55 protein-coding genes, 1 tRNA gene and 2 riboswitches (1 of these 58 only partly in view) are annotated in these 54,198 nt (G+C 71.5%); of the genes, 33 read left to right on the top strand and 23 right to left on the bottom strand.

From position 1 onward, the window contains the following. Positions 1-403, bottom strand: partial view of a tyrosinase MelC2 gene (gene melC2, locus AC07GB_RS29280; RefSeq protein ID WP_478850616.1) — the start only. Its footprint begins 428 nt before the window's first position; 403 of the gene's 831 nt are visible here — the first part of the coding sequence; its start codon is at positions 401-403; the stop codon falls past the left edge of the window. 17 nt (positions 404-420) lie between these two features. Beyond that, on the bottom strand, positions 421-798 hold the full coding sequence (melC1, locus tag AC07GB_RS29275) for an apotyrosinase chaperone MelC1 (RefSeq protein WP_478850614.1): 378 nt from the start codon (positions 796-798) through the stop codon (positions 421-423). Positions 799-1,144: 346 nt separating this feature from the next. Between melC1 and AC07GB_RS29270 the strand changes: the two genes are divergently transcribed. The 5 genes from AC07GB_RS29270 to AC07GB_RS29250 all read left to right on the top strand — a co-directional run bounded on the left by AC07GB_RS29270 (position 1,145) and on the right by AC07GB_RS29250 (position 7,259). Then, entirely contained in the window at positions 1,145-1,816 is a 672-nt protein-coding gene (locus tag AC07GB_RS29270; protein WP_478850612.1) for a hypothetical protein, read from the top strand. A gap of 167 nt (positions 1,817-1,983) precedes the next feature. Continuing rightward, positions 1,984-3,459: an MFS transporter gene (locus AC07GB_RS29265; RefSeq protein WP_478850610.1), complete on the top strand. Its 1,476-nt coding sequence runs from the start codon at positions 1,984-1,986 to the stop codon at positions 3,457-3,459. Positions 3,460-3,592: 133 nt separating this feature from the next. Next, positions 3,593-5,383 carry a DEAD/DEAH box helicase gene (locus AC07GB_RS29260; protein ID WP_478850608.1) on the top strand — a complete coding sequence of 597 codons (1,791 nt, stop codon included), beginning with the start codon at positions 3,593-3,595 and terminating at the stop codon, positions 5,381-5,383. 330 nt (positions 5,384-5,713) lie between these two features. Next, the gene (locus AC07GB_RS29255; RefSeq protein ID WP_030680755.1) at positions 5,714-6,355 is read left to right on the top strand and encodes an IclR family transcriptional regulator; all 642 of its coding nucleotides are present in this window, start codon (positions 5,714-5,716) and stop codon (positions 6,353-6,355) included. A gap of 94 nt (positions 6,356-6,449) precedes the next feature. After that, positions 6,450-7,259, top strand: coding sequence for a S16 family serine protease (locus AC07GB_RS29250; protein WP_478850606.1), 810 nt, complete (start codon positions 6,450-6,452; stop codon positions 7,257-7,259). A gap of 154 nt (positions 7,260-7,413) precedes the next feature. Here AC07GB_RS29250 and AC07GB_RS29245 read toward each other — a convergent pair whose 3' ends face one another. The 6 genes from AC07GB_RS29245 to AC07GB_RS29220 all read right to left on the bottom strand — a co-directional run bounded on the left by AC07GB_RS29245 (position 7,414) and on the right by AC07GB_RS29220 (position 12,721). Then, entirely contained in the window at positions 7,414-8,028 is a 615-nt protein-coding gene (locus AC07GB_RS29245; RefSeq protein WP_478850603.1) for an ArsR/SmtB family transcription factor, read from the bottom strand. Between the two features lie 176 nt (positions 8,029-8,204). Beyond that, positions 8,205-9,179, bottom strand: coding sequence for a glycine betaine ABC transporter substrate-binding protein (locus tag AC07GB_RS29240; protein ID WP_478850601.1), 975 nt, complete (start codon positions 9,177-9,179; stop codon positions 8,205-8,207). Beyond that, positions 9,176-9,979 (bottom strand): ABC transporter permease, encoded by an 804-nt coding sequence (locus AC07GB_RS29235; protein WP_478850714.1) that lies wholly within the window; start codon positions 9,977-9,979, stop codon positions 9,176-9,178. The genes AC07GB_RS29240 and AC07GB_RS29235 overlap by 4 nt, the downstream gene beginning before the upstream one ends. 92 nt (positions 9,980-10,071) lie before the next feature. Then, on the bottom strand, positions 10,072-11,283 hold the full coding sequence (locus AC07GB_RS29230) for a betaine/proline/choline family ABC transporter ATP-binding protein (RefSeq protein WP_478850712.1): 1,212 nt from the start codon (positions 11,281-11,283) through the stop codon (positions 10,072-10,074). Positions 11,284-11,410: 127 nt separating this feature from the next. Next, positions 11,411-12,058 carry an ABC transporter permease gene (locus tag AC07GB_RS29225; protein WP_478850600.1) on the bottom strand — a complete coding sequence of 216 codons (648 nt, stop codon included), beginning with the start codon at positions 12,056-12,058 and terminating at the stop codon, positions 11,411-11,413. 195 nt (positions 12,059-12,253) lie between these two features. Beyond that, on the bottom strand, positions 12,254-12,721 hold the full coding sequence (locus tag AC07GB_RS29220) for an Lrp/AsnC family transcriptional regulator (RefSeq protein WP_478850598.1): 468 nt from the start codon (positions 12,719-12,721) through the stop codon (positions 12,254-12,256). A gap of 121 nt (positions 12,722-12,842) precedes the next feature. Between AC07GB_RS29220 and hppD the strand changes: the two genes are divergently transcribed. Next, a complete protein-coding gene (gene hppD / locus AC07GB_RS29215) occupies positions 12,843-13,988 on the top strand; it encodes a 4-hydroxyphenylpyruvate dioxygenase (protein WP_478850596.1) in 1,146 nt (381 codons plus the stop codon). A gap of 34 nt (positions 13,989-14,022) precedes the next feature. Here the strand turns inward: hppD and AC07GB_RS29210 are convergent, their stop codons facing one another. Then, the gene (locus tag AC07GB_RS29210) at positions 14,023-15,585 is read right to left on the bottom strand and encodes a tetratricopeptide repeat protein (RefSeq protein WP_478850594.1); all 1,563 of its coding nucleotides are present in this window, start codon (positions 15,583-15,585) and stop codon (positions 14,023-14,025) included. A 97-nt stretch (positions 15,586-15,682) separates the two neighbouring features. Between AC07GB_RS29210 and AC07GB_RS29205 the strand changes: the two genes are divergently transcribed. Continuing rightward, on the top strand, positions 15,683-17,053 hold the full coding sequence (locus tag AC07GB_RS29205; protein WP_478850592.1) for an FAD-binding oxidoreductase: 1,371 nt from the start codon (positions 15,683-15,685) through the stop codon (positions 17,051-17,053). A gap of 52 nt (positions 17,054-17,105) precedes the next feature. Here AC07GB_RS29205 and AC07GB_RS29200 read toward each other — a convergent pair whose 3' ends face one another. Then, positions 17,106-17,585, bottom strand: a complete 480-nt coding sequence (locus AC07GB_RS29200; RefSeq protein ID WP_478850590.1) for an SsgA family sporulation/cell division regulator — start codon at positions 17,583-17,585, stop codon at positions 17,106-17,108. A 282-nt stretch (positions 17,586-17,867) separates the two neighbouring features. Here AC07GB_RS29200 and AC07GB_RS29195 point away from each other — a divergent pair, with 282 nt between their 5' ends. Both AC07GB_RS29195 and AC07GB_RS29190 read left to right on the top strand, forming a co-directional pair. Further along, on the top strand, positions 17,868-19,250 hold the full coding sequence (locus tag AC07GB_RS29195; protein WP_478850588.1) for an RDD family protein: 1,383 nt from the start codon (positions 17,868-17,870) through the stop codon (positions 19,248-19,250). A 109-nt stretch (positions 19,251-19,359) separates the two neighbouring features. Then, positions 19,360-20,004 (top strand): RDD family protein, encoded by a 645-nt coding sequence (locus tag AC07GB_RS29190; protein ID WP_478850587.1) that lies wholly within the window; start codon positions 19,360-19,362, stop codon positions 20,002-20,004. A gap of 144 nt (positions 20,005-20,148) precedes the next feature. On the opposite strand, the gene AC07GB_RS29185 is transcribed toward AC07GB_RS29190, so the two are convergent. Next, entirely contained in the window at positions 20,149-20,466 is a 318-nt protein-coding gene (locus AC07GB_RS29185) for a hypothetical protein (RefSeq protein WP_478850585.1), read from the bottom strand. A 529-nt stretch (positions 20,467-20,995) separates the two neighbouring features. Between AC07GB_RS29185 and AC07GB_RS29180 the strand changes: the two genes are divergently transcribed. Next, positions 20,996-23,431: an immune inhibitor A domain-containing protein gene (locus tag AC07GB_RS29180; RefSeq protein ID WP_478850583.1), complete on the top strand. Its 2,436-nt coding sequence runs from the start codon at positions 20,996-20,998 to the stop codon at positions 23,429-23,431. Positions 23,432-23,566: 135 nt separating this feature from the next. Then, on the top strand, positions 23,567-23,890 hold the full coding sequence (locus AC07GB_RS29175; protein ID WP_478850581.1) for a hypothetical protein: 324 nt from the start codon (positions 23,567-23,569) through the stop codon (positions 23,888-23,890). 16 nt (positions 23,891-23,906) lie between these two features. Here the strand turns inward: AC07GB_RS29175 and AC07GB_RS29170 are convergent, their stop codons facing one another. Then, positions 23,907-24,491, bottom strand: coding sequence for an isochorismatase family protein (locus tag AC07GB_RS29170; RefSeq protein WP_478850579.1), 585 nt, complete (start codon positions 24,489-24,491; stop codon positions 23,907-23,909). Between the two features lie 119 nt (positions 24,492-24,610). After that, entirely contained in the window at positions 24,611-25,864 is a 1,254-nt protein-coding gene (locus tag AC07GB_RS29165) for a nicotinate phosphoribosyltransferase (RefSeq protein WP_478850710.1), read from the bottom strand. A 212-nt stretch (positions 25,865-26,076) separates the two neighbouring features. On the opposite strand from AC07GB_RS29165, the gene clpS reads away from it, so the two are divergent. Together clpS and AC07GB_RS29155 are read left to right on the top strand one after the other, a co-directional pair. Beyond that, positions 26,077-26,394, top strand: coding sequence for an ATP-dependent Clp protease adapter ClpS (clpS, locus tag AC07GB_RS29160; protein WP_478850577.1), 318 nt, complete (start codon positions 26,077-26,079; stop codon positions 26,392-26,394). Between the two features lie 11 nt (positions 26,395-26,405). Then, positions 26,406-27,014, top strand: coding sequence for a DUF2017 domain-containing protein (locus AC07GB_RS29155; protein ID WP_478850575.1), 609 nt, complete (start codon positions 26,406-26,408; stop codon positions 27,012-27,014). Between the two features lie 258 nt (positions 27,015-27,272). On the opposite strand, the gene AC07GB_RS29150 is transcribed toward AC07GB_RS29155, so the two are convergent. After that, complete coding sequence (locus AC07GB_RS29150) at positions 27,273-27,428, bottom strand: hypothetical protein (protein WP_161624867.1); 156 nt, start codon at positions 27,426-27,428, stop codon at positions 27,273-27,275. On the opposite strand from AC07GB_RS29150, the gene AC07GB_RS29145 reads away from it, so the two are divergent. The 8 genes from AC07GB_RS29145 to AC07GB_RS29110 all read left to right on the top strand — a co-directional run bounded on the left by AC07GB_RS29145 (position 27,427) and on the right by AC07GB_RS29110 (position 34,162). Then, positions 27,427-28,905, top strand: coding sequence for an amino acid permease (locus AC07GB_RS29145; RefSeq protein WP_478850573.1), 1,479 nt, complete (start codon positions 27,427-27,429; stop codon positions 28,903-28,905). The two genes, AC07GB_RS29150 and AC07GB_RS29145, sit on opposite strands and share 2 nt — an antisense overlap. A gap of 178 nt (positions 28,906-29,083) precedes the next feature. Further along, positions 29,084-29,506 (top strand): M67 family metallopeptidase, encoded by a 423-nt coding sequence (locus AC07GB_RS29140; RefSeq protein WP_478850571.1) that lies wholly within the window; start codon positions 29,084-29,086, stop codon positions 29,504-29,506. A 2-nt stretch (positions 29,507-29,508) separates the two neighbouring features. Beyond that, positions 29,509-29,625, top strand: a riboswitch (cobalamin riboswitch). A gap of 45 nt (positions 29,626-29,670) precedes the next feature. After that, entirely contained in the window at positions 29,671-30,633 is a 963-nt protein-coding gene (locus AC07GB_RS29135) for an ABC transporter substrate-binding protein (protein ID WP_478850569.1), read from the top strand. Further along, the gene (locus tag AC07GB_RS29130) at positions 30,630-31,691 is read left to right on the top strand and encodes a FecCD family ABC transporter permease (protein WP_478850567.1); all 1,062 of its coding nucleotides are present in this window, start codon (positions 30,630-30,632) and stop codon (positions 31,689-31,691) included. The genes AC07GB_RS29135 and AC07GB_RS29130 overlap by 4 nt, the downstream gene beginning before the upstream one ends. After that, the gene (locus AC07GB_RS29125) at positions 31,688-32,533 is read left to right on the top strand and encodes an ABC transporter ATP-binding protein (protein ID WP_478850565.1); all 846 of its coding nucleotides are present in this window, start codon (positions 31,688-31,690) and stop codon (positions 32,531-32,533) included. Before AC07GB_RS29130 ends, AC07GB_RS29125 begins: the two co-directional genes overlap by 4 nt. 92 nt (positions 32,534-32,625) lie before the next feature. Then, entirely contained in the window at positions 32,626-32,730 is a 105-nt protein-coding gene (locus AC07GB_RS29120; RefSeq protein ID WP_311775236.1) for a putative leader peptide, read from the top strand. Positions 32,731-32,906: 176 nt separating this feature from the next. Beyond that, positions 32,907-33,194, top strand: coding sequence for a MoaD/ThiS family protein (locus tag AC07GB_RS29115; RefSeq protein WP_478850563.1), 288 nt, complete (start codon positions 32,907-32,909; stop codon positions 33,192-33,194). 17 nt (positions 33,195-33,211) lie between these two features. Beyond that, positions 33,212-34,162, top strand: coding sequence for a PLP-dependent cysteine synthase family protein (locus AC07GB_RS29110; protein ID WP_478850561.1), 951 nt, complete (start codon positions 33,212-33,214; stop codon positions 34,160-34,162). A gap of 148 nt (positions 34,163-34,310) precedes the next feature. Here AC07GB_RS29110 and AC07GB_RS29105 read toward each other — a convergent pair whose 3' ends face one another. From AC07GB_RS29105 to AC07GB_RS29095, 3 genes are all read right to left on the bottom strand, one after another. Beyond that, the gene (locus AC07GB_RS29105) at positions 34,311-34,739 is read right to left on the bottom strand and encodes a type II toxin-antitoxin system PemK/MazF family toxin (RefSeq protein ID WP_478850559.1); all 429 of its coding nucleotides are present in this window, start codon (positions 34,737-34,739) and stop codon (positions 34,311-34,313) included. A gap of 25 nt (positions 34,740-34,764) precedes the next feature. Beyond that, positions 34,765-35,844 carry a hypothetical protein gene (locus tag AC07GB_RS29100; protein WP_478850557.1) on the bottom strand — a complete coding sequence of 360 codons (1,080 nt, stop codon included), beginning with the start codon at positions 35,842-35,844 and terminating at the stop codon, positions 34,765-34,767. 95 nt (positions 35,845-35,939) lie between these two features. Further along, positions 35,940-36,539: a hypothetical protein gene (locus AC07GB_RS29095; RefSeq protein ID WP_478850555.1), complete on the bottom strand. Its 600-nt coding sequence runs from the start codon at positions 36,537-36,539 to the stop codon at positions 35,940-35,942. A gap of 818 nt (positions 36,540-37,357) precedes the next feature. Between AC07GB_RS29095 and AC07GB_RS29090 the strand changes: the two genes are divergently transcribed. Then, a complete protein-coding gene (locus AC07GB_RS29090) occupies positions 37,358-38,110 on the top strand; it encodes an MBL fold metallo-hydrolase (RefSeq protein ID WP_478850554.1) in 753 nt (250 codons plus the stop codon). 103 nt (positions 38,111-38,213) lie between these two features. On the opposite strand, the gene AC07GB_RS29085 is transcribed toward AC07GB_RS29090, so the two are convergent. Continuing rightward, positions 38,214-39,464, bottom strand: coding sequence for a PTS transporter subunit EIIC (locus AC07GB_RS29085; protein ID WP_478850552.1), 1,251 nt, complete (start codon positions 39,462-39,464; stop codon positions 38,214-38,216). A 229-nt stretch (positions 39,465-39,693) separates the two neighbouring features. Continuing rightward, positions 39,694-41,007, bottom strand: a complete 1,314-nt coding sequence (locus AC07GB_RS29080) for a PTS transporter subunit EIIC (RefSeq protein ID WP_478850550.1) — start codon at positions 41,005-41,007, stop codon at positions 39,694-39,696. Positions 41,008-41,229: 222 nt separating this feature from the next. On the opposite strand from AC07GB_RS29080, the gene AC07GB_RS29075 reads away from it, so the two are divergent. The 4 genes from AC07GB_RS29075 (at position 41,230) to rdgB (ending at position 43,561) form a co-directional block, all read left to right on the top strand. Next, entirely contained in the window at positions 41,230-41,463 is a 234-nt protein-coding gene (locus AC07GB_RS29075; RefSeq protein ID WP_107417711.1) for a PTS sugar transporter subunit IIB, read from the top strand. A 173-nt stretch (positions 41,464-41,636) separates the two neighbouring features. Continuing rightward, entirely contained in the window at positions 41,637-42,368 is a 732-nt protein-coding gene (rph, locus tag AC07GB_RS29070; protein WP_478850548.1) for a ribonuclease PH, read from the top strand. 124 nt (positions 42,369-42,492) lie between these two features. Further along, positions 42,493-42,891 carry a hypothetical protein gene (locus tag AC07GB_RS29065; RefSeq protein ID WP_478850546.1) on the top strand — a complete coding sequence of 133 codons (399 nt, stop codon included), beginning with the start codon at positions 42,493-42,495 and terminating at the stop codon, positions 42,889-42,891. A gap of 67 nt (positions 42,892-42,958) precedes the next feature. Beyond that, complete coding sequence (rdgB, locus tag AC07GB_RS29060; protein WP_478850544.1) at positions 42,959-43,561, top strand: RdgB/HAM1 family non-canonical purine NTP pyrophosphatase; 603 nt, start codon at positions 42,959-42,961, stop codon at positions 43,559-43,561. 92 nt (positions 43,562-43,653) lie between these two features. On the opposite strand, the gene AC07GB_RS29055 is transcribed toward rdgB, so the two are convergent. From AC07GB_RS29055 to bcp, 3 genes are all read right to left on the bottom strand, one after another. Next, positions 43,654-43,737, bottom strand: a tRNA-Leu gene (locus tag AC07GB_RS29055). A gap of 47 nt (positions 43,738-43,784) precedes the next feature. Further along, positions 43,785-45,311 carry a glycine betaine/L-proline transporter ProP gene (proP, locus tag AC07GB_RS29050; RefSeq protein ID WP_478850542.1) on the bottom strand — a complete coding sequence of 509 codons (1,527 nt, stop codon included), beginning with the start codon at positions 45,309-45,311 and terminating at the stop codon, positions 43,785-43,787. 120 nt (positions 45,312-45,431) lie between these two features. Next, positions 45,432-45,899, bottom strand: a complete 468-nt coding sequence (bcp, locus tag AC07GB_RS29045) for a thioredoxin-dependent thiol peroxidase (protein ID WP_030686824.1) — start codon at positions 45,897-45,899, stop codon at positions 45,432-45,434. Between the two features lie 155 nt (positions 45,900-46,054). Between bcp and AC07GB_RS29040 the strand changes: the two genes are divergently transcribed. From AC07GB_RS29040 to AC07GB_RS29030, 3 genes are all read left to right on the top strand, one after another. Then, positions 46,055-46,381, top strand: a complete 327-nt coding sequence (locus AC07GB_RS29040) for a DUF3618 domain-containing protein (protein ID WP_478850540.1) — start codon at positions 46,055-46,057, stop codon at positions 46,379-46,381. A gap of 43 nt (positions 46,382-46,424) precedes the next feature. Beyond that, positions 46,425-46,781 (top strand): GroES family chaperonin, encoded by a 357-nt coding sequence (locus AC07GB_RS29035; RefSeq protein WP_478850537.1) that lies wholly within the window; start codon positions 46,425-46,427, stop codon positions 46,779-46,781. Positions 46,782-46,840: 59 nt separating this feature from the next. Next, positions 46,841-46,905: riboswitch (guanidine-III (ykkC-III) riboswitch) on the top strand. Positions 46,906-46,934: 29 nt separating this feature from the next. After that, the gene (locus tag AC07GB_RS29030) at positions 46,935-47,255 is read left to right on the top strand and encodes a DMT family transporter (protein ID WP_478850535.1); all 321 of its coding nucleotides are present in this window, start codon (positions 46,935-46,937) and stop codon (positions 47,253-47,255) included. Positions 47,256-47,304: 49 nt separating this feature from the next. Here AC07GB_RS29030 and AC07GB_RS29025 read toward each other — a convergent pair whose 3' ends face one another. Further along, the gene (locus tag AC07GB_RS29025; protein WP_478850533.1) at positions 47,305-50,295 is read right to left on the bottom strand and encodes a transglycosylase domain-containing protein; all 2,991 of its coding nucleotides are present in this window, start codon (positions 50,293-50,295) and stop codon (positions 47,305-47,307) included. A gap of 201 nt (positions 50,296-50,496) precedes the next feature. Between AC07GB_RS29025 and AC07GB_RS29020 the strand changes: the two genes are divergently transcribed. Genes AC07GB_RS29020 through AC07GB_RS29005 form a run of 4 tightly spaced genes read left to right on the top strand, consistent with a single transcriptional unit; the run spans position 50,497 to position 54,054 of the window. After that, positions 50,497-51,318: an ABC transporter permease gene (locus tag AC07GB_RS29020; protein ID WP_478850531.1), complete on the top strand. Its 822-nt coding sequence runs from the start codon at positions 50,497-50,499 to the stop codon at positions 51,316-51,318. After that, positions 51,311-52,192, top strand: a complete 882-nt coding sequence (locus tag AC07GB_RS29015; RefSeq protein ID WP_478850529.1) for an ABC transporter permease — start codon at positions 51,311-51,313, stop codon at positions 52,190-52,192. Before AC07GB_RS29020 ends, AC07GB_RS29015 begins: the two co-directional genes overlap by 8 nt. Positions 52,193-52,199: 7 nt before the next feature. After that, positions 52,200-53,168, top strand: a complete 969-nt coding sequence (locus AC07GB_RS29010) for an ABC transporter ATP-binding protein (RefSeq protein WP_478850527.1) — start codon at positions 52,200-52,202, stop codon at positions 53,166-53,168. A 10-nt stretch (positions 53,169-53,178) separates the two neighbouring features. Further along, positions 53,179-54,054 carry a DUF1707 SHOCT-like domain-containing protein gene (locus AC07GB_RS29005; RefSeq protein ID WP_478850525.1) on the top strand — a complete coding sequence of 292 codons (876 nt, stop codon included), beginning with the start codon at positions 53,179-53,181 and terminating at the stop codon, positions 54,052-54,054. The last annotated feature ends 144 nt before the right edge of the window (positions 54,055-54,198 follow it).

The following is a 54,198-nucleotide window of genomic DNA, read 5'->3' as shown; positions in this document are numbered from 1 at the left end:
CGTCGACGCGGACGTTGATGCGCCAGCCGTTGCCGGCGGAGGCGAAGGCACCATCGGTGACCTGGCCGTCGCGGGGGCGCCCGGTGCCGCCGAGGAAGTCGGGCGCCCAGAGGGAGGCGGCGGGGGTGCGGTCGGTGGTCCAGTCCCAGTAGGGGAGGGCGACGGAGGGATCGACGGACTGGAGGGCCTGCTCGAACTGTATGAGGAAGCGGCGGTGCCAGGGCAGGAAGGAGGGGGAGCGGTGGCCGACGCGGTCGCTGTCGTCGCGGTCGCTCATGATGAAGTCGTTGTGGGTCGAGACGAAGGAGTCGTAGCGCCCGTCGCGCTTCAGCGCGAGCAGCGCGTTGACGAAGCGGCGCTTCTCGTCGGCGGTGAGCTGGGCCTGGTTCTTGCGTACGGTCATGGCTGCGGGACTCCGGATCAGCGGGTGGAGGAGGCGAGCGGGACGAGGGCGGCGCCCTGGAGGTCGACGACCGCGGCGCGGGCGAGGGCGAGCGGGGTGGCCTGCGGGTCGTAGTGGTTGATGACGCTGATCCAGGTGCCGTCGGCGTTGCGCATGATGTGGAGTTCGTCGCCGTCGATGCGGACGGAGTAGCCGCCGCCGTGGTGCCCGCCGTGGCCTCCGGCGGGGCCGCCCTGGATGCGGCGGCCGAGGTAGACCTCGTCGAAGGAGCCGGGTGCTGCGGCGGCGTGGCCTGCGGCGACGGCGGAGCCCTGGGCGGCGCCGGCACCGACGACGGCGGCTCCGGCGACGGCGCTCGCGGCCCCGATGGCCTGGCGGCGAGTGATTCCGGGCATGCGTGAACCCCCAAGTAGACGTGGCGGAACGCCAGTTCTGGTCCACGGGCGTTCCCAATGGAGCCATGAGTACCTGGGGGTGGGCGCGAGATCGTAATCGGCACGGAGAGGTGGGCACCGTTACGGACAACTGCGGATAAATAGTGCATTCTTGAACGGCGCCGATCCTGCGGTGCGTTCACCCGTATGGCGCGCGGGCCGCAGATCCTGCGGTAAAAGTGACGATACCGTGAAAGATCTTCACCGGCACGCCACGGCTCGTGTGCGGGGTCACAAGGGAAACCTGTCCGGAACCTGAGTACGCGTACTCAAGGCCGCGCCGGGCGCGTTGATGAGACTGGGGCGCATGACGACACCGCCTGCGCAGCCCTCGCTGCCGCCTCCGCCTCCGTACGCGCCGTCGGCCCCCGCGCGGCCGCCGGGGCGGTCGTGGCGGCGGGGTGTCGTCGCGGCCGTGGTCGTCGCCGTGCTGGGGGCGGGGCTCGGGGTGTGGTGGTGGAACAGGGGCGGGGACGACGATCCGCTGGCGGGGCGGCCCTGGGCGACGGACCTGAAGGCCGGGGTGTCGTACCGGCTCCCCGAGGGCTGGAAGCGGGACAAGGGGGGCCTCGTCGACGCCTTCACCAGCTCGATCCGGACGGAGAGCGGGACGGAGGGCAAGGAGGAGAGTGGTGACGACGAGCGGTTCGGCATGGTGGTCACCGGGCGCGGGGGCGCCGTCACCGAGTCGGACCTCAAGGCGCAGACGGAGCGCGCCGCCCGGTCCAACGCGGAGTTCTTCAACCCGGACGGGACGGCGGAGCAGACCGAGTCCGAGGCGAGGACGGTCGGCGGGCACCCCGCCCACACCGTCGTGCTCGTGATGAAGGGAGGTGAGGGCGGTGAGAGCCGGCTGCGCCTGACGGTGATCAAGGCGGATGCCGCACGGTCGGTGTTCCTGATGGGCGTGGTGAAGCCGGGCGCGGGCGAGGAGCAGGAGACGGCGGACGCGGTCCTGGAGAGCGCGAAGGTGCTGTGAGCCCGGCGCGCTGACCCCCGGCGGAGCCGCCGGCCCCCGTTCCGGAGGCGGAGAGAGCAGCAGCGCGACCTCCGTGGAAGGGGCCGGGGGCGTACGACCAAGGGACCAGGCAGGGCCCGCCTCAAGCCAGGCGTCACGTGTCAGTGGTCGCTTCTACGCTGACCGGCATGACCACCCACGACTCCGGCGACACCGACGTCGCCCCCGCACCGGCCGCCCCGCAGGCGGCACCGCACGAGGCGACCGAGGGCGGTGTGCTCGCGAAACCGTATCGGGCGCTGAGTATCGGGATCGTGTCGGTGGTGCTGCTCATCGCGTTCGAGGCGACGGCCGTCGGCACGGCGATGCCGGTGGCGGCCCGGGAGCTGGACGGGGTGTCGCTGTACGCGTTCGGGTTCTCGGCGTACTTCACGACGAGCCTGTTCGGGATGGTGCTCTCCGGGCAGTGGGGGGACCGGCGGGGACCGCTCGGCCCGCTGACGGCGGGCATGTCGGCGTTCGTGGCGGGCCTCCTGCTGTCCGGGACGGCGGGCGCGATGTGGCAGTTCATCCTGGGCAGGGCCGTGCAGGGCTTCGGCGGCGGCCTCGTCATCGTGTCGCTGTACGTGGTGGTGAGCCGGGTGTATCCGGAGCGCCTCCGTCCGGCGATCATGGCGGCGTTCGCCGCCGCCTGGGTGGTGCCGTCCGTGGTCGGCCCGCTGGTGTCGGGCACGGTGACGGAGCACCTGGGCTGGCGGTGGGTGTTCATCGGCGTGCCGGTCCTGGTCGCCGCGCCCCTCGCGCTCGCGCTGCCGGCGATACGCCGCGACGCCTCGGGCCCGCTGGACCCCGAGGCCCCCGCGGAGCCCCTGGACCGCCGCCGCGTCCGGCTCGCGCTCGGCATCTCGCTCGGCGCAGGGCTGCTCCAGTACGCGGGGCAGGACCTGCGCTGGCTGTCGCTGCTGCCCGCGGTGCTCGGCGCGGCCGTCCTGGTCCCGTCCGTGCTCGGCCTGCTGCCGCGCGGCACCTACCGGGCCGCGCGCGGCCTGCCCTCCGTGGTGCTGCTGCGGGGGGTGGCCGCCGGGTCCTTCGTCGCCGCGGAGTCGTTCGTGCCGCTGATGCTGGTCAGTGAGCGCGGCCTGTCGCCGACGCTCGCGGGCCTCTCGCTCGCGGCGGGCGGCGCGACCTGGGCCCTCGGCTCGTACGTGCAGTCGCGGCCGCGCATGGAGGCGCACCGGGAGAAGCTGGTGGCCGTCGGGATGGTGCTCGTCGCCCTCGCCATCGCCACCGCGCCCAGCGTGCTGATCGACGCCGTCCCGGTGTGGACCGTGGCGGTCGCCTGGGGCATCGGCTGCCTCGGCATGGGCATGGTCATCGCCTCGACCAGCGTGCTGCTCCTGCGCCTGTCGCCGCCGGAGGACGCGGGGTCGAACTCCGCGTCGCTCCAGATATCCGACGGCCTGTCCAACGCCCTCCTGCTCGCCGCGGGCGGTGCCGCCTTCGCCGCGCTCGGCGGCGGCGCGATCGGCGCCCACGGCTCGGACGCCGGAGCCGCGGGCTCGCACCCGGGCGCCTTCACCGCGGTGTTCCTGCCGATGGCGGCGGTCGCCCTCGCCGGGGCCTGGCTGGGCACACGCCTGCGGGGACCTGCGAAGACGGCCTGAGAGGCACCCGGCGGACCGGTGTGAACCACGTCGCACCCCGGGGCAGACCCGAGCGTCAGCCCCGGGGTGCGGTCATCCCACCGGTAGGGTGGCCCGGTTGTCGTACGTACCCCCAGCGTCAAAAACGGAGACCGTGACTACCACCGCCGCCTCCAACCACCACCTGTCGCCCGCCTTCCCGGGGCGTGCTCCCTGGGGTACCGCCAGCAAGCTGCGTGCCTGGCAGCAGGGGGCGATGGAGAAGTACATCCAGGAGCAGCCGCGCGACTTCCTGGCCGTCGCCACCCCCGGCGCCGGCAAGACGACGTTCGCGCTGACGCTCGCGTCCTGGCTGCTCCACCACCACGTCGTGCAGCAGGTCACCGTCGTCGCCCCCACCGAGCACCTGAAGAAGCAGTGGGCGGAGGCCGCGGCGCGGATAGGCATCAAGCTGGACCCGGAGTACAGCGCGGGCCCGCTGAGCAGGGAGTACCACGGCGTCGCCGTGACGTACGCGGGCGTCGGCGTGCGGCCCATGCTGCACCGCAACCGCTCGGAGCAGCGCAAGACCCTGGTCATCCTCGACGAGATCCACCACGCCGGTGACTCCAAGTCCTGGGGCGAGGCCTGCCTGGAGGCCTTCGAGCCCGCAACCCGGCGCCTGGCGCTCACCGGCACGCCCTTCCGCTCCGACACCAACCCCATCCCCTTCGTGACGTACGAGGAGGGGAACGACGGCATCCGCCGCTCATCGGCCGACTACACGTACGGCTACGGCAGCGCCCTCGGCGACGGCGTCGTGCGGCCGGTCATCTTCCTCTCCTACAGCGGCAACATGCGCTGGCGCACCAAGGCAGGTGACGAGATCGCCGCCCGGCTCGGCGAGCCGATGACCAAGGACGCCGTCTCGCAGGCCTGGCGCACCGCCCTCGACCCGCGCGGCGACTGGATGCCGAACGTCCTCAAGGCCGCCGACCGGCGCCTGAGCGAGGTGCGCAAGGCCATTCCGGACGCGGGCGCCCTGGTGATCGCCTCCGACCAGGAATCGGCACGCGCGTACGCCAAGCTCATCCGGGAGATCACCGGGACCAAGGCCACCCTCGTGCTCTCCGACGACACCGGGGCCTCGCAGCGCATCGACGACTTCAGTCACAGCGACGACCGCTGGATGGTCGCCGTCCGCATGGTGTCCGAGGGCGTCGACGTGCCGCGCCTCGCGGTCGGCGTGTACGCGACGACGATCTCGACCCCGCTGTTCTTCGCCCAGGCCGTGGGCCGCTTCGTGCGTTCCCGGCGGCGCGGCGAGACCGCGTCCGTCTTCCTGCCCACGGTCCCCGACCTGCTCGGCTTCGCCAACGAGATGGAGGTCGAGCGCGACCACGTCCTCGACAAGCCGAAGAAGCAGGGCGAGGAGGACCCGTACGCCGAGTCCGAACAGGAGATGGACGAGGCGAACAAGCAGCAGGACGAGGACACAGGAGAGCAGGAGCAGTTCTCCTTCGAGGCCCTGGAGTCCGAGGCCGTCTTCGACCGGGTGCTCTACGACGGCGCCGAGTTCGGCATGCAGGCCCACCCCGGCAGCGAGGAGGAGCAGGACTACCTCGGCATCCCGGGCCTCCTGGAGCCCGACCAGGTGCAGCTCCTGCTCCAGAAGCGGCAGGCCCGGCAGATAGCGCACAGCAAGAAGAAGCCCGCCGAGGAGGCCGACCTCCTGGAGCTGCCCGCTGAGCGGCGGCCCGTGGTCTCGCACAAGGAACTGCTCGAACTGCGCAAGCAGCTCAACACGATGGTCGGCGCGTACGTCCACCAGAGCGGGAAGCCGCACGGGGTGATCCACACCGAGCTGCGGCGGGTGTGCGGGGGGCCGCCGTCTGCGGAGGCCACCGCGGGGCAGCTTCGGCAGCGCATCGCCAAGGTGCAGGAGTGGGCCACGCGTATGCGCTAGCTCTGGCGCCCTTGTCCGCGGGCCGTCGGGGGTTGCTCGCGCAGTTCCCGCGCCCCTTCGGGGCGCCCCTGTGGTCACCGAACGGTCGAGAAACGTGCGCAGTGCGTGCAGACATTGTGCGTTCCGCGTACACATACCAGGGTGCATACCGGGGTGATCCGGACCGTCTTTCCGTCCCCTTGACCGGATTCTGGACGGAGTCTTCCGCTGAGCGGGACGCCCTCGCTACTGTCCCCGCTACACAACGCCCCGTGGCAGCGCCGCCCCGGAGCGCAGCCGGTGCCCGCCGCAGAGGGGGCCGTCGACCCTCACGACTAAGGAGTGGGCGTCGTGACCGCGGAGACATCTCAGACGCTCGACAGAGGACTGCGCGTCCTCAAGCTGCTCGCCGACACCGACCACGGCCTGACCGTCACCGAGCTGTCCAACAAGCTCGGGGTGAACCGGACCGTCGTCTACCGCCTCCTCGCGACGCTCGAACAACACGCGCTCGTACGCCGGGACTTGGGCGGCCGCGCCCGGGTGGGCCTCGGCGTCCTGCGGCTCGGCCGCCAGGTGCACCCGCTGGTGCGCGAAGCCGCCCTGCCCGCGCTCCGCTCCCTCGCGGAGGACATAGGGGCGACGGCCCACCTGACCCTGGTCGACGGCACGGAGGCGCTCGCCGTCGCCGTGGTCGAGCCGACCTGGACCGACTACCACGTGGCCTACCGGACCGGCTTCCGCCACCCCCTGGACCGGGGCGCTGCGGGCAAGGCCATCCTCGCCGCGCGCCAGGGCCACATCACCGACCCCGGGTACGCGCTCACGCACGGCGAGCTGGAGGCCGGGGCCAGCGGCGCGGCGGCGCCCCTGGTGGGGGTGACCGGCCTGGAAGGCAGCGTGGGCGTGGTCATGCTCGCGGACTCGGTGCCCGAGCGGGTGGGCCCGCGGGTGGTGGACGCGGCCCGTGAGGTCGCCGAGGCCCTGCGCTGAGGCCGCGCGGGCGCACCGTTGATCGCGGCCTCCGGCCTGGCTCGTCCTCAAGCGCCGGACGGGCTTGATTGTCACCTCGCGTAGATTGGGACACGTGCTGTCTCGTCTCGCTCGATTGAGCCGCCCTCAGGCCCTGGCCCTCTGCGCGCTGCCCGTGGTCGCGCTGCTGGGCGTCACCGCGTTCGCGCCGTTGCCCTTCGCCGTCGCCCAGCCGGGCGGCACCGCCGACGTGCTGGGGGAGTACGAGGGCAAGCCGGTGCTCACCGTGTCGGGGCTGCCCACGCGGAAGACCGAGGGGCAGCTGCGGATGACGACGATCGTGGCGACGGGGCCGCGGATGACCGTGCGCCTCGGTGACGTGATCGACGGCTGGTTCCGTACGGACCGGGCCGTGATGCCCAAGGACTCGGTCTACCCGGACGGCGACGACGAGAAGGTGGTCGAGAAGCGCAACCTCGGCGACATGCGGGAGTCGCAGGACGACGCCACCAGGGCCGCGGTGCGCTATCTGCGGGCCGCCGGCGTGGACGGCACCGACAAGGTCAAGGTCAACGCCGACCTGGGGAAGATCGGCGGGCCGAGCGCCGGGCTCTTCCTCGCGCTCGGCGTCATCGACAAGCTGGACGGGAACGGCAGCGGCGGCGACCTCACCGGCGGCCGCACCATCGCCGGGACGGGCACGATCAAGGCGGACGGCAAGGTCGGCGCCGTCGGCGGCGTCTCCCTGAAGACACAGGCCGCGGCCCGAGACGGCGCCACCGTCTTCCTCGTGCCGAAGGCCGAGTGCTCGGACGCCGAGGCGGAGAAGCCGAAGGGGCTTCAGCTGGTCCCGGTCACCACGCTGTCCGGTACGGTCGACGCGCTGCGGGCCCTGGGGAAGGGCGGGAAGGTTCCGAGCTGCTGACCAGACGCAGGCCCAACTCGACCATGGTCCAGCCCAGTTGGGTACGGAGCGCGGCGCGCGGCGCTCTGCGCGGGGAGGCCGCTAGCCGCAGCTCCGCGGCGCGCGTGTCGTGCAGGAGCAGATGGATCTCGGGGTGCACGGTGGTGTGCTCCTCTCAGGTGTCGGCTCCCGGCTTCGTCGGGAACGCGTGCAGATGAATGCGCACGCGGGCGGTGTCCGGGGTGCCCTCGTCGGGGGCCTGCTTCCGGTAGCTCTCGATGAGTTCGTGGATCTTGTGCCCCAGCTCCGAGTTCTGCGCCGGGGTGAGGTGCAGCGTGAAGTCGCTCATGTCCGAGGACTCGACCCACTCCTTGGACCAGTCGCTCTCGGTGCCGAGCCAGGTGGCCAGCTCCTGGGCGTGGTGCGTCGCGGCCTCGTGCAGATAGGCGTTGAGCGCGCCCCGCACTTCCGGGGTGGGGTCGGTGCGCAGCTGGTCGTCGAGGTACGTGCCCTGGTGCACGGACCGCCACCACCGCTCCCTGCCCTTGCCGCGCTCCGGGTCGTCCTCCACGAAGCCGTACTCCGCGAGCTGGCGCAGGTGGTAGCTCGTCGCGCCGCTCGACTCGCCCAGGCGGGCGGCGAGTTGGGACGCCGTGGCCGGGCCGTCGAACCTCAGTGAGGTGAGCAGCCGCATGCGCAGCGGGTGGGCGAGGCCGCGCAGCGAACGCGCGTCGAGGTAATGGATCTTCCGGGGCTTCGGGTCCTGCGGCATGCTCGTCAGCGTACGCATGCAAAGACTCCGTTGCAACGCTTTCTTTGCAAGGGAGTCTTTGCATGGCCGGAACCCGACGAGGGGCGCCCGGAAACCCGGGCGAGGGGGCCCGGAACCCCGGGCGAGGGGGCCCGGAACCCCGGGCGAGGGGGCCCGGAACCCCGGGCGAGGGGGCCCGGAACCCCGGCGAGGGGCTACTCCTTCACGAACCCCTGCTCCACCATCCAGTCCTTCGCCACCTCGTGCGGATCCTCGCCGTCCACGTCGACCTTGGAGTTCAGGTCCCGCGCCACCTTGTTGTCGAGCTTCTTGGTGATGGGCGCGAGGACCTCCGCGATCTCCGGGTACTTCTCGAGGGTCTCGCTGTTGATCTCGGGCGCGGCGTTGTAGTTGGGGAAGAAGCGCCGGTCGTCCCCCATGACGGTGAGGCCCATGGCCTTGATCCGGCCGTCCGTCGTGAAGACCTCGCCGTAGGTGCAGGAGCCCTTCTCGGCCTGGGTGTAGATGATCCCGGTGTCCATCTGCGTGATGTTCCCGGCCGGGAGCTTCATGCCGTACGCCTTCTGCATGCCCGGCAGGCCGTCCGCGCGGTTGGCGAACTCGCCCTCCACGCACACCGTGACGGCCTTGGGGTCCTTCTTCGCCAGGGCGGCGACGTCGGAGAGCGTCTTGGTGCCGTACTTCTTGGAGTTGGACTCGTTCATCGCCAGGGCGTAGGTGTTGTTGAGGGAGGCGGGCGGCAGCCAGGTCAGGCCGTTCTTCGCGTCCGCCTCGCGGACCACCTCCCACTGCTGGTGCGGGTCGGTGACGGGCTTGGAGTTGCCGAGGTAGGTGATCCAGGCCGTGCCCGTGTACTCGTACATGGCGTCGGCGTCGCCGCCCTTGACCGCCTCGCGCGCGCCGATCGAGCCCTGGATGCCGGTGCGGTCCAGGACGTCCGCGCCGGCGGCCTGGAAGGCGATCCCCATGATCGCGCCGAGCACCAGCTGCTCGGTGAACTCCTTCGACGTGACCGTGAGGTCGGCGCCCTTCAGGGGCAGGCCCTTGCCGACGATGCCGGGTTTGACGTCGTCCACCATCGGCGAGCCGCTGGTCAGACCGCAGCCGCCCGCGGCCAGGACGATCGCGGCCGCCGCGCCCAGCGCCTTCGTACGCGATGCGAGTCTCATGAGCGCACCTCCAACCCGCGCGGGCTGAGCATCAGTTCGGCGAGCGAGGCCAGCCAGTCCACGAGCAGGGCGAGCACCACCGTGAGGATGGAGCCGAGCATCAGGACCGGCATGCGCTGGTTGGTGATGCCCGTGGTGATGAGCACGCCGAGGCCCCCGCCGCCGCCGAAGGTCGCGAGGGTCGCCGTGCCCACGTTCAGGACGAGGGCGGTGCGCACGCCCGCGAGGATCAGCGGGACGGCCAGCGGGAGTTCGACCTTGGCGAGCACGCCGAGCGGGGACATGCCGATGCCTCGCGCGGCCTCCAGGAGCGTCGGGTCGTTCGCCCGCAGGCCCGCGATCGTGTTGGAGAGCACCGGCAGGACGGCGTAGATGATGATGCCCGTCAGGGCCGCCTTCTCGCCGATGCCCATCCAGATCACCAGGAGGGCGAGCAGGCCGATCGCGGGCGTCGCCTGCCCCATGTTCGCCAGGGCCATGGCCACCGGGGCGCCCTTGCGGAACCGGCGCCGCGTCAGCAGGATCCCCAGCGGGATCGCGATGATCAGCACGAAGAAGGTGGAGATCGCCGTCAGCTCGACGTGCTGGCGCAGGGCCTTGCCCACCTGGCCGTTGGAGAGCGCGTTCTTGGAGATCTCGTCCAGGTCGGCCTGCTCGAACCAGATCCAGGTGGCGACGAGCACCGCCGCGAGCAGCCCGGGCAGGAACGTCAGCTTCTGCCAGGTCACCCGGCGCGGCTCGGGCGCCACCGCGGTCGCGGGCGCCTCCTGCCCGGCCTCGCCGTCGTCGCGGAAGGCCAGGCCCTTGACCTCGTGCTCGCCGCGCGGCCGCGGCGCGTCCTGGGCGGCGTGCTTGCGTTCGGGGACGCGGGGCTCGTTCCCGGGGAGCGGACTCAACGCTTCGCCTCCCCGCCGCCGTCGCCTTCCTGCTCCTTGCGGGTCAACTGGGCGCGCTGCTCCTCCAGTTCGTGCTGGTGCTCCAGGGCGTCGAGACGGTCGGCCTCCAGCATCTCGTGCACGCTGTTCATCAGCGTCTCCATGTCGACGACGCCCGTGTACTCGCCGCGCCGCCCGGTCACGGCGACCCGGCCCGCGTTGTCGGTGAGCACCGCCTCCAGGGCGTCGCGGAGCGTGGCGTCACGGGTCACCGTGTCGTGCACGAGGGTGCCCGCGCGGGCCAGCGAACCCCGGGCGCGCATCAGGTCGCCGCGCCTGAGCCACTTGTAGGGGCGGCCGCGCTTGTCGAGCAGGAGCAGTTCGTTGGTGCCGCTCGCGCGCAGCTTGTCGAAGATGGTCTGGAGGGGGTCGTCGACCGTCACCGTCGGCACGTCGGCCATCTCCACGTCGCGTACGCGCGTCAGGTTCAGCCGCTTCAGGGCCGCGCCCGCGCCGACGAAGCCCGACACGAAGTCGTCGGCGGGGTTGGTGAGGATCGCCTCGGGGGTGTCGAACTGCGCGATGTGCGAGCGCTCGCGCAGCACCGCGATGCGGTCGCCCAGCTTGATGGCCTCGTCGAAGTCGTGCGTGACGAAGACGATCGTCTTGTGCAGCTCGTGCTGGAGCCGGATCAGCTCGTCCTGGAGGTGGTCACGGGTGATCGGGTCGACCGCGCCGAACGGCTCGTCCATCAGGAGGACGGGCGGATCGGCCGCCAACGCCCGCGCCACGCCCACGCGTTGCTGCTGGCCGCCGGAGAGCTGGCGCGGATAGCGGCCGTGGAACTCGGCCGGGTCGAGCCCGACCAGGTCCAGCATCTCCTCCACCCGCTCCTTGATCCGGGACTTGCCCCAGCCCACCATCCTCGGCACGAGCGCGATGTTCTGCGCGACCGTCATGTGCGGGAAGAGCCCCGATGACTGGATGGCGTAGCCGACCTTGCGGCGCAGCTTCACCGGGTCGATGTCGGTGACGTCCTCGCCGTTGATGCGGATGCGGCCGCTGGTCGGCTCGATCAGGCGGTTGATCATCTTCAGCGTGGTGGACTTGCCGCAGCCCGACGGCCCCACGAAGATCACGATCTCGCCCGCCTTGATCTCCATGTTCACACTGTCCACGGCCGGTTCGGAGCTGCCGGGATAGCGCTTGGTGAGGCTCTCCAGCTCGATCGTCGCGCCGGTGGTGGTGGCCGGGCCCGCGGCGGCGGGGGCGGGTGAGGTGGCGGTGGAGCCCGCCTGGTCGGTGGTCGCGCCCGCCGCGCCGGGCGCGGGGGACGGGGCGGGCCTCTCCGGAGTCTCAGACACGGATCCCCCTCGGAATCGTCAGGCGGCCGATCAGGACGTACGCGGCGTCGAAGAGCAGCGCCAGGACGATGATCCCGAGCGTGCCCGCGAGCACTTGGTTGAGCGCGTTCTTGCTGCCGAGCGAGGCGATGCCGCGGAAGATCTCGTTGCCGAGCCCGGGCCCGGAGGCGTAGGCGGCGATCGCCGCGATGCCCATCAGCATCTGCGTGGAGACCCGGATGCCGGTGAGGATCGGCGGCCACGCCAGCGGCAGCTCGATCCGCACGAGCCGGTGCAGACGGGACATCCCGATGCCCTTCGCGGCGTCCACCAGGGTCGGGTCGACCCCGCGCAGGCCCACGATGGAGTTGCGCACGATCGGCAGCAGGCCGTACAGCGTCAGGGCCGTCACCGTCGGCGCGACACCGAGGCCCACGACCGGGATCAGCAGACCGATCATGGCGAGCGACGGGATGGTCAGGATCGTGGAGGTCGCGGTCGTGGCGAGGTTGCCCGCCCACTCGCTGCGGTACGTCACCACACCGATCAGCACGCCGATGACCGTGGCCACCACCATGCACTGGAAGACCGCGCTGGCGTGCTGGAACGCGTCCGCCAGCAACTGCTGGTGACGGTTGCCGAGGTAGTCCCAGAAGTTCACCGTGCCGCTCACCTCGCGGGTGCGCCCAGACGGCGCGGGGAGTCTCCCCGCGCCCGCGTGCGTCGTACGGGTGGAGCACGAGCCGCCCCGGCGTGCGCCGGTGCGTCTCGGCGTGCATCCAGTGCCTACCCGAAGCGCACCCGGTGCCCACCCGGTGTGCCGCCCTTCTCCCTGCCCGCGTCGTCGCCCGTGTCGTCAGCCGCCGGACGCCTGCTCCACCAGCGGGATGATCCGCAGCGGAACGGGGTTCTCCATGACGATCGCCGTGGAGGCCCGGACGATGCCATCAAAACCCACCACCCGGTCGATCACACGTTGGAGATCCGCGTTCGAGCGGGCCACCAGGCGGCACAGCATGTCGCCGTGCCCGGTGATGGTGTGCAGTTCGAGGACCTCGGCCACGCCCGCCAAGTGCGCCCGCACATCGGCGCCCTGGCCCTGTTTGATCTCCAGGGTCGCGAACGCCGTGACCGGGTAGCCGAGCGCCGCCGGGTCCACCTGGGGGCCGAAGCCGCGGATGACTCCGTTCGACTGAAGCCGGTCCATGCGGGCCTGCACCGTGCCGCGCGCGACGCCGAGCCTGCGGGACGCCTCCAGGACGCCGATCCGGGGCTCCCGCGCGAGCAGCACGATGAGCCTGCCGTCCAGATGATCGATCGCCATGCCGCCTCCGAAGTGGTCAGGATGTACAGAACGCCTGGCTTTCCCCAATGGTCGCTGTGCAGATTGACCAGCGAATACGCGAACTATTGCGCATCTTGCGGTTCGGCGGGAGTCTCGGACTATGACTCAGACCACACACACCACGCCCGAAACCGCGCGCGAGGCCGACCCCTTCCCGGTCAAGGGAATGGACGCGGTCGTCTTCGCCGTGGGCAACGCCAAGCAGGCCGCTCACTACTACTCCACGGCGTTCGGCATGAAGCTCGTGGCCTACTCCGGACCGGAGAACGGCAGCCGCGAGACCGCCAGTTACGTCCTGGAGAACGGCGCGGCGCGGTTCGTCTTCACCTCCGTCATCAAGCCCTCCACCGAGCGGGGCACCTTTTTGGCCGAGCACGTCGCCGCGCACGGCGACGGCGTCGTCGACCTCGCCATCGAGGTGCCGGACGCGCGCGCCGCGTACGCGTACGCCGTCGAGCACGGCGCGCGCGGCATCGACGAGCCGTACGAGCTCAAGGACGAGAACGGCACGGTGGTCCTCGCGGCCATCGCGACGTACGGCAAGACCCGCCACACCCTGGTCGAGCGCAAGGGCTACGACGGCCCGTACCTGCCCGGCTTCGTGTCCGCCTCGCCGATCGTCGAGCCGCCCGCCAAGCGGACCTTCCAGGCCATCGACCACTGCGTGGGCAACGTCGAACTCGGCAGGATGAACGAGTGGGTCGCCTTCTACAACAAGGTCATGGGCTTCACGAACATGAAGGAGTTCGTGGGCGACGACATCGCGACCGAGTACTCGGCGCTGATGTCGAAGGTGGTGGCCGACGGGACCCTGAAGGTGAAGTTCCCGATCAACGAGCCCGCCATCGCCAAGAAGAAGTCCCAGATCGACGAGTACCTGGAGTTCTACGGCGGCGCCGGCGTCCAGCACATCGCGCTCGCCACGAACGACATCGTCGCCACGGTGCGCACCATGCGCGCGGCCGGCGTCCAGTTCCTCGACACCCCCGACTCCTACTACGACACCCTCGGCGAGTGGGCCGGGGAGACGCGGGTGCCCGTCGAGACCCTGCGCGAGTTGAAGATCCTGGTCGACCGGGACGAGGACGGCTATCTGCTCCAGATCTTCACCAAGCCGGTCCAGGACCGGCCGACCGTCTTCTTCGAGATGATCGAGCGCCACGGCTCGATGGGCTTCGGAAAGGGCAACTTCAAGGCCCTCTTCGAAGCGATCGAGCGCGAGCAGGAGAAGCGCGGCAACCTCTGAGCCGCCCCTTCCGGGTACGGACCCAGGCGCCGCCTCAGCGCGGCGCCCGGGTCCCGCGGGGAGCGGGCAGCTTCGGCACCGGGGCTCCCGGCGGGGCGTAGACCTGCGCGGGGCCGCCCTCGGGCGGGTCGCCCAGGGCGTCAAGGGCGCTCCGCGCCGCGGCGGAGCCCAGCGGGGAGAAGTACGGGTTCACCCGCAGGGCCTCCGTGAGGTGCCGCCGCGCGGCCCCGTAACGGCCAAGTTCTCGCTCGATCACCCCGCGGTGATAGGCGAACACCGCGCTGCGCGGCCCCTTCTTCACCGCCCGCTCCACGAGCGCCAGACCGGCGGCCGGGTCACCGGCCCGGTGCAGCGCCCACCCCAGCGCGTCCGCGTTCTCCGGGCTCCCGTGCCGCGCGAACTCGGCCCGCAGCCGCCGCACCGCGGCCGCCGGGTCCCCGTGGTCCGCCTCGAAGAGCCCGAGCACCCGCTCGTCGTTCACACCGCCGCGCCCGGCGTCCCTGACCCGCGCCCGCAGCAGGTCGTACTGCGCCCGCGCGGCGGGCATCAGCTTCAGGGACTCGTACAACTCGCCGGACTCCAGGGCGTACTGCGGCTCGGGCGCCGCGGCGAGCGCGCTCCGGTAGGCCCACAGCGCCTCCGACGTGCGGCCGAGCGCGGCCAGGGCGCGCCCCTTCGCCGCGAGCGAGGGATGGTGCCCGGGGTCGGCCGCGAGCGCCGCGTCGAAGTAGCGCAGCGCCTGCGCGGGCTCGCCCCGCTCCCAGGACAGCTCCCCGACCCGGTGGAGCCCCGCGGCCCGCTCGGCGGGGCCCTCGGCGAGCGCCGCCGCGTCCGCGAGCGCCGCCGCCGCGTTCTCGCGCCAGCCCCGGTCCCGGTAGACCGCCCCGGCCCGGGCCATGACGGCCGCGCCGGACTTCAGCTTCTGGAGCGTCTCCAGGGAGCGGTTCACACCCTTGGTGTCACCGAGGCCCCGGTAGGCGTCGATGAGCACCGGATACGTCGTCCACCGCTTGGGCGCGAGCCGCGCCGCCCGCTCGCCCCACGTCCGCGCCGCCCGGTAGTCGTGCCGCGCGGCGGCGAGCGCCGCGAGCCCGGCGAGGGCGTCCACGTTCCCCTCGGGCCGCGCCTTCAGGGACGCGCGCAGGGCGTGCTCGGCCTTCGGGTAGGACAGGAAGTCGCCCGTCCGCGTGCCCCGCTCGACGTACGCCGAGCCGAGGACCGCCCACGACTGGTCGTCGCCGGGGTGCGCCCGCAGATGGGCCTCGCGCTCGCCGATGAGCGCGGCCAGGTCGGGCAGCGCGGCCGGGACGCCGGTGCCCGCCGCGGCCAGGGCCCGCCCGGCGGGCCCGGGCGCGGGAGCCGCCGCCCGCTCGCCCGGGCGGGGCACCAGCACGAGCACGCCGCCGAGCACGACCGCGCCCGCCACGGTCGCGACGAGGGCCGGGCGCGGGCCGCGGCGGCGCGGCCCGCGCTCCCCGGCGAGCCCGCCGAGCAGCCGGGCCACGGACCCGGCGGGACCCAGGGGCCGGGCCCCTGGGGCACCGTCCGCGGGGCCCGCCTCCTGGCCCTCGGACGCGCTGCGCTTCTCCGTCTCCATGGCGCTCACTGTGCGTCAATACGAAGATCGCGTCGCGGCACGCGAAGGGCGCCGCACACGGGTTCACACCGATGGCCCCGGGTGCGAGGCTGTGATCATGAGCAGCGCACTCATCGAGGCCCTCCGGGCGGGCCTCCCCGCCGAGGCGGTCCTCACCGACCCGGACGTCACGTCCTCGTACGCGCACGACATGGCGAGCTTCTGCGCGGCCGGGCTGCCGGCCGCGGTCGTCCTGCCCCGCACCGTCGAGCAGGTCCAGCACGTCATGCGCACGGCCACCGAGCTGCGCGTGCCGGTCGTGCCGCAGGGCGCCCGCACCGGCCTGTCCGGCGGGGCCAACGCCAGCGACGGCTGCGTGGTGCTCTCGCTCGTGAAGATGGACCGCATCCTGGAGATCAACCCCGTGGACCGCGTCGCCGTCGTCGAGCCCGGCGTCGTCAACGCCGCCCTCTCGCGCGCGGTCGCCGACCACGGTCTCACCTACCCGCCCGACCCCTCCAGCTGGGAGACCTGCACCATCGGCGGGAACATCGGCACCGGGTCGGGCGGCCTGTGCTGCGTCAAGTACGGCGTGACGGCCGAGTACGTCCTCGGGCTCGACGTCGTCCTCGCCGACGGGCGCCTGCTGCGCACCGGCCGCCGCACCGCCAAGGGCGTCGCCGGATACGACCTGACGCGCCTGTTCGTCGGCTCCGAGGGCAGCCTCGGCATCGTCGTCCGCGCGATCCTCGCGCTCAGGCCGCGGCCGCCCCGACAGCTCGTCCTGGCGGCCGAGTTCGCCTCGGCAGCCGAGGCCTGCGCCGCCGTGTGCGAGATCATGGAGGGCGGGCACGTGCCCTCGCTCCTGGAGCTGATGGACCGCACGACGATCCGGGCCGTCAACTCCCTGGCCCGCATGGGCCTGCCGGAGACCACGGAAGCCCTCCTCCTCGCCGCCTTCGACACCCCGGACCCGGCCGCCGACCTCGCCGCCGTCGGCGCCCTGTGCGAGGCCGCGGGCGCCACCCAGGTCGTCCCCGCCGAGGACGCGGCCGAGTCCGAACTCCTCCTCCAGGCACGCCGCCTGTCGCTCACCGCCCTCGAAGCGGTCAAGGGCACCACGATGATCGACGACGTGTGCGTGCCGCGTTCCCGGCTCGGCGACATGCTCGACGGCGTCGGACGCGTCGCCGAGAAGTACGCCCTGACCATCGGCGTGTGCGTGCACGCGGGCGACGGCAACACCCACCCCACCGTCTGCTTCGACGCCGCCGACCCCGACGAGTCGCGGCGCGCCCGCGCATCCTTCGACGAGATCATGGCCCTCGGCCTCGAACTCGGCGGCACCATCACCGGCGAGCACGGCGTCGGCGTCCTCAAGAAGGAGTGGCTGGCGCGCGAACTCGGACCCGTCGGCGTCGAGATGCAGCGCGCCGTCAAGGACGCCTTCGACCCGCACCACCTCCTCAATCCGGGCAAGCTCTTCTGAGAGCCCTCGCTCTCACCCGCCTCCACGGCGGGCACCCCCGTGGCGCCCGCGCTCACTCACCGTCCTTGGACTCGTCCGAGGGCCACGGGTCCCGCAGCCACAGCTCGTCGGCGCGGCCGGGGGTGGGGGCGAGCAGCTCGGCGAGGCCGTCGTCGATGCCGAGCCGCTCGGCCTCAGAGCCCGGAGGGACCACCCGCAGGGTGCGCTCCAGCCAGGCCGACACGGCGGGCGCGGGCGCTTCCAGGAGCGCGTCCCCGTCCGGGGAGCTGAGCGCCATCAGGACCACGGACCGCCCCTCGACCTTCGTCGGCCACACCCGCACGTCACCGTGGCCGCACGGCCGGAACACCCCCTCCACCAGGAGTTCCCGGGCGAACGTCCAGTTCACCGGGTTCTCCGAGCCGATGTGGAAGGCGATGTGGATCGCGTACGGATCGTCGGTGCGGTAGGTGAGCCGGGCCGGTACCGGGATCGAGCGTTCCGGCGAGAGGACCAGTTTCAGCTCCAGCTCGCGTTCCACGACAGTGTGCATGCCGCTCACGCTTCCTTTCTCTGCTCTCTGTTCCGAACGGACCCGCGACGGGCCCGCAGAGAGTCAGAGCGCGGAGAGCGCCGGGCATTACGCGACTTCGGGAAAGTTTTTCGGGGAACTTCCGAAAGGGTCCGTACGAGGGGCTCGTACGAGCCTCGTGTGCGAGCGCGGGGAGGAACCGTGCACGGAAGGGGGCGGTGCGGCGGGAGCCACCCGGCGGGACGCGCCCTTCTGATAGATGTGGAGCCTCACAGACCCCCGAGCAGATACGGGACGACGGACATGAGCGCCCCAACCCCGGCCCCCGGCGACGACAGGCCCCGCGAGGGCTACTACCCCGATCCGTCCATCCCCGGCTACGTCCGGTACTGGAACGGCGCCGCCTGGGTGCCCGGTACGAGCCGCCCGGCGCCCTCCGACGGCGAGCCCCTGCCCGCGCCGCCGCGCTCGGTGGCGGCCGCCGCGCCCGCCCCCGCGCCGCCGGTCGAGGAGACGGGGCCCGTCTTCTTCGACGAGGAGCCGGAGGGCGTGGCCCAGTCCGAGGAGGCGGCCCCCGACGCGGGACCCGAGCCCGCGACGGCCTGGGGCGCGGACGCCGCCCGGCAGACCGGGCTCGGCGGCGAGCAGGACCAGCGGGTGTCGTGGGGCAAGCCGGGCAGGCCCGACCCCAGGCTGCCCGCCGAGCCCGCGGCCCGCCCCGACGCGGCCGCGCCGGGCACCGCCCAGGGCACCGCGAGCCGCGTGCCCGCGCAGGCGAGGCCCGAGGACGCGGCGAAGGACCCCGCCGTCAAGCCGGGCACCCTCCAGCCCCCCTCCGGCGAGGGAACGGTCACCTTCCGGCGGCCCACCGGACCGGTGAAGCCCGCGGGGCACGCCACGCCGGGCCCGGACGGCCCCGCCGAGGGCACGATGTCGATCAGGGCGCTGCGCCCCAAGCCCGCGCCGGGTTCCGCCGCGTCGGCGGCGGCCGCCGAGCCCGCCGCTCCCGCCGTGCCGCAGCAGGGCGCGGCCCCCGGCGGCGGCGCGGTCGTCACCTCCGGGTCCGGCGGCGGCGCCGCCTCCTGGGCCCAGCAGGTGCACCAGCTCGCCCGGCCGCCCGCGGAGCCGCAGGGCGAGGGGCCCGTCGTGCCGTGGAAGCCGGTGGCCGCGGACCCGTTCGCGGCGGTGGCCCAGGCCCAGGCGGAGGCGCGGCCCGCCGCGCTCGGCAAGCGGCTCGTGGCACGGCTCGTCGACACCGTCGTCCTCGCCGCGGTCACCGCGGGGGCCGCGCTGCCCCTCGGCACCCGGGCCGCTGACCACATCGACAGCAAGATCGACGCGGCGAAGCGGTCCGGCGAGAAGGTCACGGTCTGGCTGCTCGACGGCACCACGGCGGGCTACTTCGGGATCGTCCTCGGGGTGCTGCTGCTCTTCGGCGTCCTGTACGAGGCGCTGCCGACGGCCAAATGGGGGCGCACGCTCGGCAAGAAGCTGTGCGGCATCGAGGTCCGCTCCATCGAGGACCACACGGCCCCGTCCTTCGGCGCGGCCCTGCGCCGCTGGCTCGTGTACGCCGTGCCCGGGGTCCTGGTGGTGGGGGTGGCCGGCGTGCTGTGGTGCCTGTTCGACCGGCCGTGGCGCCAGTGCTGGCACGACAAGGTGGCGAAGACGTTCGTCGCCTCCTGACCGGGGCCGGCACGGAAGCGCCCCGTAGGGGTGCGGCAGAACGGGAAGAGATAACCCGGACAGCCGCACATCACATGCAGGGACTTCCACTTCGAGGTGCACTCACCCCATGAGCACCGAACCGCCGCCCTACCCCACAGGACCGGACCCCGACGACAACGATCCGTTCAGGAAGCAGCCACCCCCGCCGGGCCCCGGCGGCGGATCGCCCTACGACACCCCGCCCCCGGGCGGCGGCCCGGGCGGCGGCGCCCCGCCCCCGCCCTACGGGGGCGACCCCTACGGCGCCCCGGATCCCCTCGGGGGCATGCCCCCCTTGGCGGACAGCGGCAAGCGCGTCCTCGCCCGCATCATCGACATGGTCCTCGTCGGCATCGTCGTCTGGGCGCTCACGTGGCTGTTCGGCACGCACGAGTACGACCTGGACCCGGACAAGGTGGACGCGGGCAAATCGTTCGGCCAGTCGCTGCTGGCCGCCGTGCTGTACATCGCCTACGACAGTTACTTCGTCTCCAAGTCCGGCCAGACGCTCGGCAAGAAGTGGCTGAATCTGCGGGTGGCGAACCTCAACGACGGCGCCACGCCCACCCTCCAGTCGGCGCTCGCTCGCGCCGCGGTCCTGTGGGTGCCGTTCGCGTTCTGCTGCGCGTGCGTCTGGACGGTGATCTGCGGCGGCTGGAGCTTCTTCGACAAGCCGTACAAACAGGGCCTGCACGACAAGGCGGCCAAGACCGTGGTGGTCAGCACGGCCTGAGCCGCGCGCGGCAGCGCGGCGGGCAGGGGCCCTGAGGCAGGCGGAAGCGGCGCCCGCGCGGCACGGGGCGCTCGGCGACCGGCGGGTTCGTGACGGTGGTTCACGAACCCGTCGGTTCTGTATGCGGTTGTCCGTGGGGAGCCGTCAGGGTCCGGCGGGTTCCCGTACGGAGGCGGAGGCGGCGGCCCGCGAGGGGTCCCGCGCCGGCACGGGCGCGATGACCGTGCGCTGGGCGGGGACCTGGTGCCCGGTGGGGACGGGGGGAGCGGCGGTGGCCGCGCCCCGCGCCTGTTTGGGCAGCGGGACCGTTAAGGCGACGAGCAGCCCGAGCCCGAGCGCGGCAAGGGCTATGACCGCGATTCCCGGGGGTGAGGTCGCCTGCGACAGGAGCAGCATGGCGAGGGTGGAGCAGATGACGGTCGCGGAACCATACGAGAGCTGTGCGACGGTCGGACGAGGCATGGGGCGAGACATGGCGTGATCCGTCCTCGGGACAGCGGATGCGGGGGTGATCCTGGGGCTATGGGGGTTGTGGGTGGGGCATCACGGAACGTATACGAATCGAAGGGGGCTCTTTGGCGTCGGCTTGGATGCCTTGCCGAGCACCCGCGCCCGCCGTTGATTTGGCGCCGTTCTTCAGGGTCTGGCTCTATTCGCCTGCATGCCCGACGTGGCCGCGCGGTAAGCGTGACCTTACCCACGGTGCCGGTGCACGGGGGGCGCATAGATTCATGCATTCCATCAACTGGACGGTCGCACGCGCCGGTTGACGATGCAATATGCCGCTCGGTCGTGCCGCGGCCACCCTGCGCTGTGTCCGCATAGGGGACGAGCGGGTCTGCATAGAGCATTTGGCCTGTTCAAGTCAAGGTCTGTCTTTTCTCCTCACCCTCCGGTCGAATGTCGTCACTTAGGACGCGCTTACCGCGCGCGGACCTCCTTGACCGGGACCCCTCCGGTCCGCGGCGGGCGCGGGGGAGGAAACCATCAAGTGAGAGTCAAGAGACGGACGTTCCGTGCCGCGGCTGCCGCCGTGGCGGTGGCCGCGGCCACCGCGACGTTCTCGGCGTACGGGGTGGCGGTCGCCGACGACGGCGCGAACGCGCCCTCGGCCAAGGACGGGCAGGCCATCGACCGCCGCGATCCGGCGGACGCCAAGACGGGCGTCGACCACGACCTGGACGGGCCCTTCAGCAAGCAGCAGGCCCAGCAGCGCAAGGCGGCCCTCGAACAGGTCGTGTCGGGCGAGGCCGAGGTCAAGAAGCGCGGCGGTTCCAACGTCGTCAAGCTCGACGACAAGAAGTACGTCGAGCTGGGCCGCGAGAAGACCGACAAGATCTTCACGATCCTGGTGGAGTTCGGGGACAAGGTGGACGACACCACCATGTACGACCCCGACGGCCCGGACGGTCCCGAGCAGCCGGTCAAGAAGTACGGCGGCACGCCGGGTCCGCAGCACAACAAGATAGCCAAGCCGGACCGTGCGAAGGACAACAGCACGGCCTGGCAGGCCGATTACAACCGCAAGCACTTCCAGGACCTGTACTTCGGCAAGGGCAAGGACAGCAAGGGCAAGACCAAGCACTCGCTGAAGACGTACTACGAGAAGACCTCCTCCGGGCGCTACTCGGTCGACGGCACGGTCTCGGACTGGGTCAAGGTCGACTACAACGAGGCCCGTTACGGCTCGAACTACTGCGGCGACACCAACTGCGCCAACGTCTGGGACGCGGTGCGCGACGGCGTCACGGCCTGGGAGAAGGACCAGAAGGCCAAGGGCCGCACGGACGCGCAGATCAAGGCGGACCTCGCGAAGTACGACAAGTGGGACCGCTACGACTTCGACAACGACGGCGACTTCAACGAGCCCGACGGCTACATCGACCACTTCCAGATCGTCCACGCCGGTGAGGACGAGTCCGCCGGCGGCGGCGCCGAGGGCCCCAACGCCCTGTGGGCGCACCGCTGGTACGCCTACGGCGACGACGCGGGCAAGACGGGCCCGGGCAACAACAAGGCGGGCGGTACCCAGATCGGCAAGTCCGGCATCTGGGTCGGCGACTACACGATGCAGCCGGAGAACGGCGGCCTCGGCGTCTTCGCCCACGAGTACGGCCACGACCTCGGCCTGCCGGACCTGTACGACACGACGGGCCCCGGCGCCGCCGGTGAGAACTCCGTCGGCTTCTGGTCGCTGATGTCGGCCGGATCCTGGCTCGGCACCGCCAAGAACGCGATCGGCGACCTGCCCGGCGACATGACCTCCTGGGACAAGTTCCAGCTGGGCTGGCTCAACTACGCCAAGGCCAAGGCCGCGACGAAGTCCACGCACAAACTGGGCGTGTCCGAGTACAACACCCGCAACAAGCAGGCGCTGCTCGTCACGCTGCCCAAGAAGTCGGTCACCACGACGGTCGTGAAGCCCACCGAGGGCGCCGGCCAGTGGTGGAGCGGCCAGGACGACGACCTCAGGAACACCCTGACCCGGTCCGTCGACCTCACCGGCAAATCCAAGGCCGAGCTGTCCCTCGACGGCTGGTGGGACATCGAGCGGAACTACGACTACCTCTACACCGAGGTCTCGACGGACGGCGGCGCCTCCTTCACGCCCGTCGACGGCACCGCCGACGGCAAGCAGATCACCCGTGACGGCGGCGACAAGCCCGCCCTGACCGGCTCGTCGACGAAGTACCAGAAGCTCGTCTACCCGCTCGACGCCTACGCGGGCAAGGAGATCGACATCCGCTTCCGCTACGCGACGGACGGCGGCACCTCGCTCAAGGGCTTCACCGCCGACCGGATCACGCTGACCGCGGACGGCGCCAAGCTGTTCACCGACGGCGCCGAGAACGGCGACAACGGCTGGAAGGTGAAGGGCTTCTCGCGCATCGGCGAGTCCTTCACGAAGAAGTACGAGCAGTACTACTTCGCCGAGAACCGCCAGTACGTGTCGTACGACAAGACCCTCAAGGCCGGCCCGTACAACTTCGGCTTCGCGTCGCGCCCCGACTGGGTGGAGCACTACCCGTACCAGACCGGCCTGCTCGTCTGGCAGTGGGACACCTCCCAGAAGGACAACAACGTCAGCAAGCACCACGGCAAGGGTCTGATCCTGCCGGTGGACGCGCACGCCAAGCCGCTGAAGTGGAAGGACGGCTCGCTCCTCCGGAACAAGATCCAGCCGTACGACGCGCCGTTCTCGAAGTACCGCACGGACGCGTTCACGCTCCACAACGCGGACGTCGCGCTCAAGCTGAAGTCGCGCGCCGGGGTCTCGGCCTTCGACGATCACAAGGGCACCTACTGGTACCCGGAGAACCCCACGGGCAGCGTCAAGGTCACTGACACCAACACCAAGATCAAGATCGTGAAGCAGCCGAAGGACGGCTCCTCGATCACGGTCCAGGTGGGCCCCTCGGTCCGATAGTTTTACGTTTGCCCAGGTCAGAGGCGTATTTCTGACCGGACGGCCGTCGCCCCCTAGCGGGCGGCGGCCGTTCGTGTTTAGGTGCGTGCTGTGGATTCCTTATTGACGCGACGTCTCACGGGGGTGTGACACAGCATGGCCGCAGGAGGCTTCTGCAAGCTGCCGAACGGCAGCGTGGTGGTGGCGCTGACCCTGCCGAGACCCGGCTCCCCCGCGGGCGGCACACGGGTACGGGTCCTGGTGCACGCCGTGAACCGGGCCCGGGCCCTGACCCGCCTGCGCAACCTCGGCCTGCGGGCGGTGTACCTCCGCGGCAACGCGGAGCCCCCCACCCCCGACGAGGTCACGGCGGTCCTCCACCACCCCGACGGCCTCATATGGCGCACGGCCCCCGCCCAGGGCGCCCAGGAGCTGTGGCACCCGATCAGGGCCCTGCTCCGCCGGAGCGCCGCGGCATAGCCCTGCGGCCCCGTGGCTACACCACCGGCTTGCCCGTCAGCTCGACCCCCGCCGCGCGCAGCTCCTCGAGGGCCCGCTGCGTCGTCGCCTCGGACACGCCCGCCGTGAGGTCGAGCAGCACATGCGTCCGGAAGCCCTCCCGCGCGGCGTCGAGCGCGGTGGCCCGCACGCAGTGGTCCGTGGCGATCCCGACCACGTCCACCTCCCGCACCTGCCGCTCCCGCAGCCACTGGGCCAGCGGCGTCCCGTTCTCGTCGGTCCCCTCGAAGCCGGAGTACGCCGCCGAGCGCTCCCCCTTGGAGAAGACGGCGTCGACGGCCCCGGAGGCCACCGCGGGCGCGAAGTTCGGGTGGAAGCCGACGCCCTCGGTGCCGGCCACGCAGTGCGGCGGCCAGGAGTCCACGTAGTCGGGCTCGGCCGAGAAGTGGTCGCCCGGCGCGATGTGGTGGTCACGGGTGGCCACGACGTGGCGGTAGCAGGCGGGGGACTGGCCGATGAGGTCGGTGATGGCGGCGGCCACGTCCGCGCCGCCCGCCACCGCGAGGCTGCCCCCCTCGCAGAAGTCGTTCTGCACGTCTACGACAATCAGGGCGCGGCGCATGGCGGGTGTCCTTCGTTAGCTGGATGAACCGAGCGTAGAGACTTCACGTCCGTTGCGGGAGGGGGCGTCGGGCGCGCGGACCGTGAGCCGGGGCCGCCCGCGGTGGCCGGGCCCGGCGCTCACACGAACTCCGTGGGGATGACGGCCTCGCCCCGCGACAGCTGGGTGGCCGAGAGCGGCAGCGAGGCCCGCGCCGCCGCGTGCCGGTCGCGGACGGTGTCCAGGGGCTCCCGGGCGAGCACCTCGCCGCCCTTGATCAGCTCGACGTGGAGCTGGTGCCCTGCCAGGTCCGCGGGGACGGGCCCGGTGCCCACGACCTCGGCCTCGGCGACCCCCTGGGCGTCGGGCCTGCGCGCGGCCCACTTGCGGCCGCCCAGGGACGACTTCGCGCCGAGCGACTTCTTCGCGACCGGCTCCAGGGGCGCCCCGGGGTCGGCGGAGCGGGCGCGGGCGACCAGCTTGTAGACCATGGAGCAGGTGGGGTGCCCGGAGCCGGTGACGAGCTGGGTGCCCACGCCGTAGGCGTCCACGGGCGCCGCCGCGAGCGAGGCGATGGCGTACTCGTCCAGGTCGGAGGTGACGACGATCTTGGTCCCGGTCGCGCCGAGGTCGTCCAGCTGCTGCCGCACCCGGTGCGCGACCAGGAGGAGGTCGCCGGAGTCGATGCGCACGGCGCCAAGCTCCGGGCCCGCGATCTCGACGGCCATCCGGACGGCCTCACCGACGTCGTAGGTGTCGACGAGCAGGGTCGTGCCGCGGCCGAGGGAGTCCACCTGGGCGCGGAAGGCGTCGCGCTCGCTGTCGTGGACGAGGGTGAAGGCGTGCGCGGAGGTGCCGACGGTCGGGATGCCGTAGCGGAAGCCGGCGGCGAGGTCGGACGTGGTGGTGAAGCCGCCGACGTAGGCCGCGCGGGACGCCGCGACGGCCGCCAGCTCGTGGGTGCGCCGCGCGCCCATCTCGATCAGCGGCCGCCCGCCCGCCGCGGAGGCCATCCGGGACGCCGCCGCAGCGATGGCCGAGTCGTGGTTGAGGATCGACAGGATCACGGTCTCCAGGAGCACGCACTCCGCGAAGCTGCCCTCGACCCGCAGGATCGGCGAGCCGGGGAAGTACACCTCGCCCTCCGGATAGCCCCACACGTCCCCGCTGAAGCGGTACGAGGCCAGCCACTTCAGGGTCGGCTCGTCCACCACGCGGCGCTCGCGCAGGAAGGCGATGACGTCCGCGTCGAAGCGGAAGTTCTCCACGGCGTCCAGGACCCGGCCGGTCCCGGCGACCACTCCGTAGCGACGGCCCTCCGGCAGGCGGCGCGTGAACACCTCGAACACGGAGCGGCGGTGCGCGGCGCCGGACTTGAGGGTGCCCTGCAACATCGTCAGCTCGTAGTGATCCGTGAAGAGCGCGGTCGACGGAACGCCCACCCGTCGCCCACCGCCACCCTTATTCGGAAGCGCTTCGCGCCCTTCCTCTCCTGGCAGCCCCAGGTCATGCTCCCCATGGTTCATACGACGGATGCTACCGCTCATCTCGTCACTCTGACGATTTCGGGGGTCCGTTTGTGCGGTCACCCCCGGCGGGTGGCAGCATGGGACAAGTGAGTAGCGCGGCTCCTGCAGAGATCACCCGCCCGGACGCGGACGAAGAGACGTTCGCGGTCCCTGAACCGGACGTCCCCTGGATCACCCTGGTGCACAACGACCCGGTGAATCTCATGAGCTACGTGACGTACGTCTTCCAGACGTACTTCGGGTACTCCAAGGACAAGGCGACCAAGCTCATGCTCGACGTCCACCACAAGGGCCGTGCCGTCGTCTCCTCGGGCAGCCGCGAGGAGATGGAGCGCGACGTGCAGGCGATGCACGGGTACGGGCTCTGGGCCACCCTCCAGCAGGACCGGAAGTAGCGACGCGACCGATGCCAGGACACTTCGAACCGATCCCGGGGGGCGGCGCGGCCGTCGCGCTCGACGAGGTCGAGATCTCCATCATCCGCTCCCTGGCCGTGCAGCTCCTGGAGCTGATCGGCCCTGGTGACGAGCCCGCGGGCGACGACGGCGACCTCTTCGCCGAGCTGTTCGCGCCGGGCCCGAGCGAGCCGCCCGCCGACCCGGTGCTCAAGCGCCTGCTCCCGGACGCGTACGGCGGCCCCGGCAGCGAAGGCGCCTCCGAGGCCCAGGCCGCCGAACTGCGGTCGTACTCCGCGGAGTTCCGCCGCTTCACCGAGAACGACCTGCGGGCCCGCAAGCGGGACGACGCGCTCGCGGTGATCCGCTGCCTGGACGCGCTGACCGTCGCGGGCGAGGGCGGCGCCGTCCTGAAGCTGTCCGTCGAGGACTCGCGCCGCTGGCTCGGCGCGCTCAACGACCTGCGGCTCGCGATCGGCACCCGCCTGGAGGTGACCGACGAGGAGGACACCGACATCCTCTACCGCCTTCCGGACTCCGATCCGCGCAAGCCGATGGTGATGGCGTACTTGTGGCTGGGGGGCCTCCAGGAGACCCTCGTGGACACCCTGACCGGGTGAGGCCGGATCCGGCCGGGCGTGAAGTTCTTCCGATGGCCGGTGTGAAGGTTTTCTGTCGGACGGGGTGACGGTTTCCCGGCGTCCGCGTGACCTCTTCTTGAAGATCGTGGGCGTTCGCTCAACGGACGCTCAAATCCGGATAACGATCGGGTCACCGTACTGTCCGCATATGCAGGTCAGTGGGAGCTTTGTCCGCTTCTTCCTGTGGTGTGTGCCACAGCTGACTCATTCGATCACTGTGACGGTCGTGATAAATGTTCACGACCGCTCGGTGACGCCACCCATGTCGCCGACGGCACGCCAGGGGCCGACAGACCGTCGGCGGCACTCCATCACCATTCGGGGGATCACGACCTGGTCCGCGGCGAAACCGCAGTTCGCGGCGCGGATCAGCATGGAGAAAGGCGTCACCATGACCTCAGTGCAGGTCGAAGAGCACCACGACGGCAGTGGGGCCGGGACGGATGCGTCCGGCGACGGCGAGGGATATCAGCGCGGGCTCGGCGCCCGGCAGATCCAGATGATCGCGATCGGCGGTGCCATCGGCACCGGCCTGTTCCTCGGCGCGGGCAAGGCCATCCACAAGGCCGGTCCGAGCCTCATCCTCGCGTACGCGATCGCGGGACTTGTCATCTTCTTCATCATGCGCGCGCTCGGCGAGCTGCTCATGTACCGGCCCGTCTCGGGCTCCTTCTCCGAGTACGCCCGCGAGTTCGTCGGCCCGTTCTTCGGATTCGTGACCGGCTGGACGTACTGGCTCTTCTGGGTCGTCACCGGCATCACCGAAGTCACGGCGGCAGCCCAGTACATGCAGTACTGGACACACGGCTCCGTCCCACAATGGGCCTACGCGCTGATCTTCACCGTCATCCTGTACGGCGCCAACCTGATCTCCGTGAAGCTCTTCGGCGAGCTGGAGTTCTGGTTCTCCATGGTCAAGGTCACCGCCATCATCGGCATGATTTTGATTTGTGCCGGCATTCTCACCATCGGCTTCTCCGACGCCGGTGACAGCGCGTCCGTCTCGCACCTGTGGGACAACGGCGGCTTCTTCCCCAACGGCATCGGCAACACGCTGATGACCCTCCAGATCGTGATGTTCGCCTTCCTCGCCGTGGAGCTGGTCGGCGTCACCGCGGGCGAGTCCAAGGACCCGAAGAAGACCCTGCCCAAGGCGATCAACACCGTGCCGTGGCGCATCGCCGTCTTCTACGTCGGCGCCCTGATCATGATCCTCTCGGTCGTGCCCTGGACGCACTTCCAGCCCGGCGTCTCCCCGTTCGTGGCGGCCTTCGAGAAGATGGGCCTCGGCATCGGCGCCGCGATCGTGAACTTCGTGGTCCTGACGGCCGCGCTCTCCTCCTGCAACTCGGGCATGTACTCCACCGGCCGCATGCTGCGCGACCTCGCGCTCAACGGCCAGGGCCCGAAGTTCTTCACCAAGCTCACCAAGAACGGCCTGCCCCTGGTCGGCACCACCGCGTCCGCCGCGCTGATGCTCGTCGGCGTGTGGATCAACTACCAGTGGCCGGGCGAGGCGTTCAACTACGTCGTCTCCTTCGCCACCATCTCCGGCATGTGGGCCTGGATCATGATCCTGGTCTCCCAGATCAACTACCGCCGCAAGGCCGACCGCGGCATCCTGCCGCAGTCCACCTTCCGCGCCCCGGGCGCCCCGTACACGAGCTGGTTCGCGCTCGCCTTCATCGGCATGGTCATCGTGATGATGGGCGTCGACAAGGACGCGCGGATCTCCCTGTACTGCGCCCCGATCTGGGCCGCCATCCTGTGCGTGTCCTACCTGGTCCTCAAGAGCCGCAACCCGGAGGCCGCGGCCTTCAAGAAGCGTGAGCACGGGGGCGCTGCCGCTGTGCCTGGTGCCAAGGACTGACCTCGGCGCTTCGTTGGACCTGCGGGTCGTCTGTGGCTGGTCGCGCCCGCGCGGCGGAGCCGCATGGAGTCCCAGCCCCGCGCCCCTTCGGGGCACTGTCCGTGATGCGGGCCGCCGCGTACCACATGCTGGTACGCGGCGGCCCTTTCGCACGTTCGTGCTGCTTATCCTGGCCCACATGCTGACCATCACCCAGGCCCTGCACGACGAGATCGTCGCGCACGCGCGCAAGGACCACCCCGACGAGGCGTGCGGCGTCGTCGCGGGCCCTGCGGGCACGGACCGCCCCGAGCGGTTCATTCCGATGCTGAACGCGGCCCGCTCGCCCACGTTCTACGAGTTCGACTCGGCGGACCTGCTCAAGCTGTACCGCGAGCTGGACGACCGCGACGAGGAGCCCGTGGTCATCTACCACTCGCACACGGCCACGGAGGCCTACCCCTCCCGCACCGACATCTCGTACGCGAACGAGCCCGGCGCCCACTACGTCCTCGTGTCCACCGCCGACGCCGACGACGCGGGCCCCTTCCAGTTCCGCTCGTTCCGCATCGTGGACGGAGAGGTCACCGAGGAAGAGGTCCAGGTCGTACAGGCATACTGAAGCCGACCTTCGAGGCGGCAGGGCCCAGGAAGCCGGTGTGAGTCCGGCGCGGTCCCGCCACTGTGACCGGCACGCGCGCGTGCCGGGAGTCAGGAACTGACCTGCCGCCTCCTCCCACTTGACGCAGGGGACGCGGAAATCCCCTGGAGGAGGACCGCACAGTCATGCGCATCCGCGTGCTGCTCGTCGCCGCGGCGACCCTGCTCCCGCTGACGGCCTGCTCGTCGTCCGGCGACTCCGGCTCCACGGCCGGCAAGTCCAAGGCGGCGGGTTTCCCGTACACCGTCACCAACTGCGGTGTGAAGACGACGTACAAGGCACCCCCCGAGCGTGCCGTCACCATGAACCAGCACGCCACGGAGGTCCTCCTGGAGCTGGGCCTCAAGGACCGCGTCGCCGGGACCGCCTACCTCGACGACAAGGTGCTCCCGAAGTACGCGAAGGACTACAAGTCCCTGCCGGTGCTCGCCAAGGAGTACCCCTCGTACGAGAAGCTCCTGGCCGCCAACCCCGACTTCGTCTACGGCGGCTACGCGTCCGCCTTCGCCGCGGGCGAGGGCCGCTCCCGCGACGCCCTCGCCAAGTCCGGCATCCACACCCGCATGAACATCGAGGGCTGCGCCAAGAAGCCCGTCACGATGGCCGACGTCTACCGCGAGGTGCGCGAGACCGGCGCCACCTTCGGCGTCCGCGACCGCGCCGAGAAGTGGGTGCGCTCCGCCGAGGCCGAGCTGGCCCGCGCCGCGAAGAGGACCAAGGGCGCCAAGGCCCCGTCGGTCTTCGTCTACGACAGCGGCGACAAGACCGCCTTCACGGCGGGCGGCAAGGGCATCGGCAACGACATCATCGAGCGCGCGGGCGGCCGCAACGTGATGGCCGACCTCGACAAGGCCTTCGGCGACGCCTCCTGGGAGAACGTGGTCGACCGCCGCCCCGACGTCGTCCTCATCTACGACTACGGCGCGACGACCGTGGCCCAGAAGAAGAAGCGCCTCCTCGACGACCCGGCCCTCAAGGACGTCCCCGCCATCAAGAACAAGCGCTTCGCGGTCCTGCCCCTTTCGGACGTGGTCCTCGGCGTACGGGCACCGAAGGCGGTGGAGAAGCTCGCGGAGCAACTGCGGTGACCCCCTACGCCGAGAAGCCCGCCGGACCGCCCGGCAGGGCCCGCTACGCCGCCCTGGTGGCCGTGCTCGTCCTCGCCCTGGCCGCCGCGGCCGTCGGCGCGCTCACGTACGGCTCCGTCCACATCCCGGTCGGCGAGGTCTTCGACATCCTCACGGGCAGGGCCGAAGGGCCGTCCCCGTACCGCACGATCGTTCTTGACGTCCGCCTTCCCCGGGTCCTGCTCGGCGCGGCCGTCGGCGCGGGCCTCGCCGTCATCGGCACCACGCTCCAGGCCCTGGTGCGCAACCCGCTCGCCGACCCCTTCCTGCTCGGCGTCTCCTCCGGCGCCTCCGCGGGCGCGGTCGGCGTGATCGTGCTGGGCTGGGGCGCGGGCCTCGCCATCACGGTGACCATCCCCGCGGCGTCCTTCGCGGGCGCGTTCCTCGCCCTGTTCGTCGTGTACACGCTGGCCCGGGAGCCAGGCGGCGGCTTCACCACCGGCCGCCTGGTCCTCGCGGGCGTGGCCGTCTCGTACGTCCTGTCCGCCCTGACCAGCCTGATCCTGGTGGTCTCGGCCCGCGCCGACCACCTCCAGGAGGTCCTGTACTGGACGCTCGGCGGCCTCGGCAGCGCCCGCTGGGACATGCTCGCCGTGCCCCTGACCGTGCTCGGGCTCGGCACGGCCGTGCTCCTCTCGCTCGCCCGGCCGCTCGACCTGCTGCTCGTGGGGGAGGAGGGCGCCACCGTCCTCGGCCTGGACACGACCCGGTTCCGCGCGGGCGTCTTCGTGCTCGCCTCCCTGGTGACCGGCGTGCTCGTCGCGCACAGCGGGGCCATCGGCTTCGTCGGCCTGATGGTGCCGCACGCGGCCCGCATGCTGGTCGGCGCGGGCCACCGGGCGCTGCTTCCGGTGGCGGCCCTGATGGGCGCGGTGTTCCTGGTCGTCGCCGACCTCGCGGCACGCACCCTTGCGGCGCCGCAGGACATCCCCGTGGGCGTGCTCACCGCGCTCACCGGCGGCCCGTTCTTCCTGTGGCAGCTGCGCCGGGGCCGGGCGCGTGAAGGGGTGACGGCATGACGGACAGCCGACGACCGCCCGCCGGGGCGGCGGGCCCGCTCCCCGGCGCCGTGTGCCTGCGCGCCGAGGACCTCACGTACGACACCCCGTCCGGCCGCCGCCTCGTCGACGGCGTCTCGCTGACCGTCTCCGCGGGTGAGACGGTCGGCATCGTCGGGCCCAACGGCAGCGGCAAGACCACGCTGCTGCGCTGCGTCTACGGCGCCCTTGCGGCCACCGCGGGGCGGGTCCTGCTCGACGGCACGGACCTGACCGCCGCCGGGACCAAGGCGCGGGCCCGCCGCGTCGCCACCGTGCCGCAGGACGGGCAGGCCGGCTTCGACCTCACCGTCCGCCAGGTCGTGGCCATGGGGCGCTCCCCGCACAAGCGGTTCTGGGAGGCCGACACCGCCGCCGACCGGGCCCTGGTGGCCGACGCCCTGGCGCGCGTCGGCGCGGCGGACCTCGGCGACCGCCCCTTCGGGCAGCTCTCCGGCGGCGAGCGCCAGCGGGCCCTGCTGGCCCGCGCGCTGGTGCAGGAGCCCGCCGTCCTCGTGCTCGACGAGCCCACCAACCACCTGGACATCCGCTACCAGCTGGAGATCCTCGGCCTGGTCCAGGCCCTCGGCACGGCGAACCTGCTCGCCCTGCACGACCTGACCCTGGCCGCGTACTACTGCGACCGCCTCTACGTCGTCGACGGCGGCCGCGTCGTCGCGTCCGGACCCCCGGGCGAGGTCCTGACCAGCGAACTCCTCGCGGAGGTGTACGGCGTCACCGCCGAGGTGGCCGTCCACCCGGCCACCGGAGCCCCCACCGTCACCTATCTGCCCGGCCCGTCACGGCGCGTTCCCGCGCCCTGAGCGGGCCGCCCGCGTCCGGGTGCCGAGCCGGATCCGTCCGGTATCCGAGATCACATTCCGGGACCCGGACCGGGAATCGATACGATGACCCCATGGTTTCGAACGACGTGAGCATCCATACGACGCCGGGCGCCCTGCTCGTCGGCCGGCTGCACGTCGACCTGTGCCGTCTCGCCAGCGCCATCTGTCGGCGCTGAGACGCCGCCGCGCCTCCTGGGGCCGGGGCGCCGCCCGGGCACCGGGCTCCCGGCGCCCCGTGCTCCGCGCGCTCCCCGCAGGTCCCGCCCTTGACGCACGTCTCGCAGTTCCCCGCACCAGCCGGGCCCCGCCCCGGACCGCGCCCGAAACGACCCTTCCGACAGGAGCCCTCCCCATGGCCATCGAGGTCCGCATCCCGACCATCCTCCGCACCTACACCGGCGGCGAGAAGGCCGTCGAGGGCAACGGCGACACCATCGCCGCGCTCTTCGCCGACCTCGAGACCCGGCACGCGGGCATCCAGGAGCGCCTCGTCGACAAGGACAAGGGCAACGGACTGCGCCGGTTCGTGAACGTGTACCTGAACGACGAGGACGTCCGCTTCCTGGACGGCGTCGCCACCAAGCTCACCGACGGCGACAGCGTCACGATCCTGCCCGCCGTCGCGGGCGGGATGGTCTGACGGGCCGCGGCCGCCCCATGCGCTACGACTCCCCGCTCGCGGCCGTCGGCAACACGCCGCTGGTCCGCCTCCCGCGCCTGTCCCCGTCCGCGGAGGTCCGCGTCTGGGCCAAGCTGGAGGACCGCAACCCGACCGGCTCCATCAAGGACCGGCCCGCGCTCCACATGGTCGAACAGGCCGAGAAGGACGGCCGGTTGACGCCTGGCTGCACCATCCTCGAACCGACGTCGGGCAACACCGGCATCTCGCTCGCCATGGCGGCCACGCTCAAGGGCTACCGCATCGTGTGCGTCATGCCGGAGAACACCTCCCAGGAGCGCCGGGACCTGCTCACGATGTGGGGCGCCGAGATCATCTCGTCGCCCGCGGCGGGGGGCTCCAACACCGCCGTGCGCGTCGCCAAGGAAATCGCGGCCGAGCACCCCGACTGGGTGATGCTCTACCAGTACGGAAACCCGGACAACGCGGGCGCCCACTACGCCACCACTGGCCCCGAGATCCTCGCCGACCTGCCCTCCATCACCCACTTCGTGGCCGGGCTCGGCACCACCGGCACCCTCATGGGCGCCGGCCGCTATCTGCGTGAGCACAAGCCCGACGTGAAGGTCGTCGCCGCGGAGCCGCGCTACGACGACCTGGTCTACGGCCTGCGCAACCTCGACGAGGGCTTCGTCCCCGAGCTGTACGACGAGTCGGTCCTCACCACCCGCTTCTCGGTGGGGTCCGCCGACGCGGTGACCCGCACGCGCGAGCTGCTCAAGCAGGAGGGCATCTTCGCCGGCGTCTCCACCGGGGCGGCCCTGCACGCGGCCATCGGCGTCGGCCGCAAGGCCCTCAAGGCGGGGGAGGAGGCGGACATCGTCTTCGTCGTGGCCGACGGCGGCTGGAAGTACCTCTCGACGGGCCTGTACACGGCCGCGACGACGGAGGAGGCGATCGAGGCGGTCCAGGGCCAGCTCTGGGCGTAGCCCTGGGGGGGCGCCCTGGAACCGGTCAGTCGGCCTGCGGCCTCGTCCTCAAACGCCGGACGGGCTGAAAGTCTCCGGCTCGGGCCGTGGGTATTCCGCCCGTCCGGCGTTCCGGGAAGGGGCGGGTCCGAGGCGCCACCCGCGAGGGTCACCCCCCGAGGTACCGGACCTGGTCCCACAGTGCCGGGTCCACCGCCCCGGCCCGGCGCCGGAAGTCCCCGGCCCACAGCTCCCGTACCGCGTCCGGTTCGAGGAAGCCGGGGCGCCCGCGCACGTCCCCGACGGTCCCTGGCGGCAGCGGGATCACCCCGGCCCGCTCCTCGTGGAACCGGGTGGTGATCGTCGCGACGCGCACGACGTCACCGCGTACGGACAGGACGAGGAAGGGCCGCTCGGCCTCGTCGGCCACGGCCCACCAGATCTCCGCGGCGCGCGGCCGGCGCCGCACCGCCGGGGCGGCGCGGCGGGCACCGCGCCCCGCGCCGCGCGAGCGCCCGCGCCCCCAGCCGTCCACCACGGTGGCGACGAGCGCGAGGACCACCACCGCGGCGAGGGCCGGCCACCAGGACGTGTCCATGGCACCGACGGTACCCGCGGGCCCGTCAGAGCGCCGCCCGCGCCGGTGCGAGGAGCGCGCCGACGACGGCGGGCGCGTCCTCGCGCGCGAGGACGACCAGGACCGTCGCCTCGCCGTCACGGCACTCCACGACGACGGTGTCGTACGTGCTGCCGCCCGCCCAGTGGGCGGCGTCGTCGGGCCGCGGCGCGCGGACATCCCGCACGGTCAGGGACGGCGGCAGCGGCCTGCGGGCCACGCGTCCGTCGGGGTCGGGCGTCACCGCGGGCGCCCCGTCCCCGACGACCAGGTGGTCGAAGCCGTCCACGCTGTAGGGCACGTCCCCGAGCACGGCCGCGCGCACGCACCGCCTCCCGTCGGGCGGCACCGGAACGATGTCACTGGTGTCGACGGCACGCCGCTCCCGCCGCCGCGTGAGCCACGCGACCACGGCGGTCAGCGCCGCCGCCGGGGGCACCGCGGCCGCCGTGGCCAGCAGCGTGGCGGGCACGGACGGGCACACCTGGCTCGCGATGAACCCGGCGCAGCCGAGCAGCGCCCCGGCCACGAACCCCACGCCGAGCTGCCAGGCACTCGCGTGCGCCGCGGTCGCGTAGCGCCGGCGCCACCACCAGACCGTCCCCAGGGCGCCGAGCCCGAGGGGCAGCACCAGCAGGCCGATGCCCAGCGGGAGCCGCCAGTCGCCGGCGGGCGACGCGTCGGTCTCCTCGGCAATGGCGCCGAACCGCACGGCGCGGATCTCGCCCCGCCAGTACGTCAGCGACACCCGGTCCCCGGCGCGCACCGCGTCGTGCAGCCTCGACCCGGACATGTGCACGCGCCGCGCCCGGTCCTCGCCGCGCTCGGTGACCCGGAGCCAGTGGTCGGCCTTCCGGCCGCGGGACTCCTTCTCGGTGCCCGCGACGGTCGCGGACACCGTCGTCGTGCACGAGTCCGGCCGGGCCCCGGCCGTGCAGGCGGGCGCGGAGGCGTACGCGTGCCCCCGCGCGAGCGCGCCCGGCACGGCGGCGAAGAACCCGAAGGGGACCAGCAGGAGCAGGAGCCCGCAGCAGCCCGCGAGCACCGCCTTCCACCGACCGGACCCACCCGTCGTCCGCCCCGCCATCCCCAGCACCTCTCCCGGACCCGGCCACCACGTTCCCTCCCAGTGTCCCCGCCCGGGCCGGACGAAGCCGCGTACCGGCACCCATCGGACAGGCCCTAGGCGCCACCGCAGGGCTTGACCGAATCCAGGAGGCCCTTCTGGTTCTTGGCCAGCATGACCTGGACGATGGAGACGTCCGTGACCGGCGCCGGCGGGGCGGGATAGAGGTCGGCGGGCTTCTCCCAGGGCGTCAGTTCGTCAAAGGTGCGCTTCCAGCGGTGCCCTCCGCTGTCGGTGAAGAATATGGAATTGACCGTGAAGTACTGGTCAAGCGTGATCGTCGCGCCACGAGGGATCTTCCTGTTCGCCTCCGCCTTGGGGTCGACGGCCATGTTCTTGCTTTGCAGGAGGATGCGGGAGCACGGCGGGACGCTGCCGATCCAGAGAATCAGCTGGCTTTTCTGCCGGCGTGGCAGCGTATCCCCCTGCTCCTTCCATGTGATGTCAGCCGTGATCATCACATGCATTCTTGATATCGGGTCCGCCGAACGGTTGACCAGGTAGTAGCGACGACTCTTCAGGCTGTCTTCGACGTCGTAGTAGAACGCCACTTTGGACGCCTGGGAGCGTGTCGACTGGTCGGTGTCCTCCTGGGACTGCTTCAGCTGGTCTTCCGCGGTCCGGGCACTGTAATAAGTGGCGATGCCGGTGACCACGATGCCCCCGACCGCCGCGACGCCCGCGAGGGCGGTCCCGGCCTGGACCCACCAGTTCAGGTGCCGCCACCGTCCGCGCCCCGGGTCCTGGGGCCGGGGTTCCGATGTCTCCCGTGCTCGCACCGCCCCGGGCCGGGGCCGTTGCCGCGCCAGGCGAAGCCGCGTCCGCCGATCTGAATCATTACTCGTCACACGCCCCCCTTGAGCCACATCACGGGCCCGCTGTTCCCCGTCTTGCATACACGCTTCCGGCCTCTTGGGGGAGCCTTTCCCCTGCTTTTGGGAGGCCCGTGACCTTCGCCCAGGTGCCGTTGACTTCGTCGAAGAGGACGCAATTGAAGAGGGGCATCGAGGATTTCCTCACGTCGATACGTCGATGAGCAAGGAGTCGATACGTCGATGACGAAGGAAGGGCCGGTTCTCTCACGACCGCGCACGCGGCCCATTTCGCCGCGGACGACGAGACGCGGCTCCTTGGGGCTCCGGGGTGCCTTCCACGGGCCCGGAACGCGGCGGCCCCCGCGCATCGGCCTCACCGGCCGCCGGCCTGCCCGTCTCCCACCGGGTGGGGCACCACGACATCACCACGACCGGCGTGCCGAGTCCGCCCGCCTGGAGCGGGGCCCCTCCGCACGGTGCCGCCCCGGGCCGCCGCGAGTTACGCCCACCCCGCGGAACTACGGGGGAAGAGTGACGTGACCGGTGACTTCGCCCACAACGGCCCACGACGGAGGAGCGAGGCGCCGTTTCGCGCCTTACGCTCGTCGGACCGCACGCCCCTGAATTCCCCCGACCGCCAGCGCGGAGGTTCCAGCTATATGAAGCTCACCGTCGTCGGCTGCTCGGGGTCGTTTCCGTCCGCGGACTCGGCCTGCTCGAGCTACCTCGTCGAGGCCGACGGCTTCCGGCTGCTGCTCGACATGGGCAATGGCGCCCTCGGCGAGTTGCAGCGCCACATCGGTCTGTACGACCTCGACGCGATCTTCCTCAGCCATCTGCACGCCGACCACTGCATCGACATGTGCGCGTACTTCGTGGCCCGCTACTACCGGCACGAGGGCGGCCGCTGCGCGCCCATCCCGGTGTACGGCCCCGAGGGCACCGAGCAGCGCCTGACCACGGCGTACGCCGACACGCCCTCCGCGTCGTCGATGAGCGAGGTCTTCGACTTCCACACGGTCAAGCCGGGCGCCTTCGACATCGGCCCGTTCTCGGTGCGCACCGAGAAGGTCTGCCACCCGGTCGAGGCGTACGCCGTGCGCCTCGAACACGGCGGCAGGTCGCTCACGTACTCCGGCGACACGGGCCCCTGCGAGGCGCTCGACGAACTCGCCACGGGCACCGACCTCTTCCTGTGCGAGGCCGCGTTCACGCACGGCAAGGAGGACATCCCGGACCTGCACCTCAACGGCCGCGAGGCGGGCGAGTGCGCCCGGCGCGCGGGCGCGGGGCGCCTGGTCCTCACCCACATCCCGCCGTGGACGGACCCCGCGGTGAACCTCGCGGACGCCCGCGCGGTGTTCGACGGCCCGTCGGAGCTGGCCGCGCCCGGAGCGTCGTACCAGCTCTGAGGCGCTGTATCGATACGCCCCCGCGGCCCGTGCCACCCTGACGACGAAAGCGCGAAGGCCCCGGAACCCAAGCGGTTCCGGGGCCTTCGCGGTGTCCGAAGGGCTACGCCTTCGTCAGGTCCTCGATCTCCTCCTCGGGCTCACGGCCCGGGGTCGGGATGTTGAACTTGACGATCGCGAAGCGGAAGACCACGTAGTAGACGGCCGCGAAGACGAGGCCGATCGGGATGATCATCCAGGGCTTGTCGGCGAACTTCCAGTTCAGGACGTAGTCGATGGCACCGGCGGAGAAGGTGAAGCCGTGGTGCACGCCGAGCGCCCAGGTGACCGTCATGGCGACGGCCGTGAGCACCGCGTGGATCACGTACAGGACCGGGGCGATGAACATGAACGCGAACTCGATCGGCTCGGTGATGCCGGTGACGAACGAGGTCAGCGCGAGGGACATCATCATGCCGCCGACGACCTTGCGGCGCTCGGGCCGCGCGGTGTGCGTGATGGCGAGCGCCACGGCGGGCAGCGCGAACATCATGATCGGGAAGAAGCCGGACATGAACTGGCCGGCGGTCGGGTCGCCGTGCATGAAGCGCTGGATGTCGCCGTGCCAGACGGCCCCCGCGGAGTCGGTGAAGGAGCCGATCTCCTGCCAGGCGACGGTGTTCACGAACTGGTGCATGCCGACCGGGAGCAGCCCGCGGTTGACCACGCCGAAGACGCCGGCGCCGATGGAGCCGAGGCCGGTCATCCACTCGCCGAAGTTGGTGATCGCGTCGCCGACCGGGCCCCAGCACAGGCCGAAGAAGACGCCCATGGCGGTGCCGATGAAGGCCATGATGATCGGCACCAGACGGCGGCCGTTGAAGAAGCCGAGCCAGTCCACCAGCTTGGTGCGGTGGAACTTCTGCCACACCACGGCGGATATCAGGCCCATGATGATGCCGCCGAAGACCTTGGGGTCGTTGTATGTCGCGGCGACGTCGGCCCCCTTCATGATCTTCGCCTCGGTCACCGGGAACGCCTTCAGGACGTTCGTGTAGACCAGGAAGCCGACGAGCGCGGCGAGCGCCGTGGAGCCGTCCGCCTTCTTCGCGAAGCCGATCGCGACACCGATGCAGAACAGCATCGGCATGTTCGCGAACACGGCGTCACCGGCGTTGGCGAACACGGTGGCGACCTTGCCCCAGCCCAGGCCGTCCGCGCCGAACACGTCCGGCTGGCCGAGGCGGAGCAGGATGCCCGCGGCGGGCAGCACGGCGATGGGCAGCTGCAAGCTGCGGCCCACCTTTTGCAGACCCTGCAAAAGGCCGGCGCCCCGCTTCTTCGCGGGGGCCGCCTTGGCGGTGGCCGTACTCATGACTTCCTCCATGTACGGGTGCTGTCAGGGGACAGTTCGGGGGGTGCGACAGCATCCAGGTGGTCTACACCACTCAGTGGTGTAGACCTGTTGTAACACGGTCAAGGCGGCATAAGGAACCCGCGATTCCTGTGGCCTGGGCCATACCTGGACAAGCATGGCGAAAGGCCCTGGGACCACAGGGTCCCAGGGCCTTTCCGAAGGCTTTGAGCGGGGTTCCGCTTGAGCCCTACGCCTTGGTCTGTTCTGCGTCCAACGCCTTTGCCTCTTCTTCCGGTTCGCGGCCCGGCGTGGGCAGGTCGAACTTGTGGATGACGAAGCGGAACAAAGCGTAGTAGACGACCGCGAACACCAGGCCGATCGGGATGATCAACCAGGGCTTGGTGGCCAGGCTCCAGTTGATGACGTAGTCGATGAGGCCCGCCGAGAAGCTGAAGCCGTCCTTCACGCCGAGCGCCCACGTCACGGCCATCGAGACACCGGTGAGGACCGCGTGGATCGCGTACAGGAGCGGGGCGATGAAGAGGAAGGAGTACTCGATCGGCTCGGTGATGCCCGTGACGAAGGAGGTCAGGCCGACCGAGAGCATCATGCCGCCGACGACCTTGCGGCGCTCGGGGCGTGCCGCGTGCGTGATGGCGAGCGCGGCGGCGGGCAGCGCGAACATCATGATCGGGAAGAAGCCCGAGGTGAACTGGCCGGCCGTCGGGTCCCCTGCCAGGAAGCGGTTGATGTCGCCGTGCACCACGGTGCCGTCCGGCTTGGTGTAGTCGCCGAACTGGAACCAGACGAACGTGTTCAGGAACTGGTGCAGGCCGACCGTGAGCAGCGCGCGGTTGGCCACGCCGAAGATGCCCGAGCCGAGCCAGCCGAGGTCCACCAGCCACTTGGAGAAGCTGGTGAGCCCGTCGCCGATGGGCGGCCAGACCCAGACGCACAGGCCGGCGAAGACCAGGCCGATGAAGGCCATGATGATCGGCACGAGCCTGCGGCCGTTGAAGAAGCCCAGCCAGTCCACCAGGCGCACCCGGTGGTAGCGCTGCCAGAACCACGCCGTGAGCAGGCCCATCACGATGCCGCCGAAGACCCCCGGGTTCTGGTACGCGGCCTGGGTGGGGGCTCCCTCGCCGGTCACGCACACCCCGCTCCACATCCCGGCGCCCGCGAAGTCGGCGCCCGCCGGGCAGTCGTCGGGGAAGGCGCGAAGGACCGCGTAGTAGACGAGGAAGCCCGCGACGGCGGCGAGCGCGGTGGAGCCGTCCGCCTTCTTCGCCATGCCGATCGCGACACCGATGCAGAAGAGGAGCGGCAGGCCGAGGGAGGAGTCGAGCAGGGCGCCGCCCGCGGCCGCGAAGACCTTGGCGACGTTCGTCCAGCCGAGGCCGTCGTCGCCGAAGACGTCCGGCTGGCCGAGCCGGTTCAGGATGCCGGCGGCGGGTAGCACGGCGATGGGCAGCTGGAGGCTGCGGCCCATCTTCTGGAGGCCCTGGAAGAGGCCGTTCCACCCCTTCTTCCGCGGTACCGCGGCGGCGTCGGAACTCATCGGCGTTCCTCCTGGAACCGGCCAGTTTGGCGGTCGTTGAAAACTGGTGTAGACCAGTTGCGGGCGAGTGTGCGGCGGCCCCCTGGTCAGGGACGACACCTTGATCGTCATGATGGGGTGCGGCTGCCGTGACCGCCCGCGAAGATGGGCCAACCGTGCGTTACCGTGACAAAGCGGACCTACGGTGTCGTGGCCGCGTCCTTTCACAGCAGGGAGTAAGCAATGGCCAGCAAGGCTGAGAAGATCGTTGCCGGGCTCGGCGGCATCGACAACATCGAAGAGGTCGAGGGCTGCATCACCCGTCTCCGCACGGAGGTCAACGACCCGGGCCTGGTCGACGAGGCGGCCCTGAAGGCCGCGGGCGCGCACGGCGTGGTGAAGATGGGCACGGCGATCCAGGTCGTCATCGGCACGGACGCGGACCCGATCGCGGCGGAGATCGAAGACATGATGTGAGCGACTCCGCTCCGCTGAGGGGTGCAGGTCCGGGTAGCCGGGCCCGCGCCCCTTTTGCGTTGCTCGGGGTGGCTGCGCCCCCGGCCCGCCCCGGTGCGGGGCGAGGCCCCCCGCCGACGGTGGGTGCGGGAACCGGTCGGGTGGGTTCCGGGGGGCCCTATAGGGTCGTCGGCATGTCTCGATTCGACGGTCGTACCCCTGCACAGCTTCGTCCCATCTCCATCGAGCGGGGGTGGAGCAAGCACGCCGAGGGCTCCGTCCTCGTCTCCTTCGGCGACACCAAGGTCTTCTGCACGGCCTCCGTCACCGAGGGCGTGCCCCGCTGGCGCAAGGGCAGCGGCGAGGGGTGGGTCACAGCCGAGTACTCGATGCTGCCGCGCTCCACCAACACCCGCGGCGACCGCGAGTCCGTCCGCGGCAAGATCGGCGGCCGCACGCACGAGATCTCCCGCCTCATCGGCCGCTCGCTGCGCGCCGTCATCGACTACAAGGCGCTCGGCGAGAACACCATCGTCCTGGACTGCGACGTCCTCCAGGCCGACGGCGGCACCCGCACCGCCGCCATCACCGGCGCGTACGTCGCCCTCGCCGACGCCGTCACCTGGGCGCAGGGCAAGAAGCTCATCAAGCCCGGCCGCAAGCCCCTCACCGGCAGCGTCAGCGCCGTGTCCGTCGGCATCGTCGGCGGCGTGCCGCTGCTCGACCTCGCCTACGAGGAGGACGTCAAGGCCGACACCGACATGAACGTGGTGTGCACCGGCGACGGCCGGTTCGTCGAGGTGCAGGGCACCGCCGAGGCCGAGCCGTTCGCGCGCGAGGAGCTGAACGCGCTGCTCGACCTCGCCGTCGCGGGCTGCGCGGAGCTGACCGCGCTCCAGCGCGAGGCACTGGATTCGGCCAAGTAGCCGTCCGTGTAAAGGGGTTCGTCCTCCGTCGAGCAACCGTCCCGCCGACCGCGGGCGTTCTATGAGGTGGAGCGTGCGGGTACCACCGCACGCTCGCACACCGCATAACGGGAGGGAACCATCCATGGCCGTGCGCCACCGCCGTGTCACCGTCGCCATAACCACCGCTCTCATCGCCGTCCCCGCGACGCTCGGCCTCGTCGCCTGCGACCCGAAGGACGCCGTGGACTGCGTCAAGGCGGCCGACGCCGTGTCCGACGGCGCCGACGCGCTCCGGCAGGCCGCCCAGGACGCGGTCCTCTACCCGGACCGGAAGTCCGAGAAGCGCTTCGACAAGATCAGGGGCGACCTGAACGACATCCGCAGGGACCACGAGGACGACGAGGACATCAGCGAGGCCGTCGACGAGATGCAGAAGGCCGTCGACAACGTGGAGAAGTCCGTCGACAACGGCGACAAGACGCCCGACCTCCGCCCGATGGCGAACGCCGCGGGCAAGGTCACCAAGGCCTGCACGAACTGACGCCGCGTGGCGGGCGGGGGCCCCGGCCGGGCGGCCGGGTCCCGGCGACGGGACGGATACTGGTCGCATGACCCGTCTCATCCTCGCCACCCGCAACGCCCACAAGGTCACCGAGCTGAGGGCGATCCTCGCCGCGGCGGACCTCGACCACGAACTCGTGGGCGCGGACGCCTACCCCGAGATTCCCGACGTCAAGGAGACCGGGGTCACCTTCGCCGAGAACGCCCTGCTCAAGGCGCACGCCCTGGCACAGGCCACCGGCCTGCCCGCCGTCGCCGACGACTCCGGGCTCTGCGTCGACGTGCTCGGCGGGGCGCCCGGCATCTTCTCCGCGCGCTGGGCCGGACGCCACGGCGACGACAAGGCCAACCTCGACCTCCTCCTCGCGCAGCTCGGCGACATCGACGAGGCCCACCGGGGCGCGCACTTCACCTGCGCCGCGGCCCTCGCCCTGCCCGACGGCACCGAGCGCGTCGTCGAGGGCCGGCTGCGCGGCACCCTGCGCCACGCCCCCGCGGGGACGAACGGCTTCGGCTACGACCCGGTCCTCCAGCCCGAGGGGGACACCCGCACCTGCGCCGAGCTGACGCCCGAGGAGAAGAACGCGATCAGCCACCGCGGCGAGGCGTTCCGCGCCCTGGTGCCGGTGGTGCGGGAGCTGCTCGGCTGACCCGGCGCGCACGGACGGCGAAGGGCGCCCCCGCGTGCGGCGGGGGCGCCCTTTCCCACGTCTGCTTCCGAAGGGACCGCCCTGCGGGAGAGTGCGGCCGGAGGGACTCGAACCCTCACGGGTGTTACCCCACTGGGACCTAAACCCAGCGTGACTGCCAATTCCACCACGGCCGCGTGCCGCCCCATCGTAATGGGCGCCTGCCCGCGGTCGCCGGGCGGAGTCAGAACTTGGGCACCGAGGCCTGCGCCTCCACCAGGTCGGCGGCCTCCTCCTTGGTCTCCACGCACGGCGGCGAGCCGCTGAGCGGCCGCTGCGCGGTCTCCTTCATGCAGGCGACCGCGACGATGCCGACGGCCGCCGCCGCCATGGAGTAGTAGGCGGGCATCATGTCGGAGCCCGTGACGCTGATCAGCGCGGTGATCACCAGCGGCGCGGTGCCGCCGAACAGCGAGGCGGAGAGGTTGTAGCCCACCGAAAGCGAGCCGTAGCGCACCGGCGTCGGGAAGAGGGCGGGCAGCGTCGCCGACATGGTGCCGAGCAGGCACACCAGGGACAGGCCGAGCATCAGCATGCCCGCCGAGACCGCGATCAGCGAACCCTGCTTGATCAGCAGGAACGCCGGGGCCGACAGCACCAGGAAGCCCACCATGCCGGTCATCAGGAGCGGCTTGCGGCCGAAGCGGTCGGACAGGACGCCGATCCGGTTGATCACCAGCATCAGCACCAGCATCGTCACGATGAGGATCACGAGCCCGTGCGTGTCGTCGTACCCCAGCTCGTCGGTGAGGTACGTCGGCATGTACGACAGGAGCATGTAGTCGGTGACGTTGTACGCGCCGACCAGCGCGACGCACAGGATCAGCGTCGGCCAGTACTCGCGGAAGATCTTGGCCAGGTCGCCCTTGGCGGAGGTCTCGACGGCGGACGCGGCGTCCGAAGCGGAGTGGTAGCTCTCGTCCGTGAGCTTCTGGAACGCCGGGGTCTCGTCCAGGCGAAGGCGCAGATACAGGCCCACCAGGCCGAGCGGGCCCGCCACCAGGAACGGCACGCGCCAGCCCCAGGCCTCCATGGCGCCGTCGTCGAGCGTGGTCGTCAGGATCGTGACCAGGCCTGCCGCGCCCACGTACCCGGCGAGCGTGCCGAACTCCAGGAAGCTGCCGAAGTAGCCGCGCCGCTTGTCGGGGGCGTACTCGGCGATGAAGGTGGAGGCGCCGCCGTACTCGCCGCCGGTGGAGAAGCCCTGCACCAGGCGGAAGAGGATCAGCAGGACCGGCGCCCAGAAGCCGATGGTGGCGTAGCTGGGGATCAGGCCGATGGCGAAGGTGCCGATCGCCATCAGGATCATCGTCAGGGCAAGGACCTTCTTGCGGCCGACCTTGTCGCCCATCGGCCCGAACACCATCCCGCCCAGCGGCCGGACCAGGAACGAGACCGCGAACGTGGCGAACGACGAGAGCAGCTGGACCGTGCCGTTCCCCGACGGGAAGAACACATGCCCGATGGTGACGGCCAGATAGCTGTAGATGCCGAAGTCGAACCACTCCATGGCGTTGCCAAGGGACGCCGCCTTCACCGCGCGGCGCACCGCCGCGTCGTCGGTGACGGTGATGTCGGTGCGCCGCAGGGGTGGGTTCCGACGCCGTCTGACCGTGCGGAACAGGAGGCGGTGACGCTTCACCGCCTCCGGATCCGCGTCGGGGGCGAGGGGATCGGCCTCGGCGTCGGCCTGGTACCTGCTGGCCGCCATGGAAGGGGTCCTTTCGGAGCGGGTGGTTCTCCAGGACGCCTACTCGGAGTCCGCGATCGCAAACGAGAGTCCCCCGTCGGAGGGGGGTTTCTCACACTCGCCCCGACGGCCGCGCGGTCCTCAGATGCCGAGATCGCGGATGATCTTGGCCACGTGGCCGGTGGCCTTCACGTTGTAGAACGCGTGCTCGACCTTGCCGTCCTCGTCCACGACGACGGTCGAGCGGATCACGCCCGTCACCGTCTTGCCGTACAGCTTCTTCTCGCCGAAGGCGCCGTACGCCTCCAGGGTCTCCTTGGCCGGGTCGCCGACCAGCGTGACCTTCAGGTTCTCCTTCTCGCGGAACTTCGCGAGCTTCTCCGGCTTGTCCGGGGAGACGCCGATGACGTCGTAGCCCGCGGCCGCGAGCGCGTCCAGGTTGTCCGTGAAGTCGCAGGCCTGCTTGGTGCAGCCGGGCGTCAGGGCGGCCGGGTAGAAGTACACGATCACCTTGCGGCCCTTGTGGTCCGCGAGGGAGACCTGCTTGCCGTCGGCGTCGGGCAGGGAGAAGGCGGGGGCGGTGTCGCCGGGCTGCAGTCGCTCGCTCATTCTTGGGCTCCTCACGGTGCGCGTACGCACCAAGCTGTGGTGACGGGGTCGAGGGTAAGTCGAGCGTAATAGGGGTGCCGTGGGGTGCGGCGCGGGCGAAGCTGACAGACTGTGGAGGTCCGAGTACAAGGAACACACCCCACGGAGGCAGCCCGGTGTCGGATGCGGATGCCAGGACCCCTGCGCAGATCGAGGCGGACATCAAGCGCCGGCGCGAGCAGCTCGCCGAGACCCTCGACGAGATCGGGGTGCGGGTCCACCCGAAGACCATCGTCGGCGACGCCAAGGCGAAGGCCGCGGCCAAGGTGGACCACACCCTCGGGCGGGCCTACGTGGGGGCGAACCGCTTCGTCTCCGACGTGCGCGGCCAGCTCGTCTCGGCGGACGGCCGGCCGCGTCTTGAGCGGATCGTGCCGGTGGCCCTGGTGGTCGTGGGTCTCGTGGGGCTCGTCACCGTCGGCTCCCGGCGCCGCAAGGGCTGACCCGGGGGCGTACAGGGCGCGTGCGGGCAGGTAGGTTCGGGGCGTGAGCGCCAAGACACATGACACCAGCACCCACGACGACAAGCTGCCGATCCGGATGCTGCACGACCGCGTGCTCGTGCGCCAGGACACCTCCGAGGGCGAGCGGCGCTCCGGCGGCGGCATCCTGATCCCGGCCACCGCGGCCGTCGGCCGCCGTCTGGCCTGGGCGGAAGTGGTCGCCGTCGGGCAGAACGTGCGCACGGTGGAGCCGGGCGACCGGGTGCTGTACGACCCGGAGGACCGGGCCGAGGTCGAGGTGCGGGGCACGGCGTACGTGCTGATGCGCGAGCGCGACCTGCACGCGGTGGCCGCGGACCGCTTCGAGGGCTCCGAGGACTCCACGGGGCTCTATCTGTAGCCGTCCGCGCTGTCGCGCGAAGGGGCTGGTGACCGTCGTCACCAGCCCCTTTTGTCTGCCCTTTGCTACCGTGGAGACACCCCGACGAGACGCGCCGTACCGGGCCCCGCAAAGACGACGCACCCCTGAAGTCCATTTCTCGGAGGTGCCGTCATGGCCTGGGTCCTGCTCGTCGTCGCCGGTCTGCTCGAAGTCGGCTGGTCGATCGGCATGAAGTTCACCGAGGGGTTCACCCGCCTGTGGCCGAGCGTGTTCACCGGCGCGGGCATCGTCGCCAGCATGGTCCTGCTGTCGTACGCGGCCAAGACGCTCCCCATCGGCACGGCCTACGGCGTGTGGGTCGGCATCGGCGCCGCGGGCGCCGCCGTGGTCGGCATGGTCGCCCTCGGCGAGCCCGCCACCGCGGCCCGGATCTTCTTCGTGTGCCTGCTGCTCGTGGCCGTGGTGGGCCTGAAGGCGACCAGCGGCCACTGAGCCCCTGCCGGGGCGCGGGACGGTCATCGCCCCGCGCCCCTCACGGGTGTCAGTCGCCCCGGCTCCGGCCGTTCGGGCCCGTGGTGAGGCCGCCGAGCGCGCCCTGCGCGGCGCCGCCCTGGTCACCGCCACCGCCGTCCGCGGCACCGCCGTCGGCCGCGCCGCCGTCCGCCGCGCCACCGCCGTCCGCGCCGCCCTGCTGGCCGCCGTCCTGGCCGCCCTGGTCGCCGCCGCCCTGCTGGCCACCCTGCTGACCGCCGCCGTCCTGGCCCTGGTTCCGGCCGCCCTGCTGGCCGCCGTCCTGGCCGTCCTGGTCGCCGCCGCCCTGCTGGCCACCCTGGTCGCCGCCGCCGCCGGTCTGGTCGCCGTCGTCGTCGCCGCCGGTCGTGCCTCCCGTGTCCGTGTCCTCGTCGGGCTCCTCGGCCGACTGCGAGGGGTCCGGGGCGACCGGCTCCTCCGAGCCCGGCTCCAGCTGGAGGTCGAACTCCGTGGCGGGCTTGCCCTCCAGGGCCTCCCTGGTGAACTGCGACCACACCTTCGCCGGGTAGCCGCCGCCGTTGATGCGGGTCTCGCCCAGCGCCCCGTACAGCGGCGTCTGCGCCGCCGTGACCGGGTCCTGGCCCATGACCGCGACCACGGTGGCCAGATCGGGGGTGTAGCCCGCGAACCAGGCCGCCTTGTCGCTCTCCGCCGTACCGGTCTTGCCCGCCGCAGGACGGCCCGCGTTCAGCGCCTCGCGGCCCGTGCCGGACTGCACCACGCTCTGGAGGATCGACGTCGTCGTGTCGGCGGCCTCACGGCTCACCGCCGTTGACGTCTTGCGCTGCGGAAGGGCGATGTCCTGGCCGTCCTTGCTGATCTTCTCGACGAGCGTGTACGTGCCGTGCTTGCCGTGGTTGGCGAGCGTCGCGTACGCCTCGGTCATGTCCAGGACGGACGCCGTGGACGGGCCGAGCGCGATCGAGGGGGACGCGGTCAGGTCCGGGGTCTTCGCCGGGACGCCGAGCGCGACCGCGGTGTCCTTGACCTTGTCCGAGCCGACGTCGACGGCCATCTGCGCGTACACCGAGTTCACGGACTTGTCCGTGGCCTCGCGCACGCTGATGTCGCCGTAGTTGACGTCGTCCTCGTTCGCGGGCGCGTACGAGCCGCCGCTCCACCCCTGCACCGGGCGGCGGTTGTTGCCGTCGTACAGCGTGTTCGGCGTGATCGGGGCGCCGGACTGCGTGGCCGAGCCGTTCTCCACCGCCGAGGTGAACACGAACGGCTTGAAGGTCGAGCCGACCTGGTAGTCGCGCCGGGTCGCGTTGTTCACGAACTGCTTCGTGTAGTCGATGCCGCCGTACATCGCGACGACCTTGCCGGTCTTCGGGTCCACCGAGGCGCCGCCCACGCGCACGTTCTTGTCGATCTTGCGGGCCTTTTTGTCGACCTTCGACATCACCTGGTCGTCGACGGCCTTGACGAAGGCGTCCTGCTTGGGCTTCTGGAGCGTGGTGGTGATGCGGTAGCCGCCCTTGCTGAGGGCGTCCTCGTCGACGATCCGGTTCTCGATCAGGTAGTCCTCGACGGCCTTCACGACGTAGCCGCGCTGGCCGGACAGGCCCGGCGCGCCCTTCGCCTGCTCCGGCATCGGGAACTTGACCTTGTCCCGCTCGGCCTGGTCGAGCCAGCCCTCCTTGACCATGCCGTCCAGGACGTAGTTCCAGCGGGCGACGGCACGGGGCTTGTTCTCCGGGTGCGTCGCCACGTCGTACGCGTTGGGGGAGTTCACCAGGGTCGCCAGGTACGCGCCCTGGGCGACGGTCAGGTCCTCGACGTCCTCGCCGTAGTACGCCTGCGCCGCGGCCTGCACGCCGTACGCGCTGCGGCCGAAGTAGCTGGTGTTCAGATAGCCCTGGAGGATGTCGTCCTTGCTCACCTCGCGGTCCAGCTTGATCGCGATGAAGAACTCCTTCACCTTGCGGGAGACCGTCTGCTCCTGCGCCAGGTAGTAGTTCTTCACGTACTGCTGGGTGATCGTCGAGCCGGACTGCTTGCCCTTGCCGGTGAGCGTGTTCCAGCCCGCGCGGAGCATCGCCTTCGGGTCGACGGCGGACTCGCTGTAGAAGTCCCGGTCCTCCGCGGCGAGGACCGCGTGCTGGACCTTCTTGGGCACCTTCGACAGCGGCACGTTCTCGCGGTTGACCTTGCCGTCGCGGGCGATCTCGGTGCCGTCGGCGTACAGGTAGACGTTGCTCTGCTTGGTGGCCATGGCGTTGGCCGGCGGGATGTTCACGAGGAAGTAGCCCGTCATGAACGCGCCCACGACCAGCAGGATCAACAGGATGAAGGTGCCGAGCACCATCCGCCAGGTCGGGATGAGACGCCGCCAGCCCTTGCGCTTGGGCCGCTTCGCCTTCTTGCCCTTCTTGCCGGGCGCCACGGGTGCGGCGGGGCTCGCCCCCTCGCCGTCACCGCCCGCGCCGCCCGCGCCGCCCGTGTCCGGGTCGCGGGGCGCCCAGCCCCGCGGCTCCGCCTTGCCGGGCTCCTGGTGCCCAGCGGCGGGCCCGTCGGCCCGCGTGGGCCGCAGCCGGGTCGTGGCGGGACCGCTCCCGGCGCCCCCGGCTCCTCGGGGCCCGGCCGCGACGGGGCGGATCTGCTGGGTCGCGGGGTCGTTCGCGGGGGAGGCCGGGGTGCCCTTGGCCTTGGGCGGCGCGGCGGGGCCCTCCTCGCGCGCGGCCGGGGAGCCGCTTTGGCCCTTGGCGGGCGCGGCGGGACCGTCCTGGTCCGTGATCGGCCGGATCTGCCGCGTGGCGGGGTCGGGCGCGCCCCGGCCCTGCCCGGCGCCCCGGCCGGACCCGGCGGGGTCATCCCGGCGTGCGGGCGCGTCACCCTCGCCGGGGACGCCCGGGCGGCGCCCCGCGGCGGGGCGGCGGGCTCCCTCGGGGGCGTCCTGGCGCGGGGCCGCAGGCCCGTCCTCGGGGGCGGCGGGCTCCCCGGGCCCGTCAGCGGGCCCGCGCCCGGGGCCACGCTGCTGCTGCGGCTCGTCGCTGCTCATGTCTCGCGGAACTCCCAGTTCGCGTCGTACGCCTCGTACGACCCATTGCACACTGTCTCCGCATGCCTATCTGACCAGGCACGCGCCGCGCGGCGAAATTGCCTGGCACGGACGGCCCCGCTCACATTAGGCTCCTGCGCTTCGGTCCGGACACGCGGTCCGGGCGCCCGGCCTGGAGCGGGACGAGGCTCTCTGAAAGGGATGTGCGTGAGAACAGGACGGTTCCGCTTGTACGCGGCCGTCGCCGGAGGAAACTTCCGGAGATTCGCCACGTACCGGATGGCGACGCTGGCGGGTGTGTTCACCAACACGGTGTTCGGGGTGATCCTGGCCTACACCTACAAAGCCCTCTGGGACGAGAGACCCGGACTAGGAGGATACGACCAGGCGCAGGCGCTCACGTACGTCTGGCTCGGTCAGGCCCTCCTGATGGCCGTCGCGGCGATGGGCGGCGGCTTCGAGGCCGACCTGATGGAACGCATCCGCACCGGCGACGTCGCGACCGACCTCTACCGGCCCGCCGACCTCCAGGCGTGGTGGCTCGCGAGTGACCTGGGCCGGGCGGCGTTCCACCTTCTGGGCCGTGGGGTGGTGCCGATGGCCTTCGGGGCGCTCGCCTTCCGGCTCGCGCTGCCGACATCACCGCTGACGTGGCTCGCGACGCTCCTCGCCGTGTTCCTCGGCGTCGTCGTCAGCTTCGCCCTGCGCTACCTGGTGGCGCTCAGCGCCTTCTGGCTCCTGGACGGCGCGGGCGTGGCCCAGATCTCCTGGCTCGCGGGCATGTTCTTCTCCGGCATGCTGCTGCCCCTGAACGTGTTCCCCGGCGCCCTCGGCGAGGTCGCCCGCGCCCTGCCCTGGTCGGCGCTGCTCCAGGTGCCCGCCGACGTGTTCCTCGGCAAGCACACGGGCACCGGGCTCCTTACGATCTACGCCTTCCAGGCCGCCTGGGCGGCCGCCCTGCTCGCCGCGGGACGGCTCCTCCAGGGCGTGGCCACCCGACGGGTGGTGGTCCAGGGTGGCTGAGTCACCACGGGAGCCTGCGCAGGTCCCGGCGCACGGTGGCCTCGGCGCCCCGGCGGGGCCCCTCGCCAGGGCCCGCGAGGGCGTGCGCGCCTACCGCCTGATCACCGCCATGTGGATCCGCTCCACGATGGCGTACCGCGCCTCCTTCGCGCTGACGGCCGTCGGGAACTTCGCGGCGACCGCGCTCGACTTCGTCGCGATCCTGCTGATGTTCTCCCAGGTGGACCGGCTCGGCGGCTACGGCCTCGGCGAGATCGCCTTCCTGTACGGGGCGGCGTCCACCGCCTTCGGCGTGGCCGACCTCACCATGGGCTCCATGGAGCGGCTCGGCACCCGGGTGCGCGACGGCACGCTCGACACGCTCCTGGTCCGCCCCGTACCGGTGCTCGCGCAGGTCGCGGCCGACCGCTTCGCGCTGCGCCGCCTCGGCCGGATCACCCAGGGCCTGCTGGTCCTCGCGTACGGCCTCGGGAGCGCGGACATCGCCTGGACACCCCTGAAGGTCCTGCTCGTGCCACTGATGCTGATCGGCGGGGCCGGGATCTTCGCCGCCGTCTTCGTGCTCGGCGCGGCCTTCCAGTTCGTCGCCCAGGACGCGTCCGAGGTGCAGAACTCCGTGACGTACGGGGGCAACACGCTGCTCCAGTACCCGCCGACCGTCTTCGCCGACGACCTGGTGCGCGGGGTCACCTTCGTCGTGCCGATCGCCTTCGTGAACTGGCTGCCCGGCCTGTACGTCCTGGACCGCCCCTATCCGCTCGGCCTGCCGGAGTGGGCCGCCTTCACACCGCCGCTGGTGGCCCTCGCGTGCCTCGCGCTCGCGGGCCTCGCCTGGCGCGCGGGACTCCGCTCGTACCGCAGCACAGGGAGCTGACTCTTTCGTGGACAGCGACGCGTTCATCACCCTCGACGGCGTCGAGAAGGTCTTCGACGTACGCAAGAAGACCGGCTTCCTGCGCCGCGAACGGCGCGAGGTGCGCGCCGTCGACGGCATCACCTTCGAGGTGCCGCGCGGCGAGATGGTCGGCTACATCGGCCCGAACGGCGCGGGCAAGTCGACCACGATCAAGATGCTGACCGGCATCCTCACGCCCAGCGGCGGCCGGCTGCGGGTCGCCGGCATCGACCCGGCCCGCGAGCGCACCCGCCTGGCCCGGCACATCGGCGTCGTCTTCGGCCAGCGCACCACGCTGTGGTGGGACCTGCCGCTCATCGACTCGTACCGCCTGATGCACCGCATGTACCGGATCCCGGACGCCCGGTTCGCCGAGAACCTCGACCGCTGTGTCGAACTCCTGGACCTGGGCGCCCTGTTGGACGTCCCCGTACGGCAGCTCTCGCTCGGCCAGCGCATGCGCGGCGACATCGCGGCGGCGCTCCTGCACGACCCGGAGGTCCTCTACCTGGACGAGCCGACCATCGGCCTCGACGTGGTCAGCAAGGCGAAGGTCCGCGGCTTCCTGCGCGACCTGAACGCCGAGTCCGGCACCACGGTCCTGCTCACCACGCACGACCTCACCGACATCGAGCAGCTGTGCAAGCGCGTCATGGTCATCGACCACGGGCGCCTGATGTACGACGGCCCGCTGGCCGGCCTCCACGAGGTGGGCCAGAGCGAACGCATGCTGGTCGTGGACCTGGAGCACGAACTGCCGCCCCTGGACGTCGAGTCGGCGCGGGTCGTGCGCACCGAGGGCCCCCGGCAGTGGCTGGCCTTCCCCGCGGCCGCCTCGGCGGCCCCGCTGGTCGCCGCGATCGCCGAGCGCTATCCGCTGCTCGACCTGTCCGTGCGCGAGCCGGACATCGAGGCCGTCATCGCCAAGATGTACGCCGACAGGGGGACCTCGTAGGCTTCGGGGTATGACGGACGCCGAGTCTTCCCAACCCCCCGCGTCGCCGCCGGCCGTCCCCGGCTCGCCGAACCCCGAGCTGCGCGCGTCCGACGCCGACCGCGAACGCGTCGCGGAGGTCCTGCGCGAGGCGGTCGCCGAGGGCCGCCTCGACATGGACGAGTTCAACGAGCGGGTGGACGCGGCCTACCGGGCCCGTACGTACGGCGACCTCGCGCCCCTCACCCGGGACCTGCCCGCGGCCGGCGCGGTCGCCCCGAAGACCTCCCTGGTCAAGCGGTCCGCCGACGGCGAGTCGACGGAGATCGACTGGGCGGAGCGCGTGGTCGTGGGCGCCGAGCCCACCTCCGGCGGCGCCTTCGCCTTCTGGAGCGGCTTCAGCCGCAAGGGCCGCTGGACCATCGGTCGGCTCTTCACCTCGTTCGCGATGTGGGGCGGCGGCGAGATCGACCTGCGCGAGGCCCGCTTCGCCGACCGCGAGGTCGTGATCCGCTGCTTCACGATCATGGGCGGCATCCAGGTCACCGTGCCGCCCGAACTGAACGTCACCGTGAGGGGCTTCGGCTTCATGGGCGGCTTCGGCGACGACGCCACGGGCGAGGGCACGCCCGGCTCCCCGCGCGTGACCGTCACCGGCTTCGCCCTCATGGGCGGCGTCGGTGTCGAGCGCAAGCTCCGCAAGGCCGAGCGGCAGCGCCTGAAGGAGGAGCGCCGCCAGGCGAAGCTGGAGGCGCGGGAGGTTCGGCGCCTGGAACACCAGCGGCGGCACCAGGAGCGCCACGAGCGGCACCGGGAGCGTCACGAGCGCCACCGCGAGCGCCACGAGCTGCACCGCCGCCGGGTGGAGGACAACCACCACGGCATCCACGGCGGGGACGCGCAGTAGCCGCCCGTACACGACAGCGGGGGAGGGGGGGGGGGGGGGGGGGCCCCCCCGCGTGTCGCTGTCGTGGGGCGTCCTTTTGGGACTTTGGATAGGCCCCGGGGGCCCGGAGGAGGGACCTGACGCCTGCGTCCCATCCCCCAGTGT

The sequence above is a fragment of the Streptomyces sp. NPDC045778 genome (genome assembly GCF_056431945.1).
This window is presented reverse-complemented; position numbering and strand designations above follow the sequence as displayed.

Bases quoted from the DNA above. Each gene is read 5' to 3' on its own strand.
- melC1 (WP_478850614.1), bottom strand. From the start codon at position 798: ATGCCCGGAATCACTCGCCGCCAGGCCATCGGGGCCGCGAGCGCCGTC.
- AC07GB_RS29270 (WP_478850612.1), top strand. From the start codon at position 1,145: ATGACGACACCGCCTGCGCAGCCCTCGCTGCCGCCTCCGCCTCCGTAC.
- AC07GB_RS29265 (WP_478850610.1), top strand. From the start codon at position 1,984: ATGACCACCCACGACTCCGGCGACACCGACGTCGCCCCCGCACCGGCC.
- AC07GB_RS29245 (WP_478850603.1), bottom strand. From the start codon at position 8,028: ATGCGTACGCTGACGAGCATGCCGCAGGACCCGAAGCCCCGGAAGATC.
- AC07GB_RS29240 (WP_478850601.1), bottom strand. From the start codon at position 9,179: ATGAGACTCGCATCGCGTACGAAGGCGCTGGGCGCGGCGGCCGCGATC.
- AC07GB_RS29220 (WP_478850598.1), bottom strand. From the start codon at position 12,721: ATGGCGATCGATCATCTGGACGGCAGGCTCATCGTGCTGCTCGCGCGG.
- hppD (WP_478850596.1), top strand. From the start codon at position 12,843: ATGACTCAGACCACACACACCACGCCCGAAACCGCGCGCGAGGCCGAC.
- AC07GB_RS29210 (WP_478850594.1), bottom strand. From the start codon at position 15,585: ATGGAGACGGAGAAGCGCAGCGCGTCCGAGGGCCAGGAGGCGGGCCCC.
- AC07GB_RS29205 (WP_478850592.1), top strand. From the start codon at position 15,683: ATGAGCAGCGCACTCATCGAGGCCCTCCGGGCGGGCCTCCCCGCCGAG.
- AC07GB_RS29200 (WP_478850590.1), bottom strand. From the start codon at position 17,585: ATGCACACTGTCGTGGAACGCGAGCTGGAGCTGAAACTGGTCCTCTCG.
- AC07GB_RS29195 (WP_478850588.1), top strand. From the start codon at position 17,868: ATGAGCGCCCCAACCCCGGCCCCCGGCGACGACAGGCCCCGCGAGGGC.
- AC07GB_RS29190 (WP_478850587.1), top strand. From the start codon at position 19,360: ATGAGCACCGAACCGCCGCCCTACCCCACAGGACCGGACCCCGACGAC.
- AC07GB_RS29185 (WP_478850585.1), bottom strand. From the start codon at position 20,466: ATGCCTCGTCCGACCGTCGCACAGCTCTCGTATGGTTCCGCGACCGTC.
- AC07GB_RS29175 (WP_478850581.1), top strand. From the start codon at position 23,567: ATGGCCGCAGGAGGCTTCTGCAAGCTGCCGAACGGCAGCGTGGTGGTG.
- AC07GB_RS29170 (WP_478850579.1), bottom strand. From the start codon at position 24,491: ATGCGCCGCGCCCTGATTGTCGTAGACGTGCAGAACGACTTCTGCGAG.
- AC07GB_RS29165 (WP_478850710.1), bottom strand. From the start codon at position 25,864: ATGTTGCAGGGCACCCTCAAGTCCGGCGCCGCGCACCGCCGCTCCGTG.
- clpS (WP_478850577.1), top strand. From the start codon at position 26,077: ATGGGACAAGTGAGTAGCGCGGCTCCTGCAGAGATCACCCGCCCGGAC.
- AC07GB_RS29155 (WP_478850575.1), top strand. From the start codon at position 26,406: ATGCCAGGACACTTCGAACCGATCCCGGGGGGCGGCGCGGCCGTCGCG.
- AC07GB_RS29145 (WP_478850573.1), top strand. From the start codon at position 27,427: ATGACCTCAGTGCAGGTCGAAGAGCACCACGACGGCAGTGGGGCCGGG.
- AC07GB_RS29150 (WP_161624867.1), bottom strand. From the start codon at position 27,428: ATGGTGACGCCTTTCTCCATGCTGATCCGCGCCGCGAACTGCGGTTTC.
- AC07GB_RS29140 (WP_478850571.1), top strand. From the start codon at position 29,084: ATGCTGACCATCACCCAGGCCCTGCACGACGAGATCGTCGCGCACGCG.
- AC07GB_RS29135 (WP_478850569.1), top strand. From the start codon at position 29,671: ATGCGCATCCGCGTGCTGCTCGTCGCCGCGGCGACCCTGCTCCCGCTG.
- AC07GB_RS29125 (WP_478850565.1), top strand. From the start codon at position 31,688: ATGACGGACAGCCGACGACCGCCCGCCGGGGCGGCGGGCCCGCTCCCC.
- AC07GB_RS29120 (WP_311775236.1), top strand. From the start codon at position 32,626: ATGGTTTCGAACGACGTGAGCATCCATACGACGCCGGGCGCCCTGCTC.
- AC07GB_RS29115 (WP_478850563.1), top strand. From the start codon at position 32,907: ATGGCCATCGAGGTCCGCATCCCGACCATCCTCCGCACCTACACCGGC.
- AC07GB_RS29110 (WP_478850561.1), top strand. From the start codon at position 33,212: ATGCGCTACGACTCCCCGCTCGCGGCCGTCGGCAACACGCCGCTGGTC.
- AC07GB_RS29105 (WP_478850559.1), bottom strand. From the start codon at position 34,739: ATGGACACGTCCTGGTGGCCGGCCCTCGCCGCGGTGGTGGTCCTCGCG.
- AC07GB_RS29100 (WP_478850557.1), bottom strand. From the start codon at position 35,844: ATGGCGGGGCGGACGACGGGTGGGTCCGGTCGGTGGAAGGCGGTGCTC.
- AC07GB_RS29090 (WP_478850554.1), top strand. From the start codon at position 37,358: ATGAAGCTCACCGTCGTCGGCTGCTCGGGGTCGTTTCCGTCCGCGGAC.
- AC07GB_RS29085 (WP_478850552.1), bottom strand. From the start codon at position 39,464: ATGAGTACGGCCACCGCCAAGGCGGCCCCCGCGAAGAAGCGGGGCGCC.
- AC07GB_RS29080 (WP_478850550.1), bottom strand. From the start codon at position 41,007: ATGAGTTCCGACGCCGCCGCGGTACCGCGGAAGAAGGGGTGGAACGGC.
- AC07GB_RS29075 (WP_107417711.1), top strand. From the start codon at position 41,230: ATGGCCAGCAAGGCTGAGAAGATCGTTGCCGGGCTCGGCGGCATCGAC.
- rph (WP_478850548.1), top strand. From the start codon at position 41,637: ATGTCTCGATTCGACGGTCGTACCCCTGCACAGCTTCGTCCCATCTCC.
- AC07GB_RS29065 (WP_478850546.1), top strand. From the start codon at position 42,493: ATGGCCGTGCGCCACCGCCGTGTCACCGTCGCCATAACCACCGCTCTC.
- rdgB (WP_478850544.1), top strand. From the start codon at position 42,959: ATGACCCGTCTCATCCTCGCCACCCGCAACGCCCACAAGGTCACCGAG.
- proP (WP_478850542.1), bottom strand. From the start codon at position 45,311: ATGGCGGCCAGCAGGTACCAGGCCGACGCCGAGGCCGATCCCCTCGCC.
- bcp (WP_030686824.1), bottom strand. From the start codon at position 45,899: ATGAGCGAGCGACTGCAGCCCGGCGACACCGCCCCCGCCTTCTCCCTG.
- AC07GB_RS29030 (WP_478850535.1), top strand. From the start codon at position 46,935: ATGGCCTGGGTCCTGCTCGTCGTCGCCGGTCTGCTCGAAGTCGGCTGG.
- AC07GB_RS29025 (WP_478850533.1), bottom strand. From the start codon at position 50,295: ATGAGCAGCGACGAGCCGCAGCAGCAGCGTGGCCCCGGGCGCGGGCCC.
- AC07GB_RS29020 (WP_478850531.1), top strand. From the start codon at position 50,497: ATGTGCGTGAGAACAGGACGGTTCCGCTTGTACGCGGCCGTCGCCGGA.
- AC07GB_RS29005 (WP_478850525.1), top strand. From the start codon at position 53,179: ATGACGGACGCCGAGTCTTCCCAACCCCCCGCGTCGCCGCCGGCCGTC.